The sequence below is a fragment of the Aeromonas sp. R5-1 genome (assembly GCF_040908265.1).
GTDB classification, from domain to species: domain Bacteria; phylum Pseudomonadota; class Gammaproteobacteria; order Enterobacterales; family Aeromonadaceae; genus Aeromonas; species Aeromonas caviae.
Genome location: NZ_JBFODJ010000102.1, coordinates 1 through 56,095, shown reverse-complemented (window position 1 = coordinate 56,095; position 56,095 = coordinate 1). Strand labels below are relative to the sequence as shown.

53 protein-coding genes, 1 tRNA gene and 1 rRNA gene (1 of these 55 cut by a window edge) are annotated in these 56,095 nt (G+C 61.9%); 26 read left to right on the top strand and 29 right to left on the bottom strand.

Annotation, left to right across the window (positions count from 1 at the left end; translation table 11 throughout):
• On the bottom strand, positions 1-125 hold the beginning of the coding sequence (locus AB5Y64_RS13640; protein ID WP_039039523.1) for a LysM peptidoglycan-binding domain-containing protein. 964 nt of this gene lie to the left of the window's left edge; the window shows 125 of its 1,089 coding nt (coding positions 1-125); the start codon lies at positions 123-125; the stop codon falls past the left edge of the window.
• Positions 126-232: 107 nt separating this feature from the next.
• Here AB5Y64_RS13640 and def point away from each other — a divergent pair, with 107 nt between their 5' ends.
• The 5 genes from def to AB5Y64_RS13615 all read left to right on the top strand — a co-directional run bounded on the left by def (position 233) and on the right by AB5Y64_RS13615 (position 6,042).
• Entirely contained in the window at positions 233-745 is a 513-nt protein-coding gene (gene def, locus AB5Y64_RS13635) for a peptide deformylase (protein WP_010672507.1), read from the top strand.
• Between the two features lie 12 nt (positions 746-757).
• Complete coding sequence (gene fmt, locus AB5Y64_RS13630; protein WP_010672506.1) at positions 758-1,702, top strand: methionyl-tRNA formyltransferase; 945 nt, start codon at positions 758-760, stop codon at positions 1,700-1,702.
• Between the two features lie 60 nt (positions 1,703-1,762).
• Positions 1,763-3,055, top strand: a complete 1,293-nt coding sequence (gene rsmB, locus AB5Y64_RS13625) for a 16S rRNA (cytosine(967)-C(5))-methyltransferase RsmB (RefSeq protein ID WP_010672505.1) — start codon at positions 1,763-1,765, stop codon at positions 3,053-3,055.
• Between the two features lie 74 nt (positions 3,056-3,129).
• Positions 3,130-4,506 (top strand): Trk system potassium transporter TrkA, encoded by a 1,377-nt coding sequence (gene trkA / locus AB5Y64_RS13620; RefSeq protein WP_010672504.1) that lies wholly within the window; start codon positions 3,130-3,132, stop codon positions 4,504-4,506.
• A 93-nt stretch (positions 4,507-4,599) separates the two neighbouring features.
• Positions 4,600-6,042: a TrkH family potassium uptake protein gene (locus AB5Y64_RS13615; protein WP_010672503.1), complete on the top strand. Its 1,443-nt coding sequence runs from the start codon at positions 4,600-4,602 to the stop codon at positions 6,040-6,042.
• 82 nt (positions 6,043-6,124) lie between these two features.
• Here the strand turns inward: AB5Y64_RS13615 and rmuC are convergent, their stop codons facing one another.
• Positions 6,125-7,456, bottom strand: coding sequence for a DNA recombination protein RmuC (gene rmuC / locus AB5Y64_RS13610; protein ID WP_052224814.1), 1,332 nt, complete (start codon positions 7,454-7,456; stop codon positions 6,125-6,127).
• Positions 7,453-7,668 carry a hypothetical protein gene (locus AB5Y64_RS13605; protein WP_010672501.1) on the bottom strand — a complete coding sequence of 72 codons (216 nt, stop codon included), beginning with the start codon at positions 7,666-7,668 and terminating at the stop codon, positions 7,453-7,455. The genes rmuC and AB5Y64_RS13605 overlap by 4 nt, the downstream gene beginning before the upstream one ends.
• A 137-nt stretch (positions 7,669-7,805) precedes the next feature.
• Between AB5Y64_RS13605 and AB5Y64_RS13600 the strand changes: the two genes are divergently transcribed.
• On the top strand, positions 7,806-8,318 hold the full coding sequence (locus AB5Y64_RS13600) for a ferredoxin-type protein NapF (RefSeq protein WP_010672500.1): 513 nt from the start codon (positions 7,806-7,808) through the stop codon (positions 8,316-8,318).
• Positions 8,319-8,370: 52 nt separating this feature from the next.
• On the opposite strand, the gene AB5Y64_RS13595 is transcribed toward AB5Y64_RS13600, so the two are convergent.
• The 6 genes from AB5Y64_RS13595 to AB5Y64_RS13570 all read right to left on the bottom strand — a co-directional run bounded on the left by AB5Y64_RS13595 (position 8,371) and on the right by AB5Y64_RS13570 (position 14,859).
• Positions 8,371-8,823, bottom strand: a complete 453-nt coding sequence (locus tag AB5Y64_RS13595; protein WP_010672499.1) for an Rrf2 family transcriptional regulator — start codon at positions 8,821-8,823, stop codon at positions 8,371-8,373.
• 275 nt (positions 8,824-9,098) lie between these two features.
• A complete protein-coding gene (locus AB5Y64_RS13590; protein ID WP_010672498.1) occupies positions 9,099-9,938 on the bottom strand; it encodes a PfkB family carbohydrate kinase in 840 nt (279 codons plus the stop codon).
• Positions 9,939-9,998: 60 nt separating this feature from the next.
• Positions 9,999-10,970 (bottom strand): LysR substrate-binding domain-containing protein, encoded by a 972-nt coding sequence (locus AB5Y64_RS13585; RefSeq protein ID WP_029313477.1) that lies wholly within the window; start codon positions 10,968-10,970, stop codon positions 9,999-10,001.
• Between the two features lie 153 nt (positions 10,971-11,123).
• Positions 11,124-11,852, bottom strand: coding sequence for a glutamine amidotransferase (locus AB5Y64_RS13580; protein WP_010672496.1), 729 nt, complete (start codon positions 11,850-11,852; stop codon positions 11,124-11,126).
• Between the two features lie 83 nt (positions 11,853-11,935).
• Positions 11,936-13,432 carry a CoA-acylating methylmalonate-semialdehyde dehydrogenase gene (locus AB5Y64_RS13575; RefSeq protein ID WP_039039524.1) on the bottom strand — a complete coding sequence of 499 codons (1,497 nt, stop codon included), beginning with the start codon at positions 13,430-13,432 and terminating at the stop codon, positions 11,936-11,938.
• A gap of 98 nt (positions 13,433-13,530) precedes the next feature.
• Positions 13,531-14,859, bottom strand: coding sequence for an aspartate aminotransferase family protein (locus AB5Y64_RS13570; RefSeq protein ID WP_039039525.1), 1,329 nt, complete (start codon positions 14,857-14,859; stop codon positions 13,531-13,533).
• 171 nt (positions 14,860-15,030) lie between these two features.
• On the opposite strand from AB5Y64_RS13570, the gene AB5Y64_RS13565 reads away from it, so the two are divergent.
• From AB5Y64_RS13565 to AB5Y64_RS13540, 6 genes are all read left to right on the top strand, one after another.
• Entirely contained in the window at positions 15,031-15,573 is a 543-nt protein-coding gene (locus AB5Y64_RS13565; RefSeq protein ID WP_010672493.1) for a cupin domain-containing protein, read from the top strand.
• Between the two features lie 251 nt (positions 15,574-15,824).
• The gene (locus AB5Y64_RS13560; RefSeq protein ID WP_039039526.1) at positions 15,825-17,321 is read left to right on the top strand and encodes an aldehyde dehydrogenase; all 1,497 of its coding nucleotides are present in this window, start codon (positions 15,825-15,827) and stop codon (positions 17,319-17,321) included.
• A 125-nt stretch (positions 17,322-17,446) separates the two neighbouring features.
• Entirely contained in the window at positions 17,447-17,620 is a 174-nt protein-coding gene (locus tag AB5Y64_RS13555; RefSeq protein ID WP_010672491.1) for a hypothetical protein, read from the top strand.
• Between the two features lie 122 nt (positions 17,621-17,742).
• Positions 17,743-18,639 carry an EamA family transporter RarD gene (gene rarD, locus AB5Y64_RS13550; RefSeq protein WP_039039527.1) on the top strand — a complete coding sequence of 299 codons (897 nt, stop codon included), beginning with the start codon at positions 17,743-17,745 and terminating at the stop codon, positions 18,637-18,639.
• Positions 18,640-18,695: 56 nt separating this feature from the next.
• Entirely contained in the window at positions 18,696-19,499 is an 804-nt protein-coding gene (locus tag AB5Y64_RS13545) for an AraC family transcriptional regulator (protein WP_010672489.1), read from the top strand.
• Positions 19,500-19,584: 85 nt separating this feature from the next.
• Positions 19,585-20,223, top strand: a complete 639-nt coding sequence (locus AB5Y64_RS13540) for a LysE family translocator (protein ID WP_039039528.1) — start codon at positions 19,585-19,587, stop codon at positions 20,221-20,223.
• Positions 20,224-20,276: 53 nt separating this feature from the next.
• Here the strand turns inward: AB5Y64_RS13540 and AB5Y64_RS13535 are convergent, their stop codons facing one another.
• Together AB5Y64_RS13535 and eamB are read right to left on the bottom strand one after the other, a co-directional pair.
• A complete protein-coding gene (locus AB5Y64_RS13535) occupies positions 20,277-20,942 on the bottom strand; it encodes a chromophore lyase CpcT/CpeT (protein ID WP_039039529.1) in 666 nt (221 codons plus the stop codon).
• A 142-nt stretch (positions 20,943-21,084) separates the two neighbouring features.
• Positions 21,085-21,672 carry a cysteine/O-acetylserine transporter gene (gene eamB, locus AB5Y64_RS13530; protein WP_039039530.1) on the bottom strand — a complete coding sequence of 196 codons (588 nt, stop codon included), beginning with the start codon at positions 21,670-21,672 and terminating at the stop codon, positions 21,085-21,087.
• Between the two features lie 104 nt (positions 21,673-21,776).
• On the opposite strand from eamB, the gene AB5Y64_RS13525 reads away from it, so the two are divergent.
• From AB5Y64_RS13525 to AB5Y64_RS13515, 3 genes are all read left to right on the top strand, one after another.
• Positions 21,777-22,724 carry a LysR family transcriptional regulator gene (locus AB5Y64_RS13525; protein WP_080769943.1) on the top strand — a complete coding sequence of 316 codons (948 nt, stop codon included), beginning with the start codon at positions 21,777-21,779 and terminating at the stop codon, positions 22,722-22,724.
• A gap of 92 nt (positions 22,725-22,816) precedes the next feature.
• The gene (locus AB5Y64_RS13520; protein ID WP_039039531.1) at positions 22,817-23,266 is read left to right on the top strand and encodes an SRPBCC family protein; all 450 of its coding nucleotides are present in this window, start codon (positions 22,817-22,819) and stop codon (positions 23,264-23,266) included.
• A 127-nt stretch (positions 23,267-23,393) separates the two neighbouring features.
• Positions 23,394-24,050: a DUF3313 domain-containing protein gene (locus AB5Y64_RS13515; RefSeq protein ID WP_039039532.1), complete on the top strand. Its 657-nt coding sequence runs from the start codon at positions 23,394-23,396 to the stop codon at positions 24,048-24,050.
• A gap of 60 nt (positions 24,051-24,110) precedes the next feature.
• On the opposite strand, the gene AB5Y64_RS13510 is transcribed toward AB5Y64_RS13515, so the two are convergent.
• Positions 24,111-24,611 carry a DUF1993 domain-containing protein gene (locus AB5Y64_RS13510; RefSeq protein ID WP_039039533.1) on the bottom strand — a complete coding sequence of 167 codons (501 nt, stop codon included), beginning with the start codon at positions 24,609-24,611 and terminating at the stop codon, positions 24,111-24,113.
• 290 nt (positions 24,612-24,901) lie between these two features.
• Between AB5Y64_RS13510 and ydfZ the strand changes: the two genes are divergently transcribed.
• On the top strand, positions 24,902-25,099 hold the full coding sequence (ydfZ, locus tag AB5Y64_RS13505) for a putative selenium delivery protein YdfZ (protein WP_039039534.1): 198 nt from the start codon (positions 24,902-24,904) through the stop codon (positions 25,097-25,099).
• Between the two features lie 104 nt (positions 25,100-25,203).
• Here the strand turns inward: ydfZ and AB5Y64_RS13500 are convergent, their stop codons facing one another.
• Positions 25,204-25,545 (bottom strand): SH3 domain-containing protein, encoded by a 342-nt coding sequence (locus tag AB5Y64_RS13500; RefSeq protein ID WP_039039535.1) that lies wholly within the window; start codon positions 25,543-25,545, stop codon positions 25,204-25,206.
• A gap of 237 nt (positions 25,546-25,782) precedes the next feature.
• Here AB5Y64_RS13500 and AB5Y64_RS13495 point away from each other — a divergent pair, with 237 nt between their 5' ends.
• Together AB5Y64_RS13495 and AB5Y64_RS13490 are read left to right on the top strand one after the other, a co-directional pair.
• Positions 25,783-26,568, top strand: a complete 786-nt coding sequence (locus tag AB5Y64_RS13495) for a hypothetical protein (RefSeq protein ID WP_039039536.1) — start codon at positions 25,783-25,785, stop codon at positions 26,566-26,568.
• A gap of 287 nt (positions 26,569-26,855) precedes the next feature.
• The gene (locus AB5Y64_RS13490) at positions 26,856-27,749 is read left to right on the top strand and encodes a LysR family transcriptional regulator (RefSeq protein WP_039039537.1); all 894 of its coding nucleotides are present in this window, start codon (positions 26,856-26,858) and stop codon (positions 27,747-27,749) included.
• Positions 27,750-27,865: 116 nt separating this feature from the next.
• On the opposite strand, the gene AB5Y64_RS13485 is transcribed toward AB5Y64_RS13490, so the two are convergent.
• The 5 genes from AB5Y64_RS13485 to uvrD all read right to left on the bottom strand — a co-directional run bounded on the left by AB5Y64_RS13485 (position 27,866) and on the right by uvrD (position 33,745).
• On the bottom strand, positions 27,866-28,378 hold the full coding sequence (locus AB5Y64_RS13485; RefSeq protein WP_080769944.1) for a hypothetical protein: 513 nt from the start codon (positions 28,376-28,378) through the stop codon (positions 27,866-27,868).
• 597 nt (positions 28,379-28,975) lie between these two features.
• Complete coding sequence (locus AB5Y64_RS13480; protein WP_152610174.1) at positions 28,976-29,827, bottom strand: hypothetical protein; 852 nt, start codon at positions 29,825-29,827, stop codon at positions 28,976-28,978.
• Between the two features lie 19 nt (positions 29,828-29,846).
• A complete protein-coding gene (locus AB5Y64_RS13475; RefSeq protein ID WP_152610175.1) occupies positions 29,847-30,569 on the bottom strand; it encodes a hypothetical protein in 723 nt (240 codons plus the stop codon).
• A 13-nt stretch (positions 30,570-30,582) separates the two neighbouring features.
• Complete coding sequence (locus AB5Y64_RS13470) at positions 30,583-31,338, bottom strand: TIGR04255 family protein (protein ID WP_080769945.1); 756 nt, start codon at positions 31,336-31,338, stop codon at positions 30,583-30,585.
• 235 nt (positions 31,339-31,573) lie between these two features.
• Positions 31,574-33,745, bottom strand: a complete 2,172-nt coding sequence (gene uvrD, locus AB5Y64_RS13465) for a DNA helicase II (protein WP_039039538.1) — start codon at positions 33,743-33,745, stop codon at positions 31,574-31,576.
• Between the two features lie 412 nt (positions 33,746-34,157).
• On the opposite strand from uvrD, the gene AB5Y64_RS13460 reads away from it, so the two are divergent.
• The 4 genes from AB5Y64_RS13460 (at position 34,158) to AB5Y64_RS13445 (ending at position 39,098) form a co-directional block, all read left to right on the top strand.
• Positions 34,158-35,156, top strand: coding sequence for a BMP family protein (locus AB5Y64_RS13460; RefSeq protein ID WP_039039539.1), 999 nt, complete (start codon positions 34,158-34,160; stop codon positions 35,154-35,156).
• An 86-nt stretch (positions 35,157-35,242) separates the two neighbouring features.
• Positions 35,243-36,820 carry an ABC transporter ATP-binding protein gene (locus AB5Y64_RS13455; protein WP_039039558.1) on the top strand — a complete coding sequence of 526 codons (1,578 nt, stop codon included), beginning with the start codon at positions 35,243-35,245 and terminating at the stop codon, positions 36,818-36,820.
• A gap of 79 nt (positions 36,821-36,899) precedes the next feature.
• Complete coding sequence (locus tag AB5Y64_RS13450; protein ID WP_039039540.1) at positions 36,900-38,018, top strand: ABC transporter permease; 1,119 nt, start codon at positions 36,900-36,902, stop codon at positions 38,016-38,018.
• Between the two features lie 114 nt (positions 38,019-38,132).
• Positions 38,133-39,098 carry an ABC transporter permease gene (locus AB5Y64_RS13445; RefSeq protein WP_010672471.1) on the top strand — a complete coding sequence of 322 codons (966 nt, stop codon included), beginning with the start codon at positions 38,133-38,135 and terminating at the stop codon, positions 39,096-39,098.
• A 63-nt stretch (positions 39,099-39,161) separates the two neighbouring features.
• On the opposite strand, the gene AB5Y64_RS13440 is transcribed toward AB5Y64_RS13445, so the two are convergent.
• Complete coding sequence (locus tag AB5Y64_RS13440; RefSeq protein WP_039039541.1) at positions 39,162-40,067, bottom strand: LysR substrate-binding domain-containing protein; 906 nt, start codon at positions 40,065-40,067, stop codon at positions 39,162-39,164.
• Between the two features lie 118 nt (positions 40,068-40,185).
• Here AB5Y64_RS13440 and AB5Y64_RS13435 point away from each other — a divergent pair, with 118 nt between their 5' ends.
• The 3 genes from AB5Y64_RS13435 to AB5Y64_RS13425 all read left to right on the top strand — a co-directional run bounded on the left by AB5Y64_RS13435 (position 40,186) and on the right by AB5Y64_RS13425 (position 42,780).
• A complete protein-coding gene (locus AB5Y64_RS13435; protein WP_039039542.1) occupies positions 40,186-41,313 on the top strand; it encodes an S-(hydroxymethyl)glutathione dehydrogenase/class III alcohol dehydrogenase in 1,128 nt (375 codons plus the stop codon).
• 48 nt (positions 41,314-41,361) lie between these two features.
• Positions 41,362-42,210, top strand: coding sequence for an S-formylglutathione hydrolase (fghA, locus tag AB5Y64_RS13430; RefSeq protein WP_039039543.1), 849 nt, complete (start codon positions 41,362-41,364; stop codon positions 42,208-42,210).
• A gap of 63 nt (positions 42,211-42,273) precedes the next feature.
• Positions 42,274-42,780: a DinB family protein gene (locus tag AB5Y64_RS13425; RefSeq protein WP_039039544.1), complete on the top strand. Its 507-nt coding sequence runs from the start codon at positions 42,274-42,276 to the stop codon at positions 42,778-42,780.
• A 72-nt stretch (positions 42,781-42,852) separates the two neighbouring features.
• Here the strand turns inward: AB5Y64_RS13425 and AB5Y64_RS13420 are convergent, their stop codons facing one another.
• Positions 42,853-43,575, bottom strand: coding sequence for a head GIN domain-containing protein (locus AB5Y64_RS13420; protein WP_039039545.1), 723 nt, complete (start codon positions 43,573-43,575; stop codon positions 42,853-42,855).
• Between the two features lie 298 nt (positions 43,576-43,873).
• Here AB5Y64_RS13420 and ovoA point away from each other — a divergent pair, with 298 nt between their 5' ends.
• Positions 43,874-46,021 (top strand): 5-histidylcysteine sulfoxide synthase, encoded by a 2,148-nt coding sequence (ovoA, locus tag AB5Y64_RS13415; RefSeq protein WP_039039546.1) that lies wholly within the window; start codon positions 43,874-43,876, stop codon positions 46,019-46,021.
• Between the two features lie 58 nt (positions 46,022-46,079).
• Here ovoA and AB5Y64_RS13410 read toward each other — a convergent pair whose 3' ends face one another.
• The 9 genes from AB5Y64_RS13410 to AB5Y64_RS13370 form a co-directional block, all read right to left on the bottom strand.
• Positions 46,080-47,051 carry a bile acid:sodium symporter family protein gene (locus AB5Y64_RS13410; RefSeq protein WP_039039547.1) on the bottom strand — a complete coding sequence of 324 codons (972 nt, stop codon included), beginning with the start codon at positions 47,049-47,051 and terminating at the stop codon, positions 46,080-46,082.
• A gap of 273 nt (positions 47,052-47,324) precedes the next feature.
• Positions 47,325-48,770, bottom strand: coding sequence for an amino acid permease (locus tag AB5Y64_RS13405; protein WP_039039548.1), 1,446 nt, complete (start codon positions 48,768-48,770; stop codon positions 47,325-47,327).
• A gap of 167 nt (positions 48,771-48,937) precedes the next feature.
• Positions 48,938-49,276, bottom strand: coding sequence for a tRNA-binding protein (locus AB5Y64_RS13400; RefSeq protein ID WP_039039549.1), 339 nt, complete (start codon positions 49,274-49,276; stop codon positions 48,938-48,940).
• Between the two features lie 62 nt (positions 49,277-49,338).
• Entirely contained in the window at positions 49,339-50,784 is a 1,446-nt protein-coding gene (locus tag AB5Y64_RS13395) for an amino acid permease (RefSeq protein ID WP_039039550.1), read from the bottom strand.
• 103 nt (positions 50,785-50,887) lie between these two features.
• Positions 50,888-51,343, bottom strand: a complete 456-nt coding sequence (locus AB5Y64_RS13390) for a beta-galactosidase subunit beta (protein WP_039039551.1) — start codon at positions 51,341-51,343, stop codon at positions 50,888-50,890.
• Complete coding sequence (gene ebgA, locus AB5Y64_RS13385) at positions 51,340-54,414, bottom strand: beta-galactosidase subunit alpha (RefSeq protein WP_039039552.1); 3,075 nt, start codon at positions 54,412-54,414, stop codon at positions 51,340-51,342. The genes AB5Y64_RS13390 and ebgA overlap by 4 nt, the downstream gene beginning before the upstream one ends.
• 321 nt (positions 54,415-54,735) lie before the next feature.
• The gene (gene ebgR / locus AB5Y64_RS13380) at positions 54,736-55,701 is read right to left on the bottom strand and encodes a transcriptional regulator EbgR (RefSeq protein ID WP_039039553.1); all 966 of its coding nucleotides are present in this window, start codon (positions 55,699-55,701) and stop codon (positions 54,736-54,738) included.
• 164 nt (positions 55,702-55,865) lie between these two features.
• Positions 55,866-55,980, bottom strand: a 5S ribosomal RNA gene (rrf, locus tag AB5Y64_RS13375).
• A gap of 22 nt (positions 55,981-56,002) precedes the next feature.
• A tRNA-Thr gene (locus AB5Y64_RS13370) sits at positions 56,003-56,078 on the bottom strand.
• Between the last annotated feature and the right edge of the window lie 17 nt (positions 56,079-56,095).

Below are 56,095 nucleotides of genomic sequence, written 5' to 3'. Positions count from 1 at the left end.
AGGGTGTCCCCTTTTTGCACCACATAAGTCTCGGGGTAACCGGATTTGAGCGTCAACTGCTGTGCCATGGCGCCACCGGCCAGGGCTGTCGCCAGGCAGGCGACGACGATTTGCTTCAGATACATAACACTCCCTGTTACTTCTGCACGCAAAGTGTTGCTGTTTTTTGTCGGCGTAAATGACTAGAATTACGTCAATATTGACTGCGTTTATATGAAACTAAAGAAAAATTATGGCCATTCTAGATGTATTGCGTTTCCCCGATGAGCGTCTGCGCACAGTCGCGGCCCCTGTCGAAGCCTTTACACCCGAGTTACAACACATTGTAGATGATATGTTCGAAACCATGTACGCGGAGGAAGGCATCGGCCTGGCCGCGACCCAGGTCGACATTCATCAGCGCATCATCGTCATCGATGTCTCCGAGAACCGCGAAGAACAGCTGGTGTTGATCAACCCGGAGATCCTGGAGCAGTCCGGCAGCACCGGCATCGAAGAGGGCTGCCTCTCCGTGCCCGGCAACCGTGCTCTGGTTCCGCGCGCCGAGTGGGTCAAGGTCAGGGCGCAAGATCGCCACGGCAACACCTTCGAGCTGGAAGCGGACGATCTGCTCGCCATCTGCATACAACATGAGATGGATCATCTGGTCGGCAAGCTGTTTGTGGATTACTTGTCCCCGCTCAAGCGCCAGCGCATTCGTCAGAAGCTGGAAAAGATGGCCCGTGAAGATCGCAAAGTCCTCTGAGGATACGCTCCATTGAACAAGCTGAAACTGATTTTTGCCGGTACCCCCGACTTCGCCGCCCGTCATCTGGCGGCGTTGTTGTCTTCCGGCCACGAGGTCGTCGCCGTTTATACCCAGCCGGACAAGCCCGCCGGTCGCGGCCAGAAGCTCACCGCCAGCCCGGTCAAGGAGCTGGCGCTGGCCCACGATCTGCCGGTCTACCAGCCTGCCTCCCTGCGCAATGAAGCGGCGCAGACCGAACTGGCCGCTCTGGGTGCCGATCTGATGGTCGTCGTGGCTTATGGCCTGATCCTCCCCAAGGCGGTGCTTGATACGCCGCGTCTGGGCTGCATCAACGTCCACGGCTCCCTGCTGCCGCGCTGGCGCGGTGCCGCCCCGATTCAACGCTCCATCTGGGCGGGGGATGCCGAAACCGGCGTCACCATCATGCAGATGGACGTGGGGCTGGATACCGGCGCCATGATCCGCAAGGTAACCTGCCCCATCGCCAGTGATGAGACCTCTGCCAGCCTCTATGACAAGCTGGCCGGTCTGGGCCCGCAGGCACTGGTCGATACCCTGGACGCCATGGCTGCCGGCGACACCGCTGCCGAGCCCCAGGACGATGCGCTGGCCAACTACGCCGAGAAGCTCTCCAAGGAAGAGGCCCGCATCGACTGGTCGATGGACGCCGTTGCCATCGAACGCTGCATCCGAGCCTTCAACCCCTGGCCCATCAGCTGGTTCGACGTCGCCGGACAGACCGTCAAGGTGTGGCAGGCCGAGGTCGTCGCACAGGATCACGGCCAGGCAGCCGGCACCCTGCTCAAGGCCGACAAGCAGGGGATCGAGGTTGCCACCGGTCAGGGCGTGCTGCGCCTGCTGACCCTGCAACCTCCCGGCAAGAAGGCCATGTCCGTTTCGGATCTGCTCAACTCTCGCCGCGACTGGTTTGAACCTGGCACGCAACTGATTTGATCTGGATTGAATTGACACAAGCGGGGCCCTGGCCCCGACTTGTGCATCTAAGGTAACGCTATGAAAACACGCGCACAGGCTGCTCTCGTCATTCAACAGGTGCTGGATCAGGGTCAATCTCTCTCCGCCGTTCTGCCTGCTGCCCAGGAGAAGGTCGCCCCTCGCGATCGCGCCCTCCTGCAAGAACTCTGCTACGGCACCCTGCGCTGGCTGCCCCGTCTCGATGCGGCGGTCAGCGAGATGATGGACAAGCCGCTCAAGAACAAGAGCCGCATCTTCCACTACCTCATCCTGGTCGGTCTCTACCAGCTCATCTATACCCGCATTCCGGCTCACGCCGCCGTGGCCGAGACCGTCAACGCCGTCAAGCTGCTCAAGGGTTCTTCTCTGCGCGGTCTCATCAACGGCGTACTGCGCAACTTCCAGCGCAGCGCCGAAGTGATCCTGCTGCGCATCGACCGCGTTCCCAGCGTCCGCCTCGGCCACCCCGAATGGCTCACCAAGCGCCTGCGTCAGGCCTATCCCGATGACTGGGAGTTCATCATGGAGGCCAACAACCAGCGCCCGCCCATGTGGATCCGCAACAACAGCCAGCGCCAGAGCCGCGAGGCCATGCTGGCCCGCATGAGCGAGGCGGGCATCCCGGCCATGGCCGGTGTGGAAGGGGAAGATTGCATCCTGCTGGAGCGCCCCTGCGACGTGACCAAGCTGCCCGGCTTCGAGCAGGGTGACTGCTCGGTGCAGGACGGTGCCGCCCAGCAGGCCGCCGCCCTGCTCGATCCCCAGCCGGGCGAGTGGGTGCTGGACGCCTGCGCCGCCCCCGGCGGCAAAACCGCCCACCTGCTGGAACGCCAGCCGGCCCTTGCCGGCGTGGTTGCCGTCGACGCTGATGACAACCGCCTCAAGCGGGTGCAGGAGAACCTGGATCGTATCGGCCTTCAGGCCCAAGTCATCCACGGTGATGCCAGCACGCCGGATCTGTGGTGGCCACAGGGGCAGTTCGACCGCATCCTGCTGGATGCCCCCTGCTCCGCCACCGGCGTCATCCGCCGTCACCCCGACATCAAGTGGTTGCGCCGGGATCAGGACATCCGCGAACTGGCCGAGCTGCAACGCCGCATTCTCGATGCCCTCTGGGGCAAGCTGAAGCAGGGCGGCACTCTGCTCTACGCCACCTGCTCCGTGTTGCCGGAAGAGAACCGGGAGCAGATCCGCGCCTTCCTGGCCGATACCCCGGATGCCCGCCTGGTGCCGTTGCATGCAGAAGACACCCCGGCCTGTCCGGGTCGCCAGTTCCTGCCCGGCGAGGCGGAGATGGACGGCTTCTACTATGCCAAGCTCATCAAGCTGTAGGCCGAACCGGCGGATGGCAGGCCCGGTGACGGGCCGCCTCATTACGAAGCAACAACCTTGAGTAAGATGGCCTTATGAAAATCATCATTCTGGGCGCGGGTCAGGTGGGTGGCACCCTGGCCGAGAATCTCGCCGGCGAGAACAACGACATCACCATCGTCGACACCGACAGCGAGCGCCTGCGCGAACTGCAGGACAAATTCGACCTGCGGGTGGTGAACGGCCACGGCGCCCATCCCAGGGTGCTGCGCGAAGCCGGCGCCCAGGATGCCGACATGCTGGTCGCCGTCACCAACAGCGACGAGACCAACATGGTCGCCTGCCAGGTCGCCTACTCCCTGTTCAACACCCCGAACAAGGTGGCGCGCATTCGCTCCCCCGCCTATTTGGTGGAGCGGGATCGCCTGTTCCTGCCCGAATCCGTCCCCGTGGACCACCTGATCGCCCCCGAGCAGCTGGTGACCGACTACGTGCGTCGCCTGATCGAGTATCCGGGGGCGTTGCAGGTGGTGGATTTTGCCGACGGCAAGGTGGGCCTAGTGGCGGTCAAGGCCTATTACGGCGGCCCCCTGGTGGGCAATGCGCTCTCCACCCTGCGGGAACACATGCCCAACATCGAAACTCGGGTCGCCGCCATCTTCCGCCAGGGGCGCTCCATCCGCCCCCAGGGCACCACCATCATCGAAGCCGATGACGAGGTGTTCTTTGTGGCCGCAGCGGGCCATATCCGCGCCGTGATGTCGGAACTGCAACGCCTCGAGAGCCCCTACCGGCGCATCATGATCGTCGGCGGCGGCAACATAGGCGCCGGCCTCGCCCGCCAGCTCGAGAAGCGCTACAGCGTCAAGCTCATCGAGCGCAACCAGAAGCGGGCGGAGCAGCTCTCCGAACACCTGGAACACACCATCGTCTTCTGCGGCGATGCGGCGGATCAGGAGCTGCTGGCGGAGGAGCACATCGACCAGATCGACGTCTTCATCGCGGTGACCAACGAGGATGAGGCCAACATCATGTCGGCCCTGCTCGCCAAGAAGATGGGGGCCAAGAAGACCATGGTGCTGATCCAGCGCGGCGCCTACGTGGACCTGGTACAGGGCGGCTCCATCGACATCGCCATTTCCCCCCAGCAGGCCACCATCTCGGCCCTGCTGACCCATGTGCGCCGTGCCGACATCGCCAACGTCTACAGCCTGCGCCGCGGGGCGGCCGAAGCCATCGAGGCGATCGCCCACGGGGACGAGAACACCTCCAAGGTGGTGGGCAAGACGGTGGGCGAGCTCAAGCTGCCCCCGGGCACCACCATAGGCGCAGTGGTGCGCGGTGATGAGGTGCTGATCGCCCACGATCGCACCCAGATACAGCAGGATGACCACGTGGTGATGTTCCTGGTGGACAAGAAGTACATCCCGGAAGTGGAGCGTCTGTTCCAGCCCAGTCCCTTCTTCCTGTAAGCCGGCCATGTCTCTGGCAACGGTATCCGGACCCGGCCCCTTTTCTCAGGAAAGGTCCGGGTCTTTTTTCAATCAACGACCAGGTTATCTTGCATGATCAAGCTGCATCCCATCGTCTTCACGCTCGGGCTGGTACTCTCCAAGCTGGCGCTCTTCATGTGGCTGCCCACCCTGCTGGCCCTGCTGACCGGTTCGGAAGGTTTCGTCGAATTTCTCAAGTCGGTCTTGATCACCCACGGTGCCGCCCTGCTCTGCCTCCATTACGGTCGCAAGGCAGAGTTTCACCTCGGCGTGCGGGAGATGTTCCTGCTCACCACCTCGGTCTGGGTGGTCGCCTGCGTCTTCGGGGCCCTGCCCTTCGTCTTCATCACCCATATCGACTTTGCCGACGCCTACTTCGAGACCATGTCGGGGGTCACCACCACGGGATCCACCGTGCTGTCGGGGCTGGACGGCATGGCCCACAGCATCCTGCTGTGGCGATCCATCCTGCAGTGGCTGGGCGGGGTCGGCTTCATCGTGATGGCGGTGGCGGTGCTGCCCTACCTCAACGTCGGTGGCATGAAGCTGTTCCAGACCGAGAGCTCGGATTGGTCCGACAAGAGCGCCCCCCGCGCCAAAACGGTGGCCAACAACATAGTGCTGGTCTATCTGGTACTCTCCATGCTCTGCTTCCTCGCCTACTGGGTGAGTGGCATGAACCTGTTCGAAGCGGTCAACCACGCCATGACGACCCTCAGCACCGGCGGCTACTCCACCTCCGATCAATCCATGTCCCACTTCTCCCACGCGGCGCACTGGATAGGCACCCTCTTCATGTTCCTCGGTGGCCTGCCCTTCCTGCTCTATGTGCAGGCCCTCTCCCGCCGTGACAACAGCCTGTTCAAGGATGCCCAGGTGCAGGGCTTCTTCTGGCTGATCGTCTGGGTGACCCTGGTCGTCACCTTCTATCTCTGGGTGAGAGACATCTACGGCTTCATGGATGCCTTGCGCATCAGCAGCTTCAATATCGTCTCCGTGCTCACCACCACGGGTTTCGGACTCGGCGACTTCGGCACCTGGGGCCCGCTCACCACCATTATCTTCATCATCCTGCTGGCACTCGGCGCCTGCTCCGGCTCCACCTCGGGCGGGCTCAAGATCTTCCGGGTCCAGGTGGCCTTCGCCCTGTTCAAGAAACAGATGCGCCAGCTGATGCACCCCTCCGCCGTGTTTCCCCAGAAGTACAACGGCCGTCCGGTCAACGACGCCATCATCCGCTCCCTGATCTCCTTCGTGCTGGTCTACTTCGCCATCATCCTGCTCATCGCCGCCCTGCTCGCCGCCATCGGGCTGGACCCCCTGACCGCCATCTCGGGCTCCATCACCGCCGTGGCCAACGTGGGCCCGGGCATGGGGCCTGTCATCGGTCCCAGCACCAACTTCGCCAGTCTGCCGGATGCGGCCAAGTGGATACTGTCGTTCGGCATGCTGCTGGGACGCCTCGAGATCCTGACGGTGGCGGTGCTCTTCTTCCCCTCCTTCTGGAAGCAATAAGCAGCCGTCCAGGCTGTTGCATGAAACGAAAAGGGCAGCCAATGGCTGCCCTTTTCGTTGTCCCGGCGAATGACGACTCCCCTCAGTCCGCCGACTCCTCCCGCTCCAGCGCCCGGTCCACCAGCGCGTCCGGCAAGGGCTTGGTCACCTCGACCCCCAGCTCGCGAAAGCGCTCGGCCTGGGCGATCAGGTTGCCACGACCGTTGACCAGCCGCCCCATCGCCTTGTCGTAGCTCTCCTGCGCCTTGTGCAGGCTGCCCCCCATCTGCTGCATCTCCTCCACGAACAGCCGCAGCTTCTCGTAGAGGCGGCCGGCCCGCTCCGCTATCTGGCGCGAGTTCTGGTTCTGCCGCTCGTAGCGCCACAGGTTCTCTATGGTGCGCAGCGCCACCATCAGGTTGGTAGGGCTCACCAGCAGGATGTTGTGTTCCAGCCCGTAGCGCACCAGGGAAGGGTCCGCTTCCAGGGCAGCGAGGAAGGCAGGCTCCACCGCCACGAACATCAGCACATAGTCCAGGGTGCGCACCCCGGGCAACTGCTGGTAATCCTTGCGGCCCAGCTCGCGGATATGGTTGCGCACCGAGGCGACGTGCTCCTTGAGCGCCACCGCCTTCTCCAGATCGTCAGCGGCGTTGTACCAGCGCTCATAGGCGGTCAGCGACACCTTGGCGTCGATGATGATGTCCTTTTCCTGGGGCAGGTGGACGATGACGTCGGGCTGGTAGCGCTTGCCCTTGTCCACCTCGATGTTGACCTGGGTGTGGTACTCATGCCCCTCGCGCAGGCCGCACTCGGAGAGGATCCGCGCCAGCACCACCTCCCCCCAGTTGCCCTGCTGCTTGCTGTCGCCCTTGAGGGCCCGGGTCAGCGCCGCCGCCTCTTCGGTCATGCGGGCGTTGAGCTCGGCAAGGCGCTCCAGCTCGAACTTGAGGTTGTGGCGCTGGGCCGTCTCCTGGGCGTGGGTCTCTCCCACCTGGCGGCGAAAGCCCTCGAGCTGCTCCTTGAGTGGAGTGAGCAGGAGATCCATGCTGTTCTGATTCAGTTCGCGGAAGTTTCCAGCATTTTGTTCAAAGATACGATTGGCGAGGTTCTCGAACTGCTGGCTGAGGCGCTGTTCAGCCTCTTGCTGCAACTGCAACTTCTCGGCGCTGGCGATGCGCTCGCTGCGCAGGGTCGCCTCGGCTTCCTTGAGACGGGCGGTGAGCTTGAGCAGCAGGGTCTGCTGCTGATCCAGCTTCTGCTGAGCCAGCATCTTCTCGTCCTGCAGCGCGTCCCAGCGGTCCTGCAACCCCTGATAACGCTCCTCCAGCAGCAGCGCCTCTTCACGGCCGCTGCGTCGCCCCCACCACCAGCCGAACAGCAGCGCCAGCCCACCAACCAGCATGGCAGGCCACCAGGTCAGCAGCGGGGTCATCGACGCCCCCGCTGGCGCAGGAAGAGTTCGAGATAGCGGTTGAGCAGCAACCAGATCAGCACATAGAGCAGATAGGCCGCCAGCACCACCCACTTGTGGCTGTTGACCCCGGTATCCAGTTCACTGAACTCGATACCCTTGAGATGGCAGTAGGCCCACATCAGCAGGGGGAAGACATAGAGCAGAGAAGCACGCCACAGAAATAGCCACATGAGTTCATTCAATCCCGCAAAAAGACCCGCCTAGCTTACACAAGGGCAACCCGGCTTGCGATCCTGCCCGCCGCTATTCTCTGGCTTGCCGGCCTAAAACTGGATAAAATTAACCCCTAATAGGTATAGAGGTGGGCATGACGCATTTTTTCTGTCGCTGGCTGGCACACGCATGGGGGAGCCCCCGCAGACCCGAGGTGGTCTGCCATGAGGCACGCCCGCCCTGGGCCATCGACGAGTCCCAGTTCCTCACCCTCTGCACCCGTTGTGGCGACTGCTTCAAGGCGTGTCCCAACGGCCTCATCAAGCCCGCCGATCGCCCCGAATATGACGGCAGCCCCATCGCCGGTACCCCAGTGCTGGATCTCGCCTGTGGCCAGTGCAGCTATTGCGGCAGCTGCGCCAGAGCCTGCCCCACGGGCGCACTGGATCTCTGCCTCGGCCGTCAGGTGCAGACCCGGGTCAGGATAGAGGCGAGCTGCCAGGCCCGTCAGGGCTACTACTGCCTGCTGTGTGAAGATGCCTGCCCCCAGCAGGCGATCAAGGTCGGCAGCGAGGGAGTAACCGTCAACATGGCCGCCTGCGATGGCTGCGGCGCTTGCGGCCTCGCCTGTCTGCACGGTGCCATCACCCTTGTGCCCCAGCTCTGACCGCTGGCAATGACAGAGGGGCCCGCAGGCCCCTCTGTCATTCACCGTGGCATCATGCCATGGTCAGAATATTATCCTGCTCTATGCCGAGAAGGTGGCACAGACGAGTGGGATCCCGCACCGCATCCGCCAAAGTGTACTCCCCCAGTACCTCCAGGAAGGCGTGCATGGCGCGGCGTAGAATGCCCTGGATGCGGCAGCCCCCGGAGAGACGGCAGTTTTCGCGCTTGCAGTCCACCGGGCAGAGCACGTGCTCCATGTCCATCACCACATCGCGCAGGTTGATGGAGACGGCGGCACGGCCGAGGCGGATGCCCCCATGCTTGCCACGCACCGTCTCGATGTAACCCTTGATGCCGAGCTGATGCACTATCTTGACCACGTGATTGCGGGAGATGGCGAAGGTGTCGGCCACTTCCGTGATGGTCGACAGGCGATCACCGGGCTGGATGGCCAGGAAGGTCAGGGTACGCAGGGCGTAGTCGGTAAATCGTGTCAGTTGCATGGTCGCACTTGCCTCTTACTACAAGCCAGAAATCAGGACGACAGCCGGTGGCCAAAGAGGGGGTCTGCACATGCGTGTGCACGGGATGGGCTTCTTCGACCGAGTCGTGAAGTCACAAGGGTAAGAGCAGCCCGGGCGGGTGTCGACGAAGATGTACATAAATCGACACTTTCTTTGATTGATCGCAAACTTGCCGCCTCAGCGAGGGGTTTTGGCGGTTTCCGTCGACAAACCCCCACCTCCTCTGCCATCGCCGGAGCCGTTGTCCGGCGAGTTCAGTGGGGCTGTTTCAGCCAGTTGCGCAGCGCCTGGGAGGGGATGGAGCTCTCGGAAGCCACCGCGAAGGCGCCCCAGTCTACGGCGCACTGCAACGCATCGGCCATGGCCATGCCCCGCGCAAGACCGTGGATGAGGCCGCCCGCGAAGGCATCCCCCGCCCCCGTGGTATCCACCACGGAGACCGGTCGCGCCGCCACCCTGACCTGCTCCTCCCCGTGAATGGCCACGGCGCCCGCCTTGCCCTCGGTCAGCACCAGCCATTCGAGCTGATCCCCCGCGAGCTGGCGGGCATGCTGCCAGGGGTCGCTCACCTCGCCGAGATCGGAGCGGGAGGCCACCAGCACGTGGCAGGGGCGGCGGGCCTGCCCCCCCTTGGGATACTGGGCCACCACGAAACTCTTGGCGAGCATCTGGCGCATGTAGCCCACGATGGCGGTGCCCGGATAGTTCACATAGAGACAGTCCACCCCTTCGGTCGGCAGATCCCCCGGCAGATCCGGACGACGTGGGCGCCTGAGGATGGTGCGCTCACCGGTGGCGTCCACCAGCACCAGCAGCTCGCCGGTCTCGCCGCCAAAGCGTTCCACATGGCTGCAATCCAGGCCGTATGAGGCCGCCTGCTCCAGCAGCCAGTCACCGGTGTCGTCCAGTCCGACCCGGGAGGCGATGATCACCTCGTGCCCCGCCCACACCAATCCGATGCCGGTATTGGCGGCGCCGCCGCCGAGCCTGCGCCCCTGATCCACGTATTGCAGCCGCGCCCCCGCCACCAGGGGTTCGGCCAGGGAGAGCACATGATCACAGTTGAGATTGGCGAGCAGCAGGATGCGGGACATGGAAACCTCGGCGGGAGGAGGCCGGCCCCCCGGGGTGCCGGCACAGAAACGGAAGCGGGATCAGTAGACGGGCAGCTCCACCCCTGACAACAGCTCGTCGATGCGCGCCTGGGTCGGCTGCTGCATCACGTTCTGGATCATCTCCTTGGTGAGATGGGGGGAGAAGGAGCTGATGAAGTCATACATGTAGTTCTGCAAGAGGATGCTCTTGCTGAAGCAGATCTGGGCCGGGCAAGGCTCGAACAGGTGCTCCAGATTGATGGCCACGAGGCCGGGGGCATCGCTATCGTTGGCAACCAGGGAGGAGATGATGCCGATACCAAAGCCCAGTTCCACGTAGCGCTTGATGACGCCGGCATCCATCACCGTCATGTAGTAGTTGGGGGTGAGGCCGGCAGCCTGGAACACCTTGTCCTGCACCTGACGCCCGGTGGCGCCGCTCTCGTAGCTCAGGATGGGATACTGGCAGAGCTGCTCCAGGGTCGGCTTCTTCACCTTGGCCAGGGGGTGCTCCTGGGGCACCACCAGGGAGAGGGTCCAGAGGTAGGCGGGCAGCGCGATCAGCTCCTTGTCGAAGCCTATCTCGTGGGCCACGATGGAAAAATCCGAGTATCCCTTGCTGATCTGTTCCTTGGTGGCGGACATCACAGGATGCAGGTGGAATGAGATCTTGGGGTACTTTTTGGTGAAGTAGGTGACGCTTTTCGGCAGCAGGTAGCGGGCGATGGTGTGGGTGGTGTGGATGTTGAGGGTGCCCACGGTCGGATCCAGGTACTCCCGGGAGATGGCCTTGATCTTGCTCTCGATATTGAGCATGGCCTCGGCACACTTGATGATCTCCTCCCCCACCGGGGTAATCCGGTGCAGGTGCTTGCCGCGGCGCTCGAAGATGCGCACCCCCAGCTCGCTCTCCAGCAAGCCGATCTGCTTGCTCACCCCAGGCTGGCTGGTATAGAGCGCATCGGAGGCAACGGAGACGTTGAGATTGTGGTCCCGCACCGCGATCAGATACTTCAACTGCTGTAGTTTCAAGGTTGCCCCCTCACAGACTGACGCGGCGCTCGTCGATGGACTAGGCCGCCAAAAATGGCGGCCAGTGTATCATCCGGACTGGGCATATCGCCGCTTGATCCTTCATTTTGCTACAAAATCTAGCATCAGCGCGGTGGATATGACAAACGGGGTTCAGCGCGCGTCGGCCCCGATCGGCAGGATGCCGAGGAACTGCAGCAGCCACTGCATCATGGTGGCGGAATCCACCTCCCCTTCCAGGGAAGAGAGACTGCTCTGGTAATGCGCATCGGGCAGCCTGTCCCGTCGCCGCTCGATCAGGGCCCGGTTGTACGCCACCGAGAATTCCGGGTGCCCCTGGATGGCGACGATGTGATCCCCCTGCAGGAACATGAAGTTGGGGCAGAAGTCGTTGCCCGCGAGCAGGGTCGCCCCCGGCGGAAGCTGCTCCACCTGATCCTGGTGGCTTGCCAGGATGCGGATGGTGTCCAGCCCCGGCGCCATCCAGGGTTTTGTCGTCTGCATGGCATGGACCGACACCCCCAGCCCCCACCCCTTGGTGGACTTCATCACCTCCCCTCCCAGCGCCTGGGCGATCACCTGATGGCCGAAGCAGACCCCGGCCAGCTTGACGTTGGCATCGTGGGCCCGGCGGATCCAGTCGCGCAGCGCCAGGATCCAGGGGATGTCGCTGTAGGCATCGTGACGCGAGCCGGTGATGAGCCAGGCATCGCATTCGGTCAGATCCGGGGGCAGATCGCCGTCGAGGGCGGACCAGACCCGAAATTCCAGCTCGGGGGCCAACGCCCGGAAACCCTTGATAAACATCTCGGAGTAAACGGGACCAAAATCCCCCACCAAATCGGGGTCCAGCCGGTCACAATCGAGAATACCCAGTCGCATCTGTTACTCCTTGACAGAAGCGCCCCCGCAGACCGGCGGCCTGCGGGGGCAAGAGATTAAAGCCATGGCAGCGAGCCGGTGGCTCACTTCATGGTCGGCATGGAAAACTCGGCGCCGGCGCGCAGGCTCTGGGGCCAGCGGGCGGTCACCGTCTTCATCCGGGTGTAGAAGCGCACCCCATCCGGCCCGTGCATGTTGAGCGGCCCGAAGATGGACCGTTTCCAGCCACCGAAGCTGTGAAACGCCATGGGCACCGGAATGGGAACGTTCACCCCTACCATACCGACCTGAACCCGCGTGGTGAAGTCCCTTGCCGTATCTCCGTCACCGGTGAAGATGGCGGTGCCGTTGCCGTACTCGTGTTCGTTGATGAGGCGCAGGGCCGTCTCGTAGTCCGGGGCCCGCACGATGGCGAGTACGGGACCGAAGATCTCCTCCCGGTAGATGCGCATCTCGGGGCCGACCCGATCGAACAGGCTGCCCCCGATGAAGTAGCCCTCGCCATGGCTCAGGCCCCGGCCATCCACCACCAGCTCGGCCCCCTCGGCCACCCCCTGATCCACGTAGCCGCGCACCTTGGCCAGGTGTTCCCGGCTGATGAGGGGCCCCATCTCGTTCTCCGGGCTCTGGCCGAGGCCGGGGCCGACCCGCAGGGCAGCCACCAGGGGAGAGAGCTTCGCCACCAGGGCATCGGCGGTCTCGTCACCCACCACCACGGCCACCGAGATCGCCATGCAACGCTCGCCCGCTGCGCCATAGGCGGCCCCCATCAGGGCGGAAACCGCCTGATCCAGATTGGCATCCGGCATGACCACCATGTGGTTCTTGGCGCCGCCCAGGGCCTGCACCCGCTTGCCGTGGGCCGAGGCGGTGGCATAGATGTACTGGGCGATGGGGGTGGAGCCGACAAACGACACGGCACCGACCCGCGGGTCGGTCAGCAGCACGTCCACCACCTCCTTGTCGCCGTTGACCACATTGAGCACCCCGTCCGGCAGGCCCGCCTGCTTGAGCAGTTCGGCCATGCGCAGAGAGAGGGACGGATCCTTCTCCGAGGGCTTGAGGATGAAGGTGTTGCCGCAGGCCAGGGCCACCGGGAACATCCAGAGCGGCACCATGGCCGGGAAGTTGAACGGGGTGATGCCGGCGCATACCCCCACCGGCTGCATCATGGAGTGGCTGTCCACCCCGCGGCCCACGTTGAGGGAGTGCTCCCCCTTGAGCAGATGGGGAATGCCGCAGGCAAACTCCACCACCTCCAGCCCCCGGGTCAGCTCCCCCTGGGCGTCGGAGAAGACCTTGCCGTGCTCGCGGCTGATGAGCTGGGCCAGCTCATCCCTGTGCTGCTCCATCAGCTCCTTGAAGCGAAACAGCACCCGGGCCCGCACCAGCGGCGGGGTCTGGGACCACTCCCCAAAGGCGCGCTCGGCGCAGGCAATCGCCTCGGCACACTCATCGGCCGTGCTGAGAACGACGGAGCCCTGCTGCTGGCCGGTGGCCGGATTGAAGATGGCACCGAAACGCTCGCTGCGACTCTCGGTCGTCTCGCCGTCGATGAAGTTGTCGATCCTGTAACTCATAAATCCTCCGTGATGGGTCATCCGTCCTCCCCTCGCCGCGCCGGGGCAGCACAGGGGGATGACGCCCGGGACGAGCGCCATCCTGTGTGATGTGGGGGTCAGTCCTGGGCCTGCAGGGCGTCCTGCAGCAGGGTGAAGAGATCGTCGATCTGGCTGCGCTCGATGATGAGGGGCGGCGAAAGGGCGATGATGTCGCCGGTCACCCGGATCAGCGCCCCCTTCTCGAAACAGCGCACGAACACCTCGTAGGCCCGCTTGCCCGGCGCATCGGGCATGGGTTCGAGCTCAATGCCCGCCACCAGGCCGTAGTTGCGCACGTCTTTCACGTGCTTGCAGCCCTTGAGGGAATGGGCCGCCTCCTCCCAGTAGCCCGCCAGCTCGGCCGCCCGGGTCAGCAGATTTTCGTTGCGATAGATCTCGAGGGTCGCCAGACCCGCCGCCGCCGCCACCGGGTGGCCCGAGTAGGTGTAGCCGTGGAACAGCTCGATGGCCCCCTTGCCCGCCGCCATCATGTCGTCATAGATATGGTTTTGCACCAGCACGGCCCCCATGGGGATGGCGCCGTTGGTGAGCCCCTTGGCGCAGGTGATCATGTCGGGGATGACGTCGAACTCCTGGGCGGCGAAGGGGGAGCCGAGGCGGCCGAAACCGGTGATCACCTCGTCAAAAATCAGCAGGATGCCGTGTTTGGTACAGATCTCCCGCAGCCGCTTGAGATAGCCCTTGGGGGGCATGATGACCCCGGTGCTGCCGGCGATGGGCTCGACGATGACCGCCGCGATGTTGCTGGCGTCGTGCAGGAAGACAATCTTCTCCAGTTCATCGGCCAGGGTGAGGTCTTCTGCTGGCAATCCCTTGGTGAACGCATTTTTCCCTATATTGAGGGTGTGGGGCAGATGATCCACCCCGGTCAGCAGGGAGCCGAACCACTTGCGGTTGCCGGGAATGCCCCCCACCGAGATGCCGCCAAAACCCACCCCGTGGTAGCCGCGCTCGCGGCCGATGAGCCGGGTACGGGTCCCCTGGCCGCGAGCCCGCTGCCAGGCCAGCGCAATCTTGAGCGCGGTGTCCACGGACTCCGATCCGGAGTTGGTATAGAAGACGTGACCGAATCCCTTGGGGGCGATCTCCACCAGCCGGTTGGCCAGCTCGAACGGCAGGGGGTGGCCCATCTGGAAGGTGGGGGCAAAATCGAGGTGGGAGATCTGCTGGGAGACCGCCTCGGCGATCTCACGCCGACCATGGCCTGCGTTGCAACACCAGAGTCCGGCAGTGCCATCCAGTATCTTGCGGCCATCCTCTGAGTGATAATACATCCCCTCTGCCGACTTCAGGATGCGCGGCGCCGCCTTGAACTGCTGGTTGGCGGTGAACGGCATCCAGAATGCGGACATGTCGGGGGTATTGATGTCGCTGACAGGTTTCATGGTCACCTCATCCTTAAGGCGTTTAGTAACACCCGGCTCATGCCTATTAAATTAAACACCTGAATCCATAAAAAAGGGCTTTTATCGCCCGGCTTGGTGTCACCCCTCAGGGGTGGTATAAGATATTTAACACAATTTTAATAATAGTAAACAGTCAAGGAGTGTCTATCGATGGATATCGGTCACCGCCTCAAGGCGGTTCGCACCAAGGCGGCCCTCTCCCAGCGCGAGCTGGCAAAACGCTCCGGTGTGACCAACGGCTTTATCTCCCAGATCGAGAAAAATCAGGTGAGCCCCTCGGTGGCCTCCCTGCGCAAGGTGCTGGAAGGCATCCCCATGTCATTGGCCAGCTTCTTCACCGACGAGACGGAGATGGATTCCGAGGTGATCTTCCGTGCGGACGACATGCCGGATCTCGGCACCCACCCCATCAGCTACCGTCTGGTGGGTCACAGCCGCGCCAACCGCGCCATCGGCATGATGCAGGAGATACTGCCCCCGGGCGCCGACACCGGTGACGACATGCTGAGTCACGAAGGGGAAGAGTGCGGCATCGTCATCCGGGGTCAGGTGGAAGTCACCGTGGGCGAGCAGGTTCACCTGCTGGCACCGGGGGATGGCTACTACTTCGACAGCCGCACTCCCCACCGTTTTCGCAACGTGGGGGATCAGGAGTGCGTGCTGATCTCGGCCAACACGCCCGCCAGCTTCTGACGGGCCTTCTCCCGGAACAGCCCGCCGGGATCCCCCCCTGCCCGGCCCGGGGATCAGGCCCGCGACACGGGCTCCCGCCCCGCCGCGCGACCCCCGACACCACAGGCCAGGGCGCCCGGTGTGACCCGCCGTTGGCCCGGGTTGTTCGGGAACAGTGTTTAATGAATTGTTACAAGATGGATTTACAAGCGGCAGGATGTTTAGCATATTGATACGCGGAGACTGACTTTCTGCCGGTTCAAGGAGTGAACATGAGTGACCTGACCCTGGCCCAGTGGCAACACAAGGCCGCCCATCTGACCCTGCCCTCGCAAGCCTTTATCGACGGCACCTACCGGGATGCCGTCAACGGCGCCACCTTCGATTGCATCAACCCGGCCAACGGCCAACTGCTGACCAGGGTCGCCTCCTGCGACGCCGCCGATGCCGAGCTGGCGGTCAAGGCGGCCCGTGCCGCCTTCGACGACAAGCGCTGGTGCGGCCTCTCTCCCAAGCAGCGCAAGCTCATCATGCAGCGCTTCGCCGAGCTGATGCGCCTGAACCTGGTGGAGCTGGCACTGCTGGAGTCGCTGGATATGGGCAAGCCCATCGGCGACGCCATGGGGTATGACGCCCCCGCCGCCGCGAACTGCATCGCCTGGAACGCCGAGGCGATAGACAAGATCTACGATCAGGTCGCCCCGGTGGAAGAGTCCGCCCTGGCCCTGGTGACCCGGGAGCCCCTCGGTGTCGTGGCTGCCATCGTGCCCTGGAACTTCCCCCTGGTGATGGCCTGCTGGAAGCTGGGCCCGGCGCTCGCCACCGGCAACTCGGTGATCCTCAAACCCTCCGAGAAATCCCCCCTCACCGCCCTGCGCATCGCGGGTCTGGCGAAAGAGGCGGGCATCCCCGACGGTGTCTTCAACGTGCTGCCGGGCTTTGGTCACACCGTGGGCGAGGCGCTGGCCATGCACATGGACGTCGACTGCATCACCTTCACCGGCTCCACCAAAATCGGCAAGCATCTGGTGCAGTGCTCCGGCAAGTCCAACCTCAAGCGCGCCTTTATGGAGTGCGGCGGCAAGAGCCCCAACATCGTGCTGGCGGATGCACCGGATCTGGATGCCGCCGCCAGAAGCGCCGTCGGCGCCATCTTCTACAACCAGGGGGAAGTGTGCACCGCCGCCTCCCGCCTGCTGGTGCAAAACAGCATCAAGCCCCAGTTCATGGAGCGGCTGCTGGCCCACGCCCGCGAATGGATCTCGGCCAACCCGCTCGACCCCACCACCCGCATCGGCGCCATGGTGGACCACATCCAGATGGAGCAGGTGCTCAACTACATCGCCATCGGCCAGCAGGAGGGCGCCAAGCTGCTGCTGGGGGGCAAGCGCACCCAGCCCGAGGAGGGCGGCTACTACATCGAACCCACCATCTTTGACGACGTGACCCCGACGATGCGCATCTTCCGCGAGGAGATCTTCGGCCCCGTGCTGGCGGTGACCGGCTTCGACACCCTGGAAGAGGCCATCGCCCTTGGCAACGACACCGACTACGGCCTGGCGGCCGCCATCTGGACGGCGGATCTCAACCAGGCGGTGAAGGGCTCCCGCGCCCTGCGCGCCGGCACCGTCTTCGTCAACAACTGGGATGGCGGCGACATGACCATGCCGTTTGGCGGCTTCAAGCAGTCCGGCAACGGGCGCGACAAGTCCCTGCACGCCCTGGAGAAGTACACCGAGCTGAAAAGCACCTGGATCCAGCTCGAATAACGTCATAAATGACGCTTATCAACAAAACAGGGGGGAGAAATCCCCCTTTCTCATTTTTACTCTTTTATCCCCTCGCTCAATCGATATAATCGTCAAATAGCAAGCCATTAAATTTAAAGATAAAAATGCTGTTTTTTCTGGGAAGTGTACTGTTTCTGGTGGTGGGACTGCCGCTGTTGTTCTTCGTGCTGGGTCAGGGGGAAGCCTATGTCACCTGGGGCCCCTGGATCTCCGCCATCGCCCTCATGCTGTGGCTGCTGATGGACGTGGAGAAGATCCGCCGCGGGGGCGGTCGCTGAAGTCGCTCCTGCTGTTAAAATCCCGTCAGACCCATTTATTGTCTTCTTTCCCTGCAAAAGGATCGCTACACTGACTTTTTGCGATGTTTCCCGACATCCGCACTCCAGTGAAGGTTATCCGCATGCAACAACAGATCCAGCGCCAGGGCGTCCTCTATGCCCTCGGCGCCTACACCCTTTGGGGCCTGGCACCCATCTACTTCAAGTCCCTCTCCGCCGTGCCGGCCGCCGAGATCCTGACCCACCGCATGATCTGGTCCTGCGCCCTGCTGATGGTGCTGGTGCTGCTCGGACGCCAGTGGCACAAGGTGCAGGCGGTGCTGCGCCAGCCCAAGGTGCTGCTCACCCTGGCCTTCACCTCCGTCACCGTCGGCGGCAACTGGCTGCTGTTCATCTGGGCCATCAACAACGGCCACATGCTGGATGCGAGCCTGGGCTACTACATCAACCCTCTGTTCAACGTGCTGCTCGGCATGGTGTTTCTGAGCGAGAAGCTGCGCCGCCTGCAGTGGTGGGCGGTAGGGCTCGCCTTTGTCGGTGTCGCCGTCCAGCTCATCGCCTTCGGTTCCCTGCCCTGGATAGCCCTGGTGCTGGCCTCGAGCTTCGCCATCTACGGCCTCATTCGCAAGAAACTGGCCCTGGACGCCCTCACCGGCCTGCTCATCGAGACCCTGATCATGCTGCCGCCAGCCGCCTTCTATCTGTGGGGCATCGCCGACAGCCCCACCAGCCACCTCACCCAGAATGACTGGCACCTGAACCTGCTGCTCATCGCCGCGGGCGCCGTCACCACGGCCCCCCTGCTCTGCTTCACCGCGGCGGCCACCCGGCTCAAGCTCTCCACCCTGGGCTTCTTCCAGTACATAGGCCCCAGCCTGATGTTCATCCTGGCGGTGACCCTGTATGGCGAGGCGCTGGCGCTGGACAAGATGATCACCTTTGGCTGCATCTGGAGCGCCCTGGTGCTGTTCAGCCTGGATGGCCTGCGCAGCGGCAAGCGGCGCCAGGAGGTCGGCTGAGGCGCCAGCGCAATAATCTACAAGCCACGGGGCCGCTTTCGGGGTATCAATAGGGGATGAACGCACCCCAATCCCGCATCCACTACTGGCAATCCCGGCTGCTGCCGGGGGTTGAACTCTCCCACTCCCACCACAGGGAGTTCAGCTATGGCCGCCACGTGCATCTGGACTACCACATCGGTCTGGTGCAGCGGGGCGGCCAGAAGTTCATCCACAAGGGGAACAGCCACAACCTGGTGCGCGGCGAACTCTCCACCGTCAACCCGGACGAGATGCACGACGGCCTAAGCCTGCTGCCGGAAGGGTACGAAGTGCGGGTCTTCTCCATCGCCCCCGAGCAGCTGGCCCGCTGGCTGCCGGAGCACCCCGAGCCCTTTTTCCACCAGGGATTGCAGAGCCGCCCCGACCTCTATCAGGGCTTTGCCCGACTGCACATGCACCTGGACGGCCCAGCCCCCGACGGCCTGCTGGCGGAGAGCCAGTTGCTGGCCCTGCTGGGCGAACTGTTCCGGCTCGCCCCCGAGCGCCACGCCCTGGCGGATCCCCAGCTCAGGTTCCTGCGCGACCATCTGCTGGCCCGGCTGGACGAGCGCCACACCCTGGAGGACCTGGCCGCCCTGTTCGGGCTGGATCGCTTCGCCTTCCTCCGTCAGTTCAAGAAGAAGACCGGCATGACCCCCTATGCCTGGCTCAAGCGGCTACGCCTCGAACAGGGCAAGCGCCTGCTCGGCAGCGGTCTGCCGGTGAGCGAGGTGGCACTGGCGGTGGGCTTCTTCGATCAGAGCCACTTCCACCACGGTTTCCGTCAGGCCTTCGGGCTCACCCCGGCGGAGTATCGCCAGCAGATGCTGCCCGCCTGAATCACCGCTGCTGCAATCTTTTACAATCTCCCGTCCCCCGTCCTGCCCCATGCTGTCACCTCCATACCGCTGTCGGAGGTCTTTTATGTTCACCAGCCTGTTTCTGACCCTGGGTCTCGTCCACCTCGTCGCCCTGGCGAGCCCGGGCCCGGATTTCGCACTCATCCTGCGCACCAGCCTGCACAGGCCCACCGCCCTCGGAGCGGCCCTTGGCATCGCCCTTGCCATCCTGCTCCACGCCACCCTCAGTCTCACCGGCATCAGCCTGCTGATCGCAAGCCAGCCCTGGCTCTTTCTCACCGTGAAACTGGTGGGTGCCCTCTATCTGGGCTGGCTGGGCTGGGGGGCGCTGAAAGCGGCCTGGCAGGGAAGCGGGGATCTGGCGCTGCGCGCCGGAGGCGAGCGGCCGGGCTGGCGCAAGGGGGTGAAGAGCGGGCTGGCCACCAATCTGCTCAACCCCAAGGCGATGCTGTTCTTCATGGGGCTGCTGGCCGCCATGGTGACACCCCAGGTGGATGGCCTGACCCGGGGATTGCTGATCCTGGAGCTGTTCCTGCTCTCCCTCGTCTGGTTCAGCGCCCTGGCCTGGAGCCTCTCCACCCCCCGCGCCCAGCACCTGCTCGGCCGCATCCAGCGCCCGCTCAACCTGATGACGGGCCTGCTGTTTGGCGCGGTCAGCCTCTCCATCCTGGTGGATCTGCAAGGGCACTGGCCGGCGGCCTGACCGGCACGTCCTTGTTGGCGGCAAGCAGGGAGGGGCCTTGACGGACGGCGCGACTACTCCCCGCGCCGCATCCCCTTGCGCAGGTAGACGTAACCCTCCCCCGGGCTGCCCCAGCGCTGATGGGCGCCGTTGTCATAGGCCCTGTCCAGCAACCGGACGCTGTCCGGGCCGATCCAGAGGTACTGCACCAGGGTGGTGGCACCGCCAAAATCGGTGGCGCAATGCCCGACCCGGGTCTGTCCCTTGTACTCCCCGCCCGGCTGGCGGGTCAGCCAGATCTCGCACCCTGCGCGCAGGGAGAGTTGCTGGGGGGTGAGGGAGTCAAGCAGCTCGGGCCGACGCCAGGCGCCGGCAAAATCCGTGGCCCTCGGCATGGTCAGTTCAGCCATCAGGATGCGGCCATCGGGCAGGGAGGAGAAGCGGTAGATGCGCTGGCGAAACGGCCGCTGCGCCCGCTCGGTCAGAAACTGCTCCGCATAGACCCAGCGAAAGGGGCCCTCCCCGGGCCAGATCTCCACCAGCCGCAGCTCGGCACTGGTGAAGCGGGCATCGAAGGTGGCCTGCTCCTGGCTGGAAAACTCCCCCGAGAACCAGGAGAGCAGGGGCTCCAGCCTCCCCTGCGTGGCATGGGGGCCGGGGGCCGTCACGAAGGGGACGGGCGCCGCCCAGATCAGGCTGGCGTAAAACAGCCCCAGCAGGGCCGCCATCAGCTGTGTCATCGAATCCTTCCGAGTCGCTTGCATGGCGGCGATTATATGAGCGAACGGTGACAATAACCTCTATCTTGATCAACTCCTTGAAGAGAAAACGAAAAATCCTCTCTGCAGGCGAAAGGAGGCGACGCCCCCGGCCTGCGTTCCGTCAGATCAGCATCCGAAGCGCACAGTAAACCAACAAGCCCGCCAGCGTCAGGTTCAGAATGCGGCCGTGGCGCTGGAACAGGGGCTGCAGCAGATGACCCGCCAGGGCCCAGCAGAGGTTCCCCAGCGTGCCGATCAGCGCCAGCAGCAGGCTGACGCCCAGCACCCAGACGAATTCTGTGGTGTGGGGCAACACGAAGGTGGAGAGCGCCGTGATGCCGTATAGGATGATCTTCACGTTCACGAACTGCAGCCAGAAGCTGGTCCAGAAGCCGGGCAAGGCTCCATCTGTGCTCGACAGGTTGGAGCCGCTGGCCGCAATGCGCCAGGCCAGCCAGAGCACATAAGCCGCCCCGGCCCAGCTGAGCCAGCCAACCAGCGCGGGGGAGAGGCTGATGAGGGTGAAGGTGAACAGGGCACACAGCAGCATGATCAGCAGGAAGCCCGCACTCATGCCCGCCAGCACCCGGCTACTGCGGCGCAGACCATGCTGATTGGCGGCGCTCAGAGCCAGTATGTTGTTCGGTCCCGGCGTCATGGCCGTGATCAGGGTGTAAGTCAAAAATGCGCTGACAAGGGTCGTGGTCATGGTGTTTCTCCAAATGGGAGTGATACCTTAACGCGGCCATTGGCATCAAAAAATCGAATGTTTTAGCATTCTAAATTCAACCATTTCGATGAATTGGAGTCCCCATGGATTTGCGACGTCTCATTACCCTCAAGACGGTGATCGAGGAGGGCTCCTTCGTGAAGGCATCCCGCAAGCTCTGCTGCACCCAGTCGACGGTAACCTTCCATATCCAGCAGTTGGAGCAGGAACTTTCGCTACAACTGTTCGAAAAAATAGGGCGTCGCATGTGCCTGACCAAGGCCGGACAGAACATCATGCCGCATGTGCACGAGATGATCCGGGTGATGTCGGGTCTGCGCCAGGCGGCGCAGCAGGACGCCGAGCCGAGCGGCGAGCTCAGGGTCGCCATCGGCGAAACTCTGCTGGCCTACAAGATGCCGGCGGTGCTCGAGCGCTTCAAGCGGCTGGCTCCCGGGGTCCGACTGTCGCTCCGGTCCCTGAACTGCTACGTCATTCGCGATGCGCTGCTGGCGGACGAGGCCGATCTCGGTATCTTCTATCGGGTCGGCAACGATGCCGCCCTGCTGATGGAGAGCTTTGGCGAGCAACCCCTGGTGCTGGTAGCTTCCCCCGCCCTCAGCGGTGATATCGACTTCACCCGCCCGGATCAGCACCTGCCGGTCAGCTTCATCATCAACGAACCCCAGTGCATCTTCCGTCAGATTTTCGAGAGCACATTACGCCAGCGAGCCATCACTCTGGACGGCACCATAGAGCTGTGGAGCATAGAGAGCATCAAGCGCTGCGTGGCCAGCAACCTCGGCGTCTCCTTCCTGCCCCGCTTCGCCGTCGAGCGGGAGCTGAGTTCGGGGGAGCTGCAGGAGCTGCCCTTCTCCCCCACGCCCCTCGTCATCACGGCCCTGTGCGCCCACCACGCCAGCAAGTTTGTCAGCCCCGCCATGCGGGTGTTTATGGAGTGCGTGCAGACGTGCCTGACAGAGGAGGAGCCGCCAGCGGCAAATGCGGCCGCTCATGGCGACCAGGACGCGCGCCGCCTGATGACAACCTAGCCCTTCAATGGGAGCGCCACCACTCCTGACCCTCGGTTGTCCTTCCCCCGAGCGACTATCCTTGCTCGGATACAACCGAGAAGGAACCCAAGATGAGCACAGGAACAGTCACTCTGCATCGCGTACTCAAGGCCCCGCCACAGCGGGTATACCAGGCCTTTATCGAGCCGGACGCCCTGGCCAAATGGCTGCCCCCCCATGGCTTCACCTGCAAGGTGGCGGCGCTGGATGCCAGGGTCGGCGGCCAGTTCAGGATGTCGTTCACCCACTTCGCCAGCGGCCACACCCACGCCTTCGGCGGCGAGTATCTCGTGCTGGAGCCGGGCAAGCGCATCCGCTACACCGACCGCTTCGACGACCCCAACCTGCCGGGGGAGATGCAGGTCACCATCACCCTCACCCAGGTGCTGTGCGGCACCGATCTCGCCATCGAACAGGCGGGTATTCCGGCGGTCATCCCGGTGGAGATGTGCTACCTCGGCTGGCAGGAGTCCCTGATGCAGCTCGCCACCCTGGTGGAGCCCGAGATCCCCGCCGAGTGACCCGACACGGGGGCACCCCCGGTGGCCCCCGCACAGATACCCCTTGTGAGAGAGGGGCCTGATCAGGTATCTCTGTGGGCAGGGCGGGCTGCGTTCTTGCAGCGACCATCCACCGCCAGGAGCCCCCATGAAACGAGTCTTGATGATGACCATGGCTGCCGCCCTGCTGGGCGGGTGCGCCGTGAAGAACCAGGTCACCCACAGCCTGCAGGCGATTCCGCTGACGGCCTTCCAGCAGAGTGAAAGCAACCCCAACCAGCGCATCTACAAGGAGCCCGGCGTGGATCTGCGCCAGTACCACGCGGTACTGCTCGACCCCTTGCAATTCATCCGCCAGGAGAACGGCCAGTGGTATCTGCTGACCGCCAACGAGCAGAACGAGATCGGCCGCTACTACCACGCCACCTTCCAGCGGGAGCTGATGAGCCACGGCGTCAAGATGGCTACCGAACCCGGTCCCGGCGTGATGCGGGTGCAGGCGGCCATCACCAACTTCGACCTGACCCGGCCCGACCCCAAGCTGCGGGATCTGCTGCCCGCAAAGATCGCCATCAACGTCACCCGCGAGGTAATAGGCAAGGAGCCCTATCTGCTCAAGGTGGGCAGCATGGCCCAGTTGCTCGACGCCCAGAGCGGCAAGCTGCTGGTGCGGGTGATGGACGCTCGCGAGAGCCCGGACACCACCCACAAGGATTCCCCCATCACCGCCGAGGAGATGGAGAAGATGATCGATCAGTGGGCCGCAAGTCGCGCCAAACAACTGGCCGACAACCTGGGGCGCTGAGCCGGGCCGAAAACGACAAAGCCTGCCAGGGGGCAGGCTTTGTCGTCGCTGAAGCGCGGTTTATTGCAGGTTCAGACCACCCAGGTAATCCCGCTTGCCCAGATCCACCCCGGCCTGGCGCAGCAGGGCATAGGTCATGGTGAGGTGGAAGTAGAAGTTCGGGATGCCGTACTCGTGGACGCAGCTATGGCCGTCCATCCCCTTGCCACCGGCCCAGTAGGGGTAGTAGTGGCCGCTCGCGTACTGGCTGAAATCCGCCTCCAGCTTGCCTTGCAGGTAGGCGATAGTCTTGGCCACGTGGGCGCGCAGATCCGCCATGGTCTTGGGATCATCCCCCAGCACCGGCGGCTCGCTCAGGCTGGCGGTGGCCACCACGGCGCGGGCGCTGTCACAGCAGATCAGCACCTGCTTGCTCAGGGGCAGCATGTCGACGATGAGGCGCTCATTGAAGAAGTTGTCCACGTTGAATTTCTTCGCCTCGGCGTGGGCCTCGGCCTTGGCCAGACACTGGTCCAGGTTGGTCAGCATCTTGATGAACTGGGCTGCGATATCACGATTCATAATGCACTCTCGGTTGGTTGAAGGCAGTAAAACGAGCGGCTCCACTATAGCGCATCCCCCTTGCAGTTCGAGCCCGAGGGGATGAAAAGCGAGGGCGTCCTCCCTGCCCTGCGACAGGCGGTGGCGATCACCGGCGGGCAGCGAGACCAGAGCGCCGCGCCCCGTCGCCGCACCGAGTCCCTCTTTCCCCTTTTTTTGATCTGTGACAGGCATCTCGTTTTTCGAGGGGCGTAGTCTGGAGCCCGTTGCCCCGGCACGGGCCGGGGCACCCATCCCACAAGGAGAATGCCATGAAGATCTACGATCGAAACCGCAATGTGCTGACCCTGGGCCAACGGGTGATGATTGCCGCCACTGGCGCAGTCGACACCCTCAAGGAGGCGCACACCGACAACCTGACCCCCTATCAGGCCGAGCATGAGAAGTGCGTGCTGCTGACGAACAGCCAGGAGCGCTACGCCCCCATCGAGTTGATTAGACTAGGCTGATCCCGTTTTCCGTCACCCTACTCTTTACAATTCACCCGGCCGCACGCCCCGTCGCTGGCCGGGTTTCTCTCTCCGCTCTACTCCTTCTCCGAGCCGCTGCCACCTTATGAGGGCGAGGCGATGCAGCTGGCCGGGATCCAGCCTGATTGCCCCGCTTCGTTGTGAACCCAGAGCCAGCCTGCCAGCTCCCGATCCACTCGAACCCGCTCCCCCACCGCCACATCCAGCTCCCGGGCGGTATAGTCCTGGCGCGCCTGCGCCTCCTCGGCGCTGATCGGGGTCAGCAGGGACAGGGGCGCCCACCCCTCGTTGCCGTCTGCGGTAAAGGTGCGCACCCAGCCCGGAAACTCGTCGTCCTCGTGGCCGATGCGCACCCGCTCTCCGGCCCGAAAGGCGATGGGATTGGGGTAGCAGGTGTGGTGCGCCATGGTGATCAACGCCAGCATTGTCTCGTCCTCCGACAGGTTCTGATGAGTAACGTCCAGAGTCATACCACAAGCAGGACCCCGTTGCGTCAACCGGGCTCACCCCCCCTGGCAGAGGGTGCTCTCCCCCAGGGCGGGCCGACGACCCTGATCCCCACGATTCATTACTGTCAGTGAATTTTCATATCATCCGAGTGTCATTTCAGTGAACACATCGCCGCCCTAGACTGCTTCTCGAACCTTAACGAGGAGTCTTGTATGAAACTCACCCCTATCCCGTTGCTGGCCGGCACCCTCGCCTCGGCCTTCTCTTTCAACACCTTCGCCGGTGACATCGTCTCGGTGCAGTTCAGCGATGGCCGCCCCGCCGTGACCGGAGTCGAGGCGGTCAACAACGCGCTCAACCCCATCGGCGTCAACGTGGTCACCGTCGACATCCCCGAGGCCGCCAGGCCGCTGCTTGAAGCCTCCCACCGCCGCGCGTTGACCAAAGCGGAGCACGGCGCCCTGATCTCGGCCTTCAACCTGAGTCAGGGGGAGCTGCTGGAGCAGGCCAGGCTCGCAGGGCGCGCGCCCGCGGTGCAAGGGGGCGGCGTCGCCACCGAGGAGACAGGCGTCGGCCCCTACCCCAAGGTCTATGACCTGATGGCGCTGGACGAGCGCACCCGCAGCGCCGTGCTCGGCAAATATGGCCGCATGCACGTCAACTCCGCCGAGGACGGCACCGACATCGACGAGGTGATGACGGTGGTCAGCGGCGGCCCCTTCCGCTGGGGCTTTACCCTCAAAGACGGCAGCATCGCCCGCTTCCAGATAGACAGGGTGGGCCTGGAGGACAAGGCCGTGCGGATCAGCTATCACGGGCTCGGCATGCACGCCGGGTTGATGGACGCAAAACAGGGGCTGCTGGTGGCCTTCGCCCACGGACCCAAAGCGTTCACCATGCGCTACCAGGCGGACGTGCCCCACGCGCAGCTGCTCGGCACCAACCCCTGGGCCGATGTCGGCATTACCCTGCCCCCCGCCCCCGGCAAGGTGCAGTAAGCCGGTGCGTGCCATCTGGCGGCGGGGCCCGGGCCCTGCCGCCTGCTTTTATGCCTGCTATGCCTGTCGTCACGGGCCGGGGTGTCCGGGGCTCATCGCCTCTCTTTCGTCTGCGTCTCTGCCGGGCCCGCCACGCCCCGGAGGGCCATGATCCGGGCCGCTCTACCGCGGGCAACTCTCTGTCTGGCGGGGGATGGGGGGTGGACACCCCGGGGATCCGCACTATTGTGATAAAAGTGCGCAATGATGGCGCCATCATTTACCAGTAGTGAATTAACGGGGGCAGGATGAACAAGATCACGGCGCTGAACGTCTTTCGCCGGGTGGTGGAAATGGGCACCTTCAGGGCGGCGGCGGACGACCTGCGCCTCTCCCAGGCGGCGGTCAGCAAGAACATTAACGAGCTGGAAGCCTTTCTCGGCATTGCGCTGATCAACCGCACCACCAGGCGACTTAGCGTCACCGAATCGGGCATGGCCTATTACGGCCAGATATGCGCCGTGCTGGACAGCCTGGAGGCCGCCGACCAGTCCATCATGGCCGCCTCCTTCACCCCCAGGGGCAGGCTGAGGATCGGCATGCCCATGTCCTACGGGCTGATCCGCCTCAACCCCCTTGTCTGCGCGTTCCAGCGCCGCTATCCGGAAATCGGCATCGAGGTGATCCTGAGCGACGCCTACATGGATCTGGTGGATCAGGGGCTGGATGTGGTGATCCGGGGGGCAGGCACCCTGGAGGACTCCACCCTGCGCGCCAAACCCCTGTGCGAGGTGCAGCGGGTGCTCTGCGCCGCCCCCGACTACCTGAAGGAGGCGGGCCAGCCCGCCCACCCGGCGGATCTCAAGGGCCACAACTGCCTGCGCTACAGCCTCTCCTCCTCCCCCAACAAGTGGTTCTTCACCCGGGACGCGGAGAGCGTGGCGGTGGAGCTGCCCCCCGCCCGCTTCTGCGCCAACAACGGCATCGCCCTGAAACAGGCGGCGGTGCAGGGGCTCGGGGTGATCCTGGTACCGGATGAATTCGTGTCGAACGACCTGTCGGACGGCACCCTGGTCAAACTGCTCCCCGACTGGCAACCCGACCCCCACGCCCTCTTCGCCGTCTACCCCTTCCACAAGGAGCAGTCCCGCAACGTACGGCTCTTTATCGAATTTCTCGTCAAGGCGTTTCAGTTGCGGTGAGCCCGACAGGCGGGAACCTGGAGTTTGTGCCTCTCGGCCACGATACCTGTATGCAGCGTGTAGGTTCGATTAGCGAAGCGTAATCGGACGATCGCGTCATCAATCGCCCCCTCTGGCTACTGTCCGTCGTCCAGGATGACGCCCCCTGCCTGTGTTGCCGATGTATCAGCAAATAGCCGCCTGCCAAGCTGGCGGATCAGCAGCAATGGCGCCAGCAGTGTGAGCAGCAGCCAGTGGGTGTGGGGCAGGATAAAGGTCCAGATGATCTCGTGGGGCAGCCAGGTCGACGCGGTTGCCGTCATAAAGGCGATGTCATAGGTCTGCCACAACCAGAGCCCGGCAAAGAGCGGCAGCAACAGCGGGCGGGGCGTCAGCAAAAACAGGGGCAAGAAAGCAGAGGCGAGCACAGCGCTAAACTCCAGCATGGCAGGGACCAGCTCGGCAAAGGTCCGCCCTTGGGAGAAACCGCTCCATTCGAGAGACGTATCCTCGGCCAGTGCAGGCCACCAGGAAGCGTATTGGAACAGGGTAAACGAAATCAGAAACAGCAGGCTGGTCAGCAACGCCAGCGCCGTTTTTCGCAAAAGCCAGCTCCCCATCCGGCGCAGTGTCGGCATCCACTTAGACATCAATGACTCCCATCTGGTGACGGGGCAGTATGCCTTGGCTGGTTTCAGCGTCAAAGCGGTACGCCATGTCCGTTAATTGTCGAAATATTGAATCCCGTCACATCAGCATCAACCTGAGCGGTTGCGTGCCAGCAAGGCTCCATGCGAACCTTTATTTGTCTTTCTTACAACCAAAACAGAGGGTGCGGGGCTGCCGCAGCTATCACAAGCCGGAGTACGATACCACCTAGACCCTCAGTGCCGAGGCGGGCAAAAACTGTTGAGTTTGGCAGGAGGTCAAGATGGGTCTGCTGATGGCACGTTCCAAGCCGAGTCAGGTCTGTGAAGAGGAGGGCAAGCAAGGGGTGATGGAGAGCAAGTTGGTTAAGTGATAGGCTGACGTTGTCGCGTATTATATAGGTGGTCGTGGATTAACTCGGCCATCTGTTGATATTTAGAGCAACCCACTCAAGCATGTTTACCTAATGTAAGTGGCAGATCGGCCAGAAGGGATTGGAATATTTCTTGACTGCATGCACGATAGTCTAGCCATCAACATTGACCAAGCGTTGTCGGGATACCAATAATGAAAATTTTAATCTGAGTTTTCGTTAACAATTATTCTTTAGAACTAAAGTACTCTAAATCTAGTAGATGGAAATCTCGTTCCATGCTCTTTGTAAATTCCGTGTCGGCAAGAATTTTGACAGATTTCAAGTTTATATTCAAGGTGGTTTTAAATGCACCACTTATCATCTCTATATGTTGTTGCTCAAACTTATCTTTGTACTTTCGCAGATTTACTTCCTGCTGTTCGGTATCAAAACAAAGTATAACATTGGCGTCATAAAATTTATCATCAGCCTGTTCATTAAATGGTATTGCATTAATATAAACACCACTAATTAAACTGTTGAACGTGTCATCATTCCATATTTTCTCAAAAATTTTCTTTGATTTACTTAGTCTATTGTTCCATGAGTCAGGGAAAACAGAACGAGTAATACGTGCCGCGCACCAACCTAAGACAATTTTTAAAAATTTTGGGGAGAGCGTTCGAGTTTTATCTATGTTCGAACGTAGTAGAGTGTCCCGTTTGACATGGCAAATTCCAATAGCTTGAGCCTCATAATGCTCAATGTTGCTACCGATGTTGACTGGTATTTGAATAACTCTTGGGTTTTTGCCGAATTTAAAATTTCCATTTTCATTATCTGCCTTCCATAGAAGGATAATTTGAGCCCATGGTTCACGAGAGAAATCCTCGTCAACAAGTGCGCAGTCGTAAGTTACTGGAACAAGGTAAATAGATTCCTTTTTCTCTACATAAGATAAAATCTCAGCGGGGATAATATCCTTAAGATGGGCGTTATCATTCAGGCTAATAAAAACCCCCCTGCTCCATCCAGATTTAATCCACCCCTCTCTGTTATGAGATTCGGAAGTTAAACATTCATGTGTAACAGACATCACTCCCCCCTTTGAGAACTTAACCTATTTCCAAGCTTTTTCTTACGGCTAGTCCATCAAATTTAACAAATAGACGATCATAACTTTCTAAAAGTTTTTCTTTATCCATTGGCTCTTCAATTAAGGCATTTTTAAGTATTGGATCAGAATATTTCCCAAAACTGAATAGGGCCAGATATTTACGATGTGGTTCTAGCATGTCTTCGTGAAGAACATCTAAGGCTTCAATTCTCTTGGCGATTCTCTCATGTACATTCTTTTTTGGATTTTTCTGCCAATCATATATAGTCTTTCTTTCAACATTAAGAACAGAAGCCCATTGAGCTATTTTTGAAAAACCAAAAGAATCTTTTAATGAAAAAGATTTTTTAATTATATTGTCGTCCAATGCATCCTTTTTTTCAGATGGCTGAACGGCTGCGTAGGTTTTATTTCCTATGCTCTTTTTTATAGCATTCTGTCCATAGCCATAATCTAGTTTTGGCGCAGATGAGGTCACTGGTATAACAGATGAACCTACCGCCAAAGTAATTATAAAAATACTTTTCTGGATAATGTGAGTGTATGAAGAAGTTTGTTGCTGCCGCACTCTTCTTGTAATATCCATGCTATTTGAACCGGTAAAAATATCTTTACCGATATCGAATGACTCAGTTTTACAAAATCCACCATTATGCATACCACTCTCCTCGTAAGGAATATGTCTTCCTCTTGGTGCTGTTGAGTAGTTGACGTATGCCATATTATCTCCGGTGTTAATTTACAGTAATGTCTAAGTATGCTCGTTTTATGTTGTCATGCAGTAAACTGAAGCAGTTTATTATAGTATTAATATTATAAGGGATCATTTTCTCAAATGGTTCAAAACTGTCAAAATCAAGATGTGCCCATGGACCTGATTTCACCTCATTTTCAATCATGAAGTCTCTAACCAATTCGAAAACATCGTGAGGATATTTTACAGAGTCGATCGTCACTCCACTATTGACAACAAGTCTTTTATTCTCTGACAAAAAAGCAGATGTCATGTTGCCACCAGCTCGTAGCAAACCAAGAAGCTCAGGCTGAAGAAATTCGCCACGTTTAACAAAATTACTAAAACCAGCTTGGTTGTCCCATTGATATTTATTGATATATCTCATGCCGATAAAGTTAACATGAGTGAGCTCTATTACAGAAGTAATGGAGTCAATTATTTCAGTAAACTTAGTAATATAATCTTTATACGTAACATATGATGTCGTATGTACAAATAAGGAGTCTGGTGTCAACCTAAAACCAAAAACACGATCTGCATCTGTCATAACAAGAACAGGATGAGATATAGTGACTGTTTGAGGTGAGCCAGCTCCACTAAATTCAATTTGGTTGTATTCAATAGTTGTCATAGCACCAATAACAGGATACTGCCTTCTCAGCTTCTCCTGAATAGCGTCTATAGCATCTTTCAGTGTTTTGTTGGGAATGGTGGCAAAACCAACCTTGCCCAACACATAAGACAAGTTACTCATACGAACCTCCCGTTAGAACTTAAGGGCTTCTAGGCCCTTAGCTAAGCGTCATTTTTATACACTTTACATGAGTTATTGTCTTTTTTAAACACAATGCTGATTATCTTGCCTAAGCCCCTAGGGGTTTAGGGGCAAATGTCGAAGATTATGTGGTAATCGTGTCTTTAAGCTTGTTGCGATGGTTGATATAAAAACCCGGCCTAAGCCGGGTTGGTTACATCAAGAGCGGGAAAAATCAGAGCGCTTCCAATCTTGCATACGCCGTCACCAGCCACTTGGCGCCGACGTCGTCGAACTGGATTTGCACCCGGCTCTGCTGGCCGACCCCTTCGAAGTTAAGCACTATGCCTTCCCCGAATTTCGGATGGAGCACCCGCTGGCCGAGCTTGATGCCGCTGGCGTCAAAGCTCTGCTGCACCTCGTTCTGGCTGAAGCGGCCGTACTGGGTGGGGCGGCTGACCTGAGTGCGCAGCCGGATCTCTTCCAGACACTCGGCGGGCATTTCGCGGATAAAGCGGCTCGGCTTGTGGAACATCTCGCGGCCATAGATGCGGCGGCTCTCGGCATAACAGATGTAGAGCTTCTCCATGGCGCGGGTCATGCCGACGTAACAGAGGCGGCGCTCCTCCTCCAGCCGCCCCGACTCCTCGGTGGATTGCTGGCTGGGGAACATGCCTTCCTCGACGCCGACCAGCAGCACCAGGGGATATTCCAGCCCCTTGGCGCTGTGCAATGTCATCAGTTGCACCGCGTCGGCGTATTCGTCCGCCTGATTCTCGCCGGATTCCAGCGCTGCATGGGCGAGGAAGGCGGAGAGATCGCTCATGTCTTCCAGCTCGTCCGGGCGCTGGTACTGGCGGCAGGCGGTGACCAGTTCGTCCAGGTTCTCTACCCGCGCCTGGGATTTCTCGCCTTTTTCCGCCAGATACATGGCCTTGAGGCCGGAGTGCTGGATGGCGATATCCGCCTGCTGGTGCAGGGGCAGCAGGGAGACCTGCTCCTCCAAGGCGTCGATCAGCTCGACGAAGCCGCGCACCGCGTTACCGGCGCGACCGGTCAGCACCTTGTCATTGAGCAGTGCCTTGGCCGATTGCCACAGGTTCTGGCCCTGATCCCGGGCGTTGTTGCGCAGGATTTCGAGGGTGCGATCGCCGATGCCGCGGGTCGGGGTGTTGACCACCCGCTCGAAGCTGGCGTCGTCGCCACGGTTGTTGATAAGGCGCAGGTAGGCCATGGCGTCTTTGATCTCCTGGCGCTCGAAGAAGCGCAGGCCGCCGTAGATGCGGTACGGCATGGCGTCCTGCATCAGCGCCTCTTCCAGCACCCGCGACTGGGCGTTGGAGCGATAGAGGATGGCGCAGTCGGCCAGCAAGCCACCTTTCTCTTTCCAGTCCTTGAGGCGGCCAACCACAAAGCGCGCCTCGTCCACCTCGTTGAAGGCGGCATAGAGCGAAATCGGCTCCCCCTCGGCCCCTTCGGTCCACAGCTCCTTGCCAAGGCGCTCGGCGTTGTTGGCGATGACGCTGTTGGCCGCTTTGAGGATGTTGGCGGTGGAGCGGTAGTTCTGCTCGAGGCGGATGGTCTCGGCGCCCTGATAGTCGGTCAGGAAGCGCTGGATGTTCTCAATCTTGGCGCCGCGCCAGCCGTAGATGGACTGGTCATCGTCGCCGACGATCATCACCTTTCCGGTGTCGCCCGCCAGCATCCGCAGCCAGGCGTACTGGATGCCGTTGGTGTCCTGGAACTCGTCCACCAGGATGTTCTGGAAGCGATCCCGGTAGTGCTCGAGGATGTGGGGCTTGTTGAGCCACAGCTCGTGGGCGCGCAGCAGGAGTTCTGCGAAGTCCACCAGACCGGAGCGATCGCAGGTCTCCTGGTAGGTCTTGTAGATCTGCTGATAGGTGCGGGTGACGGGGTCGCCGTAAAGATCGATGTCGCCGGGGCGCAAGCCCTCGTCCTTCTTGCCGTTGATGTAGCCCATCACGGCGCGCGGGGCCCAGTGCTTCTCGTCGAGGTTGAGCGCCTTGAGCACCCGGCGAATGAGGCGGTACTGGTCGTCGGAGTCGAGGATCTGGAAATCCTGCGGCAGCCCCGCATCCAGATGGTGGGCCCGCAGCAGTCGGTGGGCGATGCCGTGGAAGGTGCCGATCCACATGCCGCGCACGCCGTCGCCGATCACTTTTTCGACCCGGCCGCGCATCTCGGCCGCCGCCTTGTTGGTAAAGGTGACCGCGATGATGGAGAAGGGTGAACAGCGTTCCACCTGCATCAGCCAGGCGATACGGTGCACCAGCACCCGGGTCTTGCCCGAACCGGCACCGGCCAGCACCAGCAGGTTGCAACGGGGGGCCGCCACCGCGTCTCTTTGCTTGTCATTGAGCCCGTCGAGCAGGGTTGAAACGTCCATCACCACTCCTGTTTATTTATACAGGCGGGGATTATACGGCCTGAGCCGCCAGAGACCAAGCCGTGAGCAGCCGGGGGCCAGCCCGCCCGCCAACGTGGCGTCGATGAGGCCGCAGGGCTGGTGCCGATGGAAGCCAGTTTTTTCATCAGGGGAGGAAAACGGTTGCGCCTAACGTCATGAATCCAAACAAAAATGTCGATCGAGCCCTATTAATCCCGGAATTTAATTCTGCAAAAACACCATAAAACAAACACTTATAAGGCAATTTGCTTATATTTCAAACCGTTAACGCAAACGTTTTTCCTCTATGATCCCCTTGACCAACGGGCTGGCTCACTTACAGTTAGCCAGCGTGCTTTATGACCTGCCAAGACAGGTTGTGGACCCTCACATAACAATCAAGGATACGATCGTGACTAAAGTGCTCAAGCTGGCCACCGTGGCCGCCCTCACCCTCGCTGCCCTGTCCGCCCAGGCAGCCTCCGAGCCCGCCGTCATCTATGACACCGCAGGCAAATTCGACAAGTCCTTCAACGAAGCCGTGTTCCGCAACGGCGTCGAAGTCTACAACAAGGACAAAGGCGTCAAGGTCAAGGAGTTCGAACCCCAGAACGAAGCCCAGCGCGAGCAGGGCCTGCGTCGTCTGGCCAGCCGTGGCAACGGCCCCATCGTCGCCGTCGGCTTCAACATGGGTTCCGCAGTAGAGAAGGTTGCCACCGAGTTCCCGAACACCCAGTTCACCATCATCGACATGGTGGTCGACAAGCCGAACGTCCAGTCCCTCATCTTCAAGGAGCATGAAGGTTCCTTCCTGGTGGGTGCCCTGGCGGCCATCGCCTCCAAGACCGGCAAGGTCGGCTTCGTGGGCGGCATGGACATCCCGCTGATCCGCAAGTTCCAGTGCGGCTATGAGCAAGGCGCCAAGTACATCAATCCGAAGATCGACGTCTATCAGAACATGACCGGCTCCACCCCGGCAGCCTTCGCCGACCCGGCCAAGGGTGCAGAACTGGCCAAGTCCCAGTTCGCCAAGGGCGCCGATGTGGTCTATGCCGCCGCCGGTGGCACCGGGATCGGTGTCTATCAGGCTGCCAAGGACGAAGGCAAGCTGGCCATCGGTGTGGATTCCAACCAGAACCACCTGCAGCCGGGCACCATGCTGACCTCCATGGTCAAGTCGGTCGGTCTGGCCGCGTACAAGAGCTGGGATGACGCCGCCAAGGGCAGCTGGAAGCCGGGCATCCAGTCCCTGGGTCTGGCCGAAGGCGGTGTTGACTGGGCGCTGGACGAGAACAACGCCAAGCTGATCACCCCGGAAATGAAAGCCAAGGTCGAAGCCATCAAGGCCGACATCATCGCCGGCAAGATCAAGGTGCACGACTACATGAGCGACAACTCCTGCAAGTACTGAGTCCCTGCTACGACTCTCAACCAGTGATGACCGGCCCGCACGGGCCGGTTTTTAGTCTCTACTTCATGACCCGCAAGGACTGCATCATGGACCAGACAGATCGCTATGCCATCGAATTAAGGGGTATCGATAAGCGGTTCGGCGACGTGTACGCCAACAAGCAGATCGACCTTCAGGTTCGTAAAGGCAGCATTCACGGCATCGTCGGCGAAAATGGCGCCGGCAAGTCGACCCTGATGAGCATCATTTACGGTTTCTACCACGCCGACAGAGGCGAGATGCTGATCGACGGGAATCCGTTCAAACCCCATGGCTCCCAAGATGCGATTGCCGCCGGGGTGGGCATGGTGCACCAGCACTTCATGCTGGTGAACAACTTTACCGTATTGGAAAACGTCATCCTGGGGGCCGAGAACGGCTGGCGCCTGGGCAAGAGCCTGGCGGCCGCCGAGAAGCTGCTGGGCGAGCTGGCACGGGACTATGGTCTCGAGGTGCCGCTGCACGAGAAGGTCGAGGATCTGCCGGTGGGCCTGCAACAGCGGGTCGAGATCCTCAAGGCGCTCTATCGCGGTGCCCGCATCCTGATCCTCGACGAGCCCACCGGGGTGCTGACCCCGCAAGAGGCGGATCACCTGTTCGAGGTGCTGAAAAAGCTGCGGGATCAGGGGGCGACCGTCATCCTCATCACCCACAAGCTGCGGGAGATCCTGGCCATCACGGATCAGGTCTCCATCATGCGCCGGGGGGAGATGGTGGCCCATGTCGCCACCAAAGACACCGACAAGGAGCAGCTCGCCGAGCTGATGGTGGGCCGCAAGGTGCGCCTCAAGGTCGACAAGGGCACCGCCCAGCCGGGCGAGGCCAAGCTCAAGGTCGAGGGCCTCTCTTACGTCGATGACGCCGGGGTGGAACGGGTCAAATCCGTCAGCTTCGAGGTGCGGGCGGGGGAAGTGGTCGGCATCGCCGGGGTCTCCGGCAACGGCCAGTCCGAGCTGCTCAGCATGCTCGGCGGCATCCTCAAGCCCAGCAAGGGCGGCTTCACCATTGCCGGGGCGCAGCGCCACGAGGTGAGCCAGAGCCACCCGGCCGACCCGGAGCAGGTGCGCAACTTCGGCCTCGGCCACATCCCGGAAGACAGGCACAAGATGGGGCTCATCAACCGCTTCGAGGCGAAAGAGGCCTTCATCCTCGGTTATCACCGCCGTGCCCAGTACAACAAGGGCTGGCTGCAGGACAAGGAGGCGATCCGCCAGGATTGCCAGGCCAAGATGGACAAGTGGGACGTGCGCCCGCCGAGCCCGGAGCACAAGACCGCCAACTTCTCCGGCGGCAACCAGCAGAAGCTGGTGATCGCCCGGGAAGTGGAGCAGGACCCGGATGTGCTGCTGGTCGGCCAGCCGACCCGGGGCGTCGACATCGGCGCCATCGAGTACATCCACCAGCAGATCATCGCCATGCGCGACAAGGGCAAGGCGGTGCTGCTGGTGTCGGTGGAGCTGGATGAGATCATGAGCCTCTCCGACCGCATCCTGGTCATCGCCGATGGCCGCATCGTCGGCGAGCTGGACGGCGCCAGGGCGGATGAACGCACCATCGGCCTGATGATGGCGAACATAGTTCCTGACGACGTGGCGGCAAGCCAATCACAAGGAGCCACATCATGAAGGTCACAACCACTTGTAACGGATTCGGCCTGATGATGGTCAACACACCAGTCCCCGACGATATCAAGGAGGCCCATTCATGAGCCAAGCACGTGTTCCTGCCTGGATATCCGTGGGCGTGCTGCCCGCAGTCAATATCCTGCTGGCCTTCCTGGTGTCGGCCATCCTGTTCTATTACCTCGACATCAGCCCCATCGAGGCAGCCGAAATCATGTGGTACGGCGCCTTCGGCACCGGCGAGGGGATAGGCTTCACCCTCTACTACGCCACCGGTTTCATCTTCACCGGTCTGGCGGTGGCGGTGGCCTTCCACGCCGGCCTGTTCAACATCGGCGGTGAGGGGCAGGCCTATATCGGCGGCCTCGGGGTCGGTCTGGTCTGTCTGCTGCTCGGGGACGTGCTGCCGTTCGCCCTCTTGCTGCCGCTCGCCATCATCGCCGGCGGCCTGTTCGGTGCGGCCTGGGCCTTCATCCCGGCCTGGCTGCAAGCCAAGCGCGGCAGCCACATCGTCATCACCACCATCATGTTCAACTTCATCGCCGCCTCCCTGATGGCCTACCTCTTGGTAGACGTCTTCAAGCCGCCAGGATCCATGGCGACCGAGAGCAAGGTGTTCGCCGTGGCGAGCTGGCTGCCGAAGATGAGCGAGCTGCTGGCGGCGGTCGGCGTGACGGTGCCGAACAGCCCGCTCAACATCAGCTTCTTCTGGGCGCTGATCTGTGCGGCCCTGGTCTGGGTCTTCATCTGGCATACCCGCTGGGGCTACGAGATCCGCTCGGTCGGCGCCAGCCAGAGTGCCTCCGCCTACGCGGGCATCTCCTATCCCAAGGTGGTGATCCTGGCCATGGTGATCTCCGGCATGCTGGCGGGCTTCTTCGCCCTCAACGTGCTGCAGGGTGAGCTGCACCAGATCAAGCTCAACTTCGTGGAAGGCTTCGGCTTCACCGGCATCGCGGTGGCCCTGATGGGCCGCAATCACCCGGTTGGCGTCATCATCGCCAGCCTGCTGTTCGGCTTCCTCTACCAGGGCGGCGCCGAGCTCAGCTTCGAGTTCGGGGTGGACCGCAACATCGTCGTGGTGCTGCAGGGTCTGGTGATCCTGTTCTGCGGCGCCCTGGAGCACATGCTGCGCCCGCGCATCGAGCAGGCCTATCTGGCCTTTGCCAACCGCCCGGCCGCCCAAGTGAAAGGAGCCTGATCATGTTCGAAATGTTGATCCTGATGCTGGATGCCACCATACGTACCGCACCGCCACTGATCCTGGCGGCCATGGATGACGGGGATGTTTTGCGAGCCGAAGGGAGTCCAAGCCATGTTTGAAATGCTGATCCTGATGCTGGATGCCACCATACGTACCGCGCCGCCGCTCATTCTTGCCGCTATGGCCGGGATGTTTTGTGAACGCTCCGGGGTGGTCAACATCGCCCTGGAGGGCAAGCTGCTGGCCTCCGCCTTCGCCAGTGCGGCGGCGGCCGCCGTCACCGGTTCCGCCTGGATTGGGCTGGGGGTCGGGGTGGGGATCTCCATCCTGTTCGCCCTGCTGCACGGCTTCGCCACCATCACCCACCGGGGTGATCAAGTGGTGAGCGGCATGGCCATCAACATCCTGGCGGCCGGTCTCACCGTGACCCTGGGGCGCTACTGGTTCGATCAGGGCGGCCAGACCCCGGCGCTCTCCGGTGCGGCGCGCTTCGCCCCCATCGACCTGCCCTATGCCAAGGAGCTCTATGACGTACCCGTCATCGGCCAGCTCTACAGCGAGCTCTTGAGCGGTCACTCCCTGCTGGAGTACGTGGCCTTCGCCGCCGTGCCCCTGGCTTGGTGGGTGCTGTTCCGCACCCGCTTCGGCCTGCGGCTGCGGGCGGTGGGCGAGGCCCCGGCTGCGGTCGACACCGCAGGCATCTCCGTGGTGCGGATGCGCTACACCGCCCTCATCATCGGTGGCCTGCTGGCGGGGATCGGGGGCACCTATCTGGCGGTGGCCCAGACTGCCCAGTTCATCCCCAACATGAGCGCGGGCAAGGGCTTCATGGCGCTGGCGGCCCTGGTGTTCGGCAAGTGGCGCCCCTGGAACGCCATGGCGGCCTGTCTGCTGTTCGGCTTCCTCGACGCGGTCGCCATCCGGCTGCAAGGGGTCAGCATCGGCGATTTCCCGATCCCGGTGCAGGCCATCGAGGCGCTGCCCTACATCCTGACGGTCTTCCTGCTGGCCGGTTTCATCGGCAAGGCGGTGGCCCCCAAGGCCCTCGGCACCCCCTACGTCAAGGAGCGGGAATAGCCCCGCCCTTCATGCCATGCAAAAGGCCCGCACATGCGGGCCTTTTCTTTTTCGGGCGACGGCTCAACCGATGGGGCGCACCAGGGCGGGTTGATGGGGATCACTGAGGCGCTCGGCCAGATAGTCCACCAGCAGCCGCACCTTGGGGGAGAGGTGGCGGTTGTGGGGATAGAGGGCCCAGATCCCCTCCTCGGGGGCCCGCAGCTCCGGCAGCAGCTCGATGAGCTCCCCCCGGGCGAGGTGGTCGCTCACGTAGTAGTCCGGCAGCTGGATGATGCCGATCCCCTTGATGGCCGCATCCAGCAGGGCGTGGCCGCTGTTGCACTGAAGCAGACCGCGTACCCGCACGCTGTGGGGTTTACCGTTCAGGGTGAAGTGCCATTCGTCCCCGTTGCCCACCAGGCAGGTGTGACGGGCCAGCTCCGAGAGACTGTTGGGCATGCCGTGGCGGGCGGTGTAGGCGGGGGAGGCACACACATAGGGTACCCGCTGCGCCAGCTTGCGGGCTACCAGGGTCGAATCCTTGAGGTGGCCGAGGCGGATCGCCAGATCGAACCCCTCGTGCACCAGATCCAGCAACTGGTTGGTGAGGTTGAGGGTCACCTCCAGCTGGGGGAAGCGCACCATGAAGTCGTTCACCAGGGGGGCGATGCGGCTCTCGCCGTAGGAGACCGGGGCCGTGATGCGCAAGGAGCCCTGGGGCACCGCCTGATGGCGTCCCACCGCCAGCTCCGCCTCGTAGAGGTTGTCCAGCAACTGGCGGCAGTGGCGAAAATAGATCTCCCCGAGTTCGGTGAGACGCACCTGACGGGTGGTGCGCAGCAGCAGCTTGGCCTGCAGCCTGTCTTCGAGCTGCGCCACCTGGCGGCTCACCTGGGCCACCGACACCCCGAGCTTGCGCGCGGCCGGGGTAAAGCCCCCCTGCTCCGCCACGCTGACAAATTCACAGACCCCTTCCCAGCCGAACATTATTACCTGTGTGTAAAAGTGATTTGATATTTAGCGTTATTATCACCAAATCGGCGGGAAACTACACTGGATCTCCGAACTCATTTCCGTTCATCCAACCACTACGAGGACGTCATTCATGGCACAGGTTCAGAGCATCAAGTGTAAAGCCGCCATCGCCTGGGGACCGGGTCAGCCCCTCTCCATCGAAGAGGTCGAGGTCATGCCGCCCCAGGCCGGCGAGGTACGGGTGCGGATCGTCGCCACCGGCGTCTGCCACACCGATGCCTTCACCCTCTCCGGTGAAGATCCGGAAGGGGTCTTCCCCTGCATTCTGGGCCATGAAGGGGGCGGTATCGTCGAGTCCGTCGGCGAGGGCGTCACCAGCGTCAAGGTCGGCGATCACGTGATCCCGCTCTACACCCCCGAGTGCGGCGAGTGCAAGTTCTGCAAATCCGGCAAGACCAACCTGTGCCAGAAGATCCGCGCCACCCAGGGCAAGGGGCTGATGCCGGACGGCACCACCCGCTTCTCCAAGGACGGCCAGCCCATCTACCACTACATGGGCACCTCCACCTTCAGCGAATACACGGTACTGCCCGAAATCTCCATCGCCAAGGTGGATCCGGCCGCCCCCCTGGAAGAGGTCTGCCTGCTGGGCTGCGGCGTCACCACCGGCATCGGTGCCGTGATGAACACCGCCAAGGTGAAAGAGGGTGAGAGCGTCGCCATCTTCGGGCTGGGGGGCATCGGCCTCTCCGCCATCATAGGCGCGCGCCTGGCCAAGGCCGGCCGCATCATCGCCATCGACATCAACGAGAGCAAGTTCGAGCTGGCCCGCAAGCTGGGTGCCACCGACTGCATCAACCCGAACACGTTCGACAAGCCCATCCAGGAGGTGATCGTCGAGATGACCGACGGCGGCGTCGACTTCTCCTTCGAGTGCATCGGCAACGTCAAGGTGATGCGCGCAGCGCTGGAGTGCTGCCACAAGGGCTGGGGCGAGTCGGTCATCATTGGCGTGGCCGGCGCGGGCCAGGAGATCAGCACCCGTCCGTTCCAGCTGGTCACCGGCCGGGTGTGGCGCGGCAGCGCCTTCGGCGGCGTGCGCGGTCGCAGCGAGCTGCCGAGCTATGTGCAGCGCTACATGCAGGGTGAGTTCAAGCTGAACGACTTCATCACCCACACCATGCCCCTCGAGCAGATCAACGAGGCGTTCGATCTGATGCACGAAGGCAAGAGCATCCGCACCGTCATCCACTACTGATCCCATGAGCGCCCCGCCCATCGCATGGGCGGGGCAAGGAGTCCTTACATGAATCTGGACATCATCAGCAGCAACAAGAGCTTCGGCGGCTGGCACAAGCAGTATCGCCACCGCTCCAATGTGCTGGGGTGCGAGATGCGCTTCGCCATCTACCTGCCGCCCCAGGCCCTCACCGGCCAGAAAGTCCCGGTGCTCTACTGGCTCTCCGGTCTCACCTGCACCGACGAGAACTTCATGCAAAAAGCCGGGGCCCAGCGCATCGCCGCCGAGCTCGGCATCGCTCTGGTAGCGCCGGACACCAGCCCCCGCGGTGAAGGGGTGGCGGACGATCCCGGCTATGACCTCGGCATGGGGGCGGGTTTCTACGTCAACGCCACCCAGACCCCCTGGCGGGATCACTACCAGATGTACGATTACGTCACCCGGGAGCTACCCGAGCTCATCGAGACCCACTTCCCGGTCTCGACGAAGCGCGCCATCAGCGGCCACTCCATGGGAGGCCACGGCGCCCTCATCGCCGCCCTGCGCGAGCCGGGTCGCTACCGCTCGGTGTCGGCCTTCAGCCCCATCAGCCACCCGAGCCGCTGCCCCTGGGGCCAGAAGGCCCTCGGCGCCTACCTCGGCAACAATCCCCTGCTGTGGCAGGAGTGGGATGCCTGCCAACTGCTGCGCCACCACGACAGCCCGCCCCTGCCGACCCTGGTGGACGTGGGGCTGGACGACCCCTTCCTGGCGGAGCAGCTCGGCATCGACACCCTGGCCGAAGTGGCCGCCACCCGGGCGTGGCCCCTGACGCTCAACCGCCATGCCGGCTACGACCACAGCTATTACTTCGTGGCGAGCTTCATCGAGGCGCACCTGCGCTTTCACGCCAACCACCTGGGCGAACCGGCCTGAGGCTGACCCGCTTGTGGCCGCCCCGTCAGCGGGCGGCCATTCACCCGGAAACAGGAGACAAGGATGCCTCTCTTCACCACATTGCTGGCCATGCCGGACCAGTTCGAGCGACTGCTGGCACAGGTCCCCACCGACCGTCTGGACTGGGAACCCGCCAACTGGGCCGGGATCCCCTCCGAGCGTTTCAGTGCCAGGGGGCACCTCTGCCACCTGCTGGACATCGAGGTGCTGGGCTATCAGGTGCGGTTTCGTCGCACCCTGGCGGAGGGCCTGCCGGAGCTCGCCTCCCTCGATGGCTACCAGCTGGCGCTGGACCATGATTACCCCCGGCAGGATACCGCCGCGCAGCTCGACCGGTTTCGCACCGCCCGCCTGCAGACCGTCGAATCGCTGAAGAAGGTGCCGTCCGACGCCTGGCATCGCCGCGCCCGCTATGGCGGCTATGGGGAGGTGACCCTGGACGGTCTGGTGCGCCTGCTCGTCAGCCATGACCACCAGCACCTCGCCGGCATGCAGTGGCTGCTGATGCGCCTGAACGCCGATCTGGGCCTCGCACTCCCCCTCGAGTGAGGCGTCGTCCCACAGTGTCGCATCCTGCAAAAAAGGCCCCGAGGGGCCTTTTTCATTGTTGCGATGATGGGATCAGCTCCCCAACCGGCTCACCTGACCCGAACCCGCGATCTCGCTGGTCAGCGCTGGGCTGCCCCAGTAGTTGACCGCACCGGCACCGGCGATCTCTATCTTGAGCCGCGATCGGGCCCGCACCTCGACCTCGCCACTGCCGGCGATGCTCACCTCGACCTCCTCGCTGGTGAGCCCGGCCCCCTTGACGCCACCGGCGCCGGCGATGTTCAGCGTCATCACCCGGGCGGAGCCCTGCCCCAGATCCAGGTTGCCCAGCCCGGCGATGTTGCCCTCCAGCCGATCCAGCGTCAGCCCGCTGGCGACGATGTCCCCCGTGCCCGCCAGGGAGAGCACCAGATCATCCCCCTTGAAGTCGCGCAAGGCGCCGTTGCCAACTCCCGCCAGTGCCAACTCGTGCAGCGTCGGCAGGGTGATGGTGATCTCCAGCGGCTGGGTGGGGTCGAGCCGGTAGCCATCCTTGACTTCGATCTCCAGCTTCTCCCCCTTCTCGGTGAGCACCAGATAGGGCAGCAGGTTGGCCTCCCCCTTGACCCTGAGGGTATGGCTCTCTCCCGCCACCAGGTACAGGTTGGCGGGCACGCCCGCCAGCACCCGGGTCACCTCATGCCCAAGGGGATGCTGCTGCTCCACCACGGCCCCCTCCCCGCGCACCTTGACGTCATCCTGCCAGCTGCATCCGGTCAGTCCCAGGGCCAGCACCACTCCCAGCATCCATTTCATCCCGCTACTCCTCGTTTCCTCTTTGCCGCACGACGCGGCAGGTGAGTGGCAATCAGCAAACCCTGTGCCATATGGCTAACATCATGATTTATCTATCCATTTCAATATTTCGAGGCTCGAAGGGTCCATAACAAAGAGTCATTCAGACCACAATCTGGTCAATCTGACCACACCCGAAGGGGGGTGTTGACCCATTTTTTTGGTTGCCGCCCCGGTTCGTTGAGCCAATAGTGATACCTGGTGCGTATAGAGCACTCCATCGCTGCTTCACCCGCCAGAATCAACAAGGAGTCAGAGCGTGACCCAAGCCAGCCACTCATTCGTCCATCCGGGCCTGCCTGCCCCCACCCGCACCCCGCTGCTGACCGGCGACGATCCCGACCACAAGCGCCGCGAGCTGCTCGCCTACTTCTGCCAGACCTTCGATCTCTACGACTCGCTGTTCGACTGCCTGGCCGACGAGCGGGCCTGGTTCAACAAGGCGATCCCCCTGCGCCACCCGCTCATCTTCTACTACGGCCATACCGCCGCCTTCTTCGTCAACAAGCTGCTGGCGGCCCGTCTCATCGAGAGTCGGCTCGACCCCCGCATCGAGGCCCTGGTCGCCATCGGGGTGGACGAGATGAGCTGGGACGATCTGGACGAAACCCACTACGACTGGCCCACTGTGGCCGAGCTGCGTGACTATCGGGGCCGGGTGCGCGCCCTGGTGTGTGAGTTCATCGAGCGAATGCCGATCGAGCTGCCCATCCATTGGCAGAGCCCAGCCTGGGTCATCCTGATGGGCATAGAGCACGAGCGCATCCACCTCGAGACCTCCAGCGTGCTGATCCGCCAGCTGCCCCTGGCCTGGGTGCGCAGCCAGCCCCAATGGCCGGTCTGCCCCGAGGCGCGCCACGATCTCGCCGCCGTCCCCGTCAACACCCTGCTGCCGGTGGCCGGCGGCCAGGTGCGACTCGGCAAGCAGGATGCCACCTACGGCTGGGACAACGAATACGGCGAGCGCCACATCGAGCTGGCCCCCTTCCAGGCCAGCCGCATGCTGGTGAGCAACGCCGAATACCTGGCCTTCGTGCAGGCGGGCGGATATGAAGCGCCCGCCTGGTGGGACGACGAGGGCCGGGGCTGGCGCCAGTATGCCAACGCCCGCATGCCCACCTTCTGGGTCGGCGATCCCAATGAACCCGAGCAGTTGCAACTGCGGCTGATGACCGAGCAGGTCCCCATGCCCTGGGACTGGCCGGTGGAGGTGAACCAGCTGGAGGCCGCCGCCTTCTGCCGCTGGAAGGCGGATCAGACCGGCCTGCCCGTCCAGTTGCCAAGCGAGGGGGAGTGGATGCTGCTGCGGGAGCAACTGGCCGGCGATCAGCCGGACTGGATGGAGGCCCCCGGCAACATCAACCTGGCCCGCTTCGCCTCCTCCTGCCCGGTGGATGCCTGCCCCCAGGGCAGCTTCTTCGATCTGGTGGGCAACGTCTGGCAGTGGACCAGCACCGCCATCGACGGCTTCGAGGGGTTCAAGGTGCATCCCCTCTACGACGACTTCTCCACCCCCACCTTCGACGGCAAGCACACCCTCATCAAGGGCGGGAGCTGGATCAGCACCGGCAACGAGGCACTCAAATCCTCCCGCTACGCCTTCCGTCGCCACTTCTTCCAGCATGCGGGCTTCCGCTACCTGGTCTCACGCCATCAGGAGCCCGTCATCGTGAACCCTTATGAAACCGACACCCTGGTCGCCCAGTATCTCGACTTCCAGTACGGCCCGAGCCACTTCGGGGTCGCCAACTACGCCGAGGCTCTGGCCGGTCTTGCCAGCGAGCTCTGCGGCCGCCATGAGCGGGCGCTCGACATCGGCTGCGCCACCGGCCGGGCCAGCTTCGAACTGGCTCGCCGCTTCGCCCACGTGGACGGGGTGGACTACTCGGCCCGCTTCATCGACGTGGCCCTGACCCTGGCAAGACAGGACAGCTTCCGCTACGCGGTGCCGGTGGAAGGGGATCTGGTGGAATATTGCGAGGCGCGCCTCTCCCGCCACGAGCTCGGTCGCGAGCAGAGCGAGCGGGTCCACTTCAGCCAGGGGGATGCCTGCAACCTCAAGCCCAGGTACGGCGACTACGATCTGGTGCTCGCCTCCAACCTCATCGACCGGCTGCGAGAGCCCGCCCGCTTCCTGCGGGACATTGCTCCGCGCCTGCGCAGCGGCGGCCTGCTGGTGCTCACCAGCCCCTACACCTGGCTGACCGACTATACCCCCAAGGCCAACTGGCTCGGTGGCATCCGGGAAAACGGCGAGGCCCTCGGCACCTATCAGGCGCTGCAACGGCTGCTGGCGGAGGAGTTCGAGGAGCACATGCCCCCGAGGGACGTCCCCTTCGTCATCCGCGAGACCGCCCGCAAGTACCAGCACACGGTGGCCCAGCTCACCGTCTGGCGCAAACGCTGACGACGCGGCAAACGAAAGAGGGAGGCCCACTGGCCTCCCTCTTCTTTATCCGGACCGCTTACCCCTCCTGAACCTGGGGCACCGCCTCCTGCTCGCGGTAGCGGCGGGCCAGCACGGCGCACACCATCAGCTGGATCTGGTGGAAGATCATCAGCGGCAGCACCATGACACCGACGCTGGCGGCGGGGAACATGACGTTGGCCATGGGCACCCCGTTGGCCAGGCTCTTCTTGGAGCCGCAGAAGACGATGGTGATCTCGTCCGCCCTGTTGAAACCGAGGCGACGGCTGATCCAGACGTTCCACCCCAGCACCAGCGCCAGCAGCACGCAGCTCAGCAGCACGATACTGGCCAGATCGTACCAGCCGACCTGGTGCCAGATCCCCTGCACCACCGCCTCGCTGAAGGCCACATAGACCACCAGCAGGATGGAGCTCTGGTCCAGCTTGCCGATGAGTGGCCGGTGGCTGTCAACCCAGCGACCGATGAGGGGGCGTGACAGGTGGCCCACCACGAAGGGCAGCATCAGCTGCACCATGATGGCCTGAATGGAGTGCCAGGTATCGACCCCCTCCCCCTGCACATTGATCATCAGCCCCACCAGCACAGGCGAGAGGAAGATGCCGAGGATGCTGGAGGCCGAGGCGCTGCACACCGCCGCCGACACATTGCCCCCCGCCATGGAGGTGAAGGCGATGGCCGACTGCACGGTGGCGGGCAGGGCGCACAGATACAAGAAGCCGAGATAGATGGCCGGGCTCAGCCACTGGGGCACCAGGGGCGTGAGCAGCAGCCCCAGCAGCGGGAAGAGCAGGAAGGTGCTGGCCATCACCACCAGGTGCAGCCGCCAGTGGCCGAGGCCCGCCAGCAGGTTCTGGCGCGACAGCTTGGCACCATGCATGAAGAACAAGAGCGCCACCGCCAGCTTGGTCAGCAGACCGAACCAGACGGCCACCTGTCCCTCGCAGGGGAAGAAGGAGGCCAGGGCCACCACGGCAATCAGCACAGAGGTAAAAGGATCCAGACGCACGGGGAGTCTCCAGAGAAAGCGCATCCCGCACGGGATGGGGACGACAGGGCACGGGGAAGGCGTCATCAGACGGCGACCCCGGATACGAAGGGACAAGCTTACCCCGAACACCCTGTGGTGCAAAGTTGAGCGGCAGCCTCATTTGTTTCATTTTGTTAAACGATAAAGCACATTCTCACAGCAAAACTAAACGAGTTTGCCCCTCCGGCCCCGGATCCGGCCAACAAAAAACGGGCGACCCTGGTCGCCCGTCTCCTGTTTGCCACATGCCGGTCAGCGCTGGCTGGCCAGCTTGCCGCTGCCGCTTTTCTTCTCATTACCGCCGAGCTTGCGGGCTTGGCGCTTCTCGAAGCGGGAGATCCACCAGTAGGCCAGCGCCGAGAAGACCGCGGTCATAAAGACGTTGATGAAGAAGGCGCGCACCAGATCCACTCCGGCCGGGAAGGCGGAGGCGCTCATGCTCACCACGAAGATGGCGATCAGCACCGACACCACGCCCATCCCGAAGGTGCGCGACCCCATGCGGAAGTCGCGGGGGGTGTCGTCATGTTTCCAGCGGAACACGAAGTAGGCCACCATGATGAAGATCGGCGGCAACATGGCAGTCCCGGCGGTGAGGTTGATGGCGGTGTTCATCATCTGCTGCACCGACTCGGAGCCGAAGCCGTTGACCACCAGCATCGCGAACACGAAGACAAACTGCCACCAGGCGGCACGCACCGGCACCCCGTGCTCGTTGAGCTGGGTGGTCTTCTCGCCGTAAACCCCCTGCGGGATCTCGGAGAAGTGGATCTTCACCGGTGCCGAGGTCCACATCATCATGGAGCCGAACATGGCGATGAACAGCACCACGCCGACGAAGCGGCCCACCAGCGCTTCGGAGAGCCCGAAATACTGCGCCATACCGGTGAAGATCTCCACCATGCCGCCGGCATAGGTGAGGCTCTCGCGCGGTACGAACACGTTCACCAGCAGGGAACCGACCGCATACATGGCACCGATGACGATACCCGCGCTGATGATCACCTTGATGAAGGACTTCTGGCCCCCCTTCACATCATTGAGGTAGGCCGCCGCCGTCTCGGCACCGCCCGCCGCCTGGAAGATCCAGCACATGATGCCCAGCGTCGCCCAGTTGACGGTAGGGGTCATCGCCTCCAGCGTGATGGGCTGGGCCGGTACATGATCGCCACTCAGAGCCATCAGGGCGCCCAGCACATAGATGGCGAACAGGGCAAAGACGCCGTAGGCCACTATTTCGGCAATCTTGCCGAGCCAGCTCGCCCCCTTGGTGGAGATGTGGGTCGCCGCCGCAAACAGCACGATGGAAATGACCGAGGTGACCATGGGCGAGAAGCTGTACTCATAGCCCAGCATGGCGTAGGAGGCGTAGGCGATGACGTTGGGCAGCAGGGAAACGAACCAGAACAGGTTCACGAACCAGTAGAGAAACGAGCCCAGATAGGCCATCCGGGTGCCGAGCGGTTTTTTCAGCCAGTCGTACATCCCCGACTCGGAGTTTTTATTGGCCGAGACGAACTCGGCGATGATGAAGACGAACGGGATGAAGTAGACGAGGGTCGCCAGCAGGAAGATGGGGGCGGAACTGAGCCCCAGCTCGATGTTGTTGTTGACGATGTTACGCACGTTGAACACGGCGGCAAAGGTCATCGACAACAGGGCAAACTTGCCTATGGTGCCGCGTACGGATTCAGACATGGTGTCCTCCAGTGGACTCGCGCTCCCTGCGGGTAACGCTGTGACTCTGTGATGTGTTTGGCAAGGGTCTGTCGACCCTGCCCTTTACTCTCTTGTTATGATCGGGCCGCGTGGACGGCCTTCTTGGTGAACCGGTGCAATCTCACCGCACCGGCTCGCAATACCATTCAGACGATCGGGGTGCCCGGCGCCATCGGCACCCGCGGCTGCAACAGCACGCTCTGGCTCTCGTCCGGGGTCTCGGCGCAGAGCAACATGCACTCGGAACGCTCACCGCGCATCCTGGTGGGCTTGAGGTTGGTCAGTACCACCACCTGGCTGCCCATCAGCTCCTCTTCGCTGTAGTAAGGCACCAGACTGGTGACGGTCTGCAGCGGCCGCTCGCCACCCACGTCGATCTGGACGATGTAGAGTTTGTCGGCACCGGGGTGACGCACCACCTCCAGCACCTTGCCCACCTTCATCTCGACCCGCTTGAATTCGGCAAACTCGATCGTCTCGCTCATGCACTTTTCCTTTTCTGGTTCAACGGTTTGCGGGTGGCCAACGGCCACCCGGTTTGATGGGGTCATGACGGCTGGATGACGACCTGCGCCGCTGGCTCGGCCTCTTTCGCGCGCGCTTCGGCGCTGAGGGAGGCCTCGTATCGGTTGTATTTCCACCAGGCGAAGCCGAGGAAGATCACGATCCCGCCGACGTTGTAGAAGACGATGGTCATGATGTCGGCGCCGGTCGGGAAGGTGGAGGCGAGGAAGCCCACCGAGAAGAGGACGATCAGCACCGAGACCACGGCGATGCCGGTGGTGCGCGAACCCATCCTGAAATCCCGCGGCAGGTGATCGAGCTTCAGACGCAGATTGAGGTAGGCCAGCATGATGAACAGCGGCGGCAGCATGGAAGCGGCGGCGGTCATGTTGATGACGGTGTTCATCAGATCCTGCGCTGTGTTGGAGCCCAGAGTCGGGATCACCATCAGCGGCAGCACGATGAGGTACTGGATCCAGGCTGCACGGGCGGGCACGCCGTTCTCGTTCAGCTCGACCGTCTTCTTGCCGAAGATGCCGGCCGGGATCTCGGAGAAGAAGATCTTCACCGGGGTCGCCGTCCACATCAGCAGGGAGCCGAACATGGCGGTGAAGGAGACCAGCCCGACGAAGCGGTTCATCAGGATCTCCGGCAGGCCGAAGTAGGCTGCCAGCCCCTCGAACACCTGCACCGAGCCGCCGGTGTATTTCAGGGTGTCGCTGTGGACGAACACGTTGATCAACAGCGATGCAATGGAGTAGAGCACGCCGATAAAGATCCCGGCGACGATGATCACCTTCACGAAGGACTTGGAGCCCCCCTTCACATCATTGACGTAGACCGCCACCGACTCGGCGCCACCGGCTGCCATAAAGATCCAGGTGGTGATGCCGAGGAAGGCCCAGCTGAAATCGGGGACCATGGCCTCTACCGTGATGGGGTCAGCCGGTTGCACGCCGCCCACCAGTGCCGCACCTGCCAGCAGAATGTAGGAGAGGGTCAGCAGCAGCATCAGGGACGAGGTCACCGAGGTGATGGGGCCGAGCATCTTGGCGCCGTTGGTGGAGACATAGGTGGCAAAGGCGAACAGCACCATGCTCAAGGCCGTGGTCGCCACCGGGGTGAGAATGTACTCGTAGCCGAGGAAGGCATAGGAGGCGTAAGCGATAACCCGCGGCAGCAGCGAGGTGAAGAAGAAGAGGTTCACGAACCAGTAGGTGTAGGCCGAGATAAAGGCCCAGCGACCGCCGAGGGAGCTCTTCACCCAGGCATAGACGCCCGCTTCGGAGTTCTTATTCAGTGACACAAATTCCGCAATGATCAGGCAAAACGGAATGAAGTAGAAAATGGTGGCCAGAAAGAACATCGGGGCCGAGGCCAGACCGATCTCGATGTTGTTGTTGATGACGTTGTTGAAGCTGAATACCGCCGCGAAGGTGAGCGACAGCAGACCAAACTTGCCTATCGTATTGCGTTTGGAATCAGACATGGTGCATCTCCAGACCTGTAGTTATCTCAGCGAAAGGGCGGGGCGTGATGTGTAGGGCGAGCCCCGCCCTTCCGGCTTTTGTCAGTGCAGAACCGGCGGCTTGTTATTTGTTTTTGAAGTAGCCGCCTTCGACGGTGACCTTGATGATCACCTTGCGCACCGGCCCGTCGCCGACGAATCGGTAGGCCTCGTCGTTCTCGAAGATCACCACCTGCCCATTACCCACCTGCTGGCGCTCACGCACCTCGCCAGCCAGCCACTCGCGGTCGGTGGTGTCGTCATAGGCCTGCTCGACCACCAGCTCGCTCTTGGCTGCCCACTCCACCGTCTCTTCCCCTTCCAGGTAGTAGTGAACGTCGAAGTAGCGGCGCTGCCCCTCGAACAGTGAGGTGGCCGGGCTGGCCCCCTCCTGCAAGCGGTAGGTGAGGGAGTCACCGATGGAGTGGCAGATACCTGGCTTGAGGTTCGGCAGGTTGTTGATGGCCTCCACGCAGCGGCCCCACTTCTTGCCCTCCCGGTAGATGTTTTTGAACAGGGTCAGGTTGTCCAGGGTGATCATGCGAGGTTCCTCCCGCCGTTGATGGTGAGATCGAGCCCGGCCAGCGCAGCCGGATTGAGGTTGCCACGGGCGATGGGCAGCAGGGTCAGGCCGAAGCTGAACGGCTCGAAGCGCACCCGCCAGGAGTCCAGCACCTCGGAGCCCCAGGAGTTGGAACCCAGCCCCAGCACCTTGTGATCCAGATTGAGGGTGAGATAACCGCTCGGTTCCAGCTCGTTGATGTGCTGCGCCGCGTGGATATGCTCCCAGCTGTAGGGCCAGACGCTCAGGTTGATGGGGGCATCGGGTCGCACGTAGAGACCGGCACCGTGACGATTGGTCAGGGTCGCCCAGCGCACCTGCTGGCGGTTGCCGTTGTCCTGCGGGAAGGGGTAGTGCTCCCACATCTCGCTGACTGTGCTCTGGAAGCTGTCGATCCAGTTGCTCTGGCGGCTGTCCTGATAGTTTTCGCCCGGCCCCATGCCGTAGTAGTGCACCCGGTCGAGATCCTGACGAATGCCCAGCTCGAAGCCGATCTTGGGGATGATGTCGTCATAACCGCCGTAGGGCTGGCCGGAGAGTGCCACGTGCAGCTGGCCGTTCGGGCTCAGGGTGTAGACGTAGCGGCAGCGCATGCCGAAGTCGAACACCGGCGGCGCGATCAGGCTCTCCACCGTCACCTCGACCGCCTCGCCCAGCTGACGCCAGCTTAAGGTGCGGAAGTGCTCCTGCATGATCTGCAGGTGGTTCGGGTGCCACAGGCTCTCGTACTCCTGCTTGTGGTTGTCGATCATCGGCTTGAAGAAGGTGAGGCGTGGGGCTCGCTCGATGAGTTCGATACCATCCTGCTGCCAGCTCACCAGCTTGCCATCGAGGCGCGAGAAGCGCAGGGCAAAGCCGCTGCCGCTCAGGGTCAGCGCGAGGCGCTCATCGGCAATCTGCAACGGGGTGGCATTGGGATTGGCAAAGGGCTGCAGCTGGCGAGTCGATGCCTTCAGCTGGAACTGGTACTGGCCCAGTTCGTGCTCCGCCGCGCTGTAGCGGGTAGCGGTGGCCTTGATGACCCGCAGCTGGACGAAGGTTTCTCGCCCATCGAGGGATGGCAGTTCGAGTTGCAACTCGGTGATGGCACCGGGGGCCACCCCTTCCAGCCGGAGCTGCTGGCTGGCCAGCAGTTCGCCCTCGGCCTTCACCTCGACCAGCAGGCGGATATCGTCGAGAGTGGAGAACCAGTAGCGGTTTTCCACCGCCAGCTTGCCGCTCGCCAGATCTACTGCCCGCACCTTGACCGGGCAGATCACCTGCTTGTATTCACGCAGGCCCGGCCCCGGGGTCTGATCCGGGTAGATGAGGCCATCCATGCAGAAGTTGTAGTTATTGGGGTAGTCGCCATAGTCGCCGCCGTACTTGTAGACGGGGCGGCCCTGCTCGTCCTGATCCAGAATGCCGTGATCGCACCACTCCCAGATGTAGTGGCCCTGAATGTGGGGATGGCGGTCGAACACCTGCTGGTATTCGCTCAGGCCACCCGGGCCGTTGCCCATGGCGTGGGCGTATTCGCAGAGGATACGCGGCTTGGCCATCGGGAACTCGCCGAAGCAGTTCATCTGGGAGACGCGGGAATACATGGTGCTCACCACATCCACCACCTCGGCATCGCGATCCTCTTCGTAGTGCACCAGCCGGGTCGGGTCGATCCCCTTGCAGCGCTGGTACATGGCCCTGATATTGCAGCCGTAGCCGGACTCGTTGCCGAGCGACCAGATGATGATGGAGGGGTGGTTCTTCTGGGCGTGCACGTGGCGCTCGATCCTGTCCACGAACACCGGCTCCCAGAAGGGGTCATCGGTGATGCGGCTGAGATCGCCGACGTTGGCAAAGCCGTGGGTCTCCACGTCGGTCTCCGCCATCACGAACAGACCGTACTGGTCGCACAGCTCGTAGAAGCGCGGGTCATTCGGGTAGTGGGCGGTGCGCACCGAGTTGAGGTTGTGCTGCTTCATCAGCACGATATCGCGTTCAACACGGTCCATGCCGACCGCGCGGCTCTTGAGGTGGTCGTTGTCGTGGCGGTTCACCCCGTGCAGCTTGAGGTAGTGGCCGTTGACATGGAAGAGGCCATCCTTGACGGTGATTTCACGCACCCCGACCCGCTGCGGGATCACCTCCAGCAGCTCGCCCTGAGCGTTGTAGAGGGAGAGTTGCAGCTGATAGAGGTAAGGGTCTTCGGCGCTCCACAGATGGGGGTTGGCCAGATCCAGCGTGAAGCGGCAGTCGAGCTTGCCGTCGATGGCGAGATGGTCGAGGGAGCCGCTGGCGATCTCGCTGCCCTGATCCAGCAGCGACCAGACCAGACGGTGATCCTTGGCCGACTCGCCCAAGTTTTCGAGCTGGATGTCGCAGCTCAGGGTGGCGCTCTGGTTGTCGTCAGCCAGCGCGGTCTGGATGAAGAAGTCCTGCACATGGACCGCCGGTTTGCCCACCAGGTAGACGTCGCGGAAGATACCCGCCATCCACCACATGTCCTGATCTTCGATGTAGGTGGAGTCCGCCCACTGCATCACCCGCACCGAGAGCAGGTTTTCGCCAACCTTGGCGTAGGCGCTGATATCGAACTCGGCGGTAAGGCGGCTCCCCTTGCTGAAGCCGACGTAGTGGCCGTTCACATAGACCTCGAAGTAGGTCTCCACCCCGTCAAACTTGATGATCACCTGCTCGCCGTCCCAGGCCGGGCTCAGCGTGAAGCTGCGCTGATAGGCGCCGGTGGGGTTGTTGGTCGGCACGAAGGGCACGTCGATGGGGAAGGGAAAGCCTTCGTCGGTGTACTGCAGCTGACCATGTCCTTCCATCTGCCACATGTTGGGCACGGTGATCTGGCCCCATTCGTTCATGGGGCTGTGATAGAAGGCCTCCGGCACCTGCAGGGGGTGGTCGAAGTAGTAGAACTGCCACTGGCCGCCAAGGCTCAGAAAACGGCGGCTCAGCTCGCGCTGCATGGTGGCCGCCAGCGCGTGGTCGGCATAAGAGAAGAAGTAGGCGCGCGGGGCCAGCCTGTTTTCACCAACGAATTGGACGTTTTCCCAGTTATTCACATGTCCTCCCGGAACAAGGCAACGTTAACTGGGTAAACTCTAGATAAACATTTACTAAATATCAGCTTTGAATTGGTAAAGTTTTAACCTGATCACAATGAACAGATGGTTTTGTGAGCGAGATCAGAAGCGGGAGATAAAGGAAGGCAAGATATGGAGGAGTGGCATGGATGTTGATAAGAGTTGGCTGACTATCAACAAAATCAATTATAAAACAATATGATATGAAGTTACTGGATGATATGGGAAAGAGGTTTGCTTGGGAGAGGTGTCGCACCACCGCAAGATGGTGCGACTAAAAAGCAAAGTGTTTTACTAAAATTAGCGGGTAGTGCCACGCAGGGTCAGCTTGCTCGGTACCAACACCCGGAGTGGAATATCACGCTCGTCTCGCAGCCGCTCAACCAGCAGATTGACCCCCTGGGAGCCCATCAACTCGGAGTGGATCCGCACCGTGGAGAGCGGCGGGAAGGTGAACTTGGCGGTCGGGATATCGTTGACGCTGATAAGCTCGATCTGCTGGGGAATCGCCAGTCCCTTCTCGTGGATGGCACGCAGCACGCCGATGGCGATGGAGTCGGAGGCGACGAACAGCGCCTTGGGCCAATCCCCTGCCAGCATCTCCTTCGCCAGCTTGTAGCCGGAGGCACTGGAGAAGTCTCCGCGATAGAGGTCGCTCTCCTGCACCACGCCAAGCCGCTGGCCATAATCGCGAAAGGCGAGTTCCCGCAGATCCGGGCCATCATCCTGGCCACCGATATAGCCGATGCGCTGATGGCCCTCGGCGATGAAGAAGTCCACTACCTGCTGGCTGATGAGTGCCAGATCCACATCAATCGAGTCAAAATCGCCCTGAGAGCGGCAATCCACGAACACCAGCTGGGCAGACAAGCCGCGCAGCACGGCCAGCCGTTCTTCCGGCAGATGGCCGATGACTAGGATGCCATCGACGGCAGAGAGCTCACGCCCCTCGGCACCGTTGTAGCAGTGGGCCAGCTCGATGTTGAGGCGGGTGCACTGGGTCTCGATGCCGTAGCGGATGGCGAGGTAATAGGGATCGTTGACCTCGGTGCTCTGGGGATAGGCGTAGACAGCCAGGAGCTGCAGCTTGCTCTTGTGCACCCCTTTGCGGGCGCTGCTGGTCTTGTACTCCAGCCGCTCGGCAATCTCGAAGATCTTCTGCCTGGTCTCGTCCTTGACGCTCAGGCTGGGATCCTCGTTCAGCACACGGGATACGGTAGCAAGCGATACCCCCGCCTCCTGTGCAATTTCCTTCAACGTAGCCATCAATACCTCGCAGGCAGCATCACGTGTTCATCGGGCAACGGCTAAAGAGTAACGAGCAATCCCTTGATAGCCCAGCATTTTTACTGAAATAGAAGCAGGGAATTGCGGCGGGAGGACAGAAATGCAAAAAGGCCTCCCGTATGGGAGGCCTCTTCTGAATAGGTGCCTGACAGTGTCCTACTCTCGCATGGCGAATGCCACACTACCATCGGCGCTACCGCGTTTCACTTCTGAGTTCGGCATGGGATCAGGTGGTTCCACGGCGCTATTGCCGTCAGGCAAAAGCTGTACTGCTTGAAAATGGTGCTGATACCCAGAATCGAACTGGGGACCTCATCCTTACCAAGGATGCGCTCTACCGACTGAGCCATATCAGCACACTAACCGGTAAAGA

Bases quoted from the DNA above. Each gene is read 5' to 3' on its own strand.
- AB5Y64_RS13560 (WP_039039526.1), top strand. From the start codon at position 15,825: ATGAGTGACCTGACCCTGGCCCAGTGGCAACACAAGGCCGCCCATCTG.
- AB5Y64_RS13515 (WP_039039532.1), top strand. From the start codon at position 23,394: ATGAAACGAGTCTTGATGATGACCATGGCTGCCGCCCTGCTGGGCGGG.
- AB5Y64_RS13580 (WP_010672496.1), bottom strand. From the start codon at position 11,852: ATGCGACTGGGTATTCTCGATTGTGACCGGCTGGACCCCGATTTGGTG.
- AB5Y64_RS13570 (WP_039039525.1), bottom strand. From the start codon at position 14,859: ATGAAACCTGTCAGCGACATCAATACCCCCGACATGTCCGCATTCTGG.
- AB5Y64_RS13590 (WP_010672498.1), bottom strand. From the start codon at position 9,938: ATGTCCCGCATCCTGCTGCTCGCCAATCTCAACTGTGATCATGTGCTC.
- rarD (WP_039039527.1), top strand. From the start codon at position 17,743: ATGCAACAACAGATCCAGCGCCAGGGCGTCCTCTATGCCCTCGGCGCC.
- AB5Y64_RS13445 (WP_010672471.1), top strand. From the start codon at position 38,133: ATGTTTGAAATGCTGATCCTGATGCTGGATGCCACCATACGTACCGCG.
- AB5Y64_RS13500 (WP_039039535.1), bottom strand. From the start codon at position 25,545: ATGCTGGCGTTGATCACCATGGCGCACCACACCTGCTACCCCAATCCC.
- fghA (WP_039039543.1), top strand. From the start codon at position 41,362: ATGAATCTGGACATCATCAGCAGCAACAAGAGCTTCGGCGGCTGGCAC.
- AB5Y64_RS13455 (WP_039039558.1), top strand. From the start codon at position 35,243: ATGGACCAGACAGATCGCTATGCCATCGAATTAAGGGGTATCGATAAG.
- AB5Y64_RS13575 (WP_039039524.1), bottom strand. From the start codon at position 13,432: ATGAGTTACAGGATCGACAACTTCATCGACGGCGAGACGACCGAGAGT.
- rmuC (WP_052224814.1), bottom strand. From the start codon at position 7,456: ATGACCCCGCTGCTGACCTGGTGGCCTGCCATGCTGGTTGGTGGGCTG.
- AB5Y64_RS13540 (WP_039039528.1), top strand. From the start codon at position 19,585: ATGTTCACCAGCCTGTTTCTGACCCTGGGTCTCGTCCACCTCGTCGCC.
- AB5Y64_RS13390 (WP_039039551.1), bottom strand. From the start codon at position 51,343: ATGATCACCCTGGACAACCTGACCCTGTTCAAAAACATCTACCGGGAG.
- AB5Y64_RS13405 (WP_039039548.1), bottom strand. From the start codon at position 48,770: ATGTCTGAATCCGTACGCGGCACCATAGGCAAGTTTGCCCTGTTGTCG.
- def (WP_010672507.1), top strand. From the start codon at position 233: ATGGCCATTCTAGATGTATTGCGTTTCCCCGATGAGCGTCTGCGCACA.
- AB5Y64_RS13600 (WP_010672500.1), top strand. From the start codon at position 7,806: ATGACGCATTTTTTCTGTCGCTGGCTGGCACACGCATGGGGGAGCCCC.
- AB5Y64_RS13420 (WP_039039545.1), bottom strand. From the start codon at position 43,575: ATGAAATGGATGCTGGGAGTGGTGCTGGCCCTGGGACTGACCGGATGC.
- AB5Y64_RS13605 (WP_010672501.1), bottom strand. From the start codon at position 7,668: ATGTGGCTATTTCTGTGGCGTGCTTCTCTGCTCTATGTCTTCCCCCTG.
- AB5Y64_RS13545 (WP_010672489.1), top strand. From the start codon at position 18,696: ATGAACGCACCCCAATCCCGCATCCACTACTGGCAATCCCGGCTGCTG.
- AB5Y64_RS13480 (WP_152610174.1), bottom strand. From the start codon at position 29,827: ATGTCTGTTACACATGAATGTTTAACTTCCGAATCTCATAACAGAGAG.
- trkA (WP_010672504.1), top strand. From the start codon at position 3,130: ATGAAAATCATCATTCTGGGCGCGGGTCAGGTGGGTGGCACCCTGGCC.
- AB5Y64_RS13435 (WP_039039542.1), top strand. From the start codon at position 40,186: ATGGCACAGGTTCAGAGCATCAAGTGTAAAGCCGCCATCGCCTGGGGA.
- AB5Y64_RS13535 (WP_039039529.1), bottom strand. From the start codon at position 20,942: ATGACACAGCTGATGGCGGCCCTGCTGGGGCTGTTTTACGCCAGCCTG.
- AB5Y64_RS13595 (WP_010672499.1), bottom strand. From the start codon at position 8,823: ATGCAACTGACACGATTTACCGACTACGCCCTGCGTACCCTGACCTTC.
- AB5Y64_RS13520 (WP_039039531.1), top strand. From the start codon at position 22,817: ATGAGCACAGGAACAGTCACTCTGCATCGCGTACTCAAGGCCCCGCCA.
- AB5Y64_RS13615 (WP_010672503.1), top strand. From the start codon at position 4,600: ATGATCAAGCTGCATCCCATCGTCTTCACGCTCGGGCTGGTACTCTCC.
- AB5Y64_RS13485 (WP_080769944.1), bottom strand. From the start codon at position 28,378: ATGTCTAAGTGGATGCCGACACTGCGCCGGATGGGGAGCTGGCTTTTG.
- AB5Y64_RS13565 (WP_010672493.1), top strand. From the start codon at position 15,031: ATGGATATCGGTCACCGCCTCAAGGCGGTTCGCACCAAGGCGGCCCTC.
- AB5Y64_RS13510 (WP_039039533.1), bottom strand. From the start codon at position 24,611: ATGAATCGTGATATCGCAGCCCAGTTCATCAAGATGCTGACCAACCTG.
- AB5Y64_RS13470 (WP_080769945.1), bottom strand. From the start codon at position 31,338: ATGAGTAACTTGTCTTATGTGTTGGGCAAGGTTGGTTTTGCCACCATT.
- ebgR (WP_039039553.1), bottom strand. From the start codon at position 55,701: ATGGCTACGTTGAAGGAAATTGCACAGGAGGCGGGGGTATCGCTTGCT.
- ydfZ (WP_039039534.1), top strand. From the start codon at position 24,902: ATGAAGATCTACGATCGAAACCGCAATGTGCTGACCCTGGGCCAACGG.
- AB5Y64_RS13525 (WP_080769943.1), top strand. From the start codon at position 21,777: ATGGATTTGCGACGTCTCATTACCCTCAAGACGGTGATCGAGGAGGGC.
- AB5Y64_RS13495 (WP_039039536.1), top strand. From the start codon at position 25,783: ATGAAACTCACCCCTATCCCGTTGCTGGCCGGCACCCTCGCCTCGGCC.
- eamB (WP_039039530.1), bottom strand. From the start codon at position 21,672: ATGACCACGACCCTTGTCAGCGCATTTTTGACTTACACCCTGATCACG.
- AB5Y64_RS13440 (WP_039039541.1), bottom strand. From the start codon at position 40,067: ATGTTCGGCTGGGAAGGGGTCTGTGAATTTGTCAGCGTGGCGGAGCAG.
- rsmB (WP_010672505.1), top strand. From the start codon at position 1,763: ATGAAAACACGCGCACAGGCTGCTCTCGTCATTCAACAGGTGCTGGAT.
- AB5Y64_RS13475 (WP_152610175.1), bottom strand. From the start codon at position 30,569: ATGGCATACGTCAACTACTCAACAGCACCAAGAGGAAGACATATTCCT.
- AB5Y64_RS13555 (WP_010672491.1), top strand. From the start codon at position 17,447: ATGCTGTTTTTTCTGGGAAGTGTACTGTTTCTGGTGGTGGGACTGCCG.
- AB5Y64_RS13490 (WP_039039537.1), top strand. From the start codon at position 26,856: ATGAACAAGATCACGGCGCTGAACGTCTTTCGCCGGGTGGTGGAAATG.
- AB5Y64_RS13395 (WP_039039550.1), bottom strand. From the start codon at position 50,784: ATGTCTGATTCCAAACGCAATACGATAGGCAAGTTTGGTCTGCTGTCG.
- AB5Y64_RS13425 (WP_039039544.1), top strand. From the start codon at position 42,274: ATGCCTCTCTTCACCACATTGCTGGCCATGCCGGACCAGTTCGAGCGA.
- uvrD (WP_039039538.1), bottom strand. From the start codon at position 33,745: ATGGACGTTTCAACCCTGCTCGACGGGCTCAATGACAAGCAAAGAGAC.
- AB5Y64_RS13400 (WP_039039549.1), bottom strand. From the start codon at position 49,276: ATGAGCGAGACGATCGAGTTTGCCGAATTCAAGCGGGTCGAGATGAAG.
- AB5Y64_RS13450 (WP_039039540.1), top strand. From the start codon at position 36,900: ATGAGCCAAGCACGTGTTCCTGCCTGGATATCCGTGGGCGTGCTGCCC.